The organism is Virgibacillus alimentarius (assembly GCF_017874635.1).
Taxonomy (GTDB): Bacteria; Bacillota; Bacilli; order Bacillales; family Amphibacillaceae; genus Virgibacillus_B; species Virgibacillus_B alimentarius.
On record NZ_JAGIKX010000006.1, the window covers coordinates 57672 to 104370 of the forward strand.

Consider the following 46699-nt stretch of genomic DNA (forward strand, 5'->3'; position numbering starts at 1 on the left):
GCCATCTGCTACTGGGTCAGAAAAGGGAACACCGAGTTCAACAGCTGCAGCTCCTGATTCTTGAAGAAAATTTAGCCGTTCTTCTAAATTATTTAAACCTCCGTCTCCAGCCATGATATAGGGTACAAATATTTTTTCTCCCGCTTTACGTTTGTCTGCTAACGCTTTGTCTAACATTTGTTTACTCATTTATTTCCCCTCCAATGCATCTTTAACTTGTTCGACATCTTTATCGCCACGACCAGATAAACAGATCACGATAGACTGATTGTCATCCATTTGTTTTGCTAGTTTCATTGCATAGGCTACAGCATGTGCGCTTTCCAAAGCTGGAATGATCCCCTCCACATGGGATAAATATTGGAAGGCTTCAAGTGCTTCCTCATCCGTAATAGAATCATAGGTAACACGTTTCATCTCGTGTAAATGGCTGTGTTCAGGACCAACACCAGGGTAGTCAAGACCGGCTGAAATGGAATATGCTTCTTGAATTTGTCCATGGTCATTCTGTAATAAATAGGTCATAGTGCCGTGTAAGACTCCCACAGACCCATCCGTTAACGTTGCTGCATGTTTTGCTGACTCGATTCCGTTGCCTCCAGCTTCAACTCCGTAAAGTTTGACATTCTCATCTTGGATAAACGGGTAAAACATCCCCAAGGCGTTACTGCCACCTCCTACACAAGCAACAACCGCATCTGGCAGGGAACCTGTTTTTTCTTTATGCTGTTGTTTTGTTTCTTCGCCGATAACTGATTGGAAATCGCGAACAATTTTCGGAAATGGGTGAGGTCCGACAACTGATCCCAGTATATAATGGGTGTCAGAAACATGACTAACCCAATAACGTAATGCTTCGTTAACAGCATCCTTTAGTGTCCCGCTTCCTTGTGATACACTTTCAACTTTTGCTCCTAGAAGTTCCATGCGAAATACGTTTAACTTTTGTCTGCGCATATCTTCTTCTCCCATAAATACAATGCATTCAAGACCAAGAAGAGCACATACTGTTGCAGTAGCTACACCATGTTGACCTGCACCTGTTTCAGCAACAACTTTTTTCTTTCCCATTCTTTTTGCTAACAAGGACTGACCGATTGTATTATTAATTTTGTGGGCTCCCGTATGGTTCAGGTCTTCTCGTTTTAAATAAATTTTTGGGCCATCTAACTTTTTAGATAAATTTTCTGCGTAATATAGTGGTGTTTCACGTCCTATATAATCTTTCAGATAATAATTTAGTTCTTCTATAAAAGCTCGATCTTGCATCGCGTCTTCGTATGCCTTATCGAGTTCAAGCAATGCAGGCATTAATAGCTCGGGAACAAATCTACCTCCGTAATTTCCGTATTTTCCTTCCTTGTCTGGCATTGTATATGTCAACATTCTAATCATCCTTTCTTTTAGCTTTTGTAATGAATTGCTCCATTTTCTCTAAGTCTTTTTCGCCATTTGTTTCAACGCCGCTTGAGACGTCTACTCCAGCAGCATTTGTTATCGCTATCGCTTCTTGTACATTTTCTTTGGAAAGTCCTCCGGCTATCATCACTTTATCTGGTTGTATTTTTGTTTCTTTTACTAAATTCCAGTTAAATGTCACTCCGTTTCCACCGCGATATGCACTAGCAGGGCTATCTAATAGATAGTAATCACAGGGGTAAGATGGAATGAATCCAGTTTCCTCCTTTTGTATTGAAAAAGCTTTAATCACTGGATAGGGAAGCCGTGCAGCCAGTTCAGCAGGCTCATCTCCATGGAGCTGAATGACATCTAAGTCAACTTTTCCAGCAATTTTTAAAATGTTTTCCCTTGTTTCATTCACAAACACGCCTACTTTTTTCACCTTGGGCGGAAGGGTAGCTGCAATTCGAGCGGCATTCTCTGGACTAATCTTCCGTTTGCTTGCCGCGAATACAAATCCAATAAAATCTGCACCAGATTTACATGCATGACGCGCAGCTTCCTCTGTTGTTATACCGCATATTTTAACGAGCATTGTTCACATTTCCTTCTTTTACTTGAATTTGTAAATCGGAAAACGTTTTTGATAAATTTTCGGATCGCATCAATGTTTCGCCGACAAGAATACCGTTTGCGCCATGTTCGGCAACTTCGTAAACGTCCTCTTTTGTTGCAATTCCACTTTCACTAATAAGAATGGTTTTTGGGTTTTCCACCATCGAAGTGAGCTTTTTTGTTACTGTTAGATCAACAGTAAACGTTTTTAAATCTCGATTATTAATACCAATAATCGGTGCTCCAAGATGAATTGCGCGCTCCATTTCATGCTCATTGTGTACTTCACAAAGCACCTCCAGATCTAATTCTGCAGCATAGTTATAGAGGGACTTTAATGAAGATTCCGACAATGCTGCTACGATAAGCAGAATAATCGATGCTCCAGCTGCTTTTGCTTGATCAATCTGCACTTTATCAATTATAAAATCCTTGCATAATAGGGGAAGGCTGACTGCCTCGCGTACAGCTCGTAAATCATCCATAGAACCATTGAAAAATGTTTTATCTGTTAAGATAGAAATCGCACCAGCTCCGGAGGACTCATATTTTCGAGCCTGAATAACAGGATCCACCTTCGAATTAATCGCACCTTTGGAAGGGGATGCACGCTTGATTTCGGCAATGATATTCATCTGCAGATTACGAGCAAATGTTTCTGAAATTTTTGCTATGTCTTTGTTGAAATTTATTTTATCAAATGTTTGCTTTCTCAGTAATTCTACTTCCTTTTCTTTTTGCCTTAAAATGTTATCTAAAATAGTCATATTCCATCACCCCACTAGGATTTTTTTGCTATAGTCCGCTAATCGATGTAGTTTTTCAAGCGCTGCACCACTTGCGATGCTTTCTCTAGCCATGTCAATCCCACTTTTCATCGTTTGAGCGATGCCATTTGCATATAACCCAAGGCCAGCATTTAAAAGAACTGTATCATAATAGGGACCAGGTTTTCCGTTTAAAACACGCAACAATATGTCAGCATTTTCTTCGGCATTGCCACCCCTTATTTTTTCGTTAGGGTAGACTGGCAAATCGAGTTCTGACGGATGGATGGTAAAATTCGTGACTTTTCCTTCGTTTAGTAAGGAAAGATGGTTTTCACCAGCTAGAGAGGCTTCATCCATATATCCAGCTCCATTAATTGCAATTGCTCTTCGTCGTCCTAATCGATGCATGGTTTCAGCGATCATAGGAAGCATATCCCGTCGATAAACCCCAACAAATTGTGTATCCAATGTGACCGGATTCGTAAGGGGACCAATAAGATTAAAAACGGTTGGAATCCGTAGGTCTTGTCGCACTTTCATAAAACGTTTCATCCCTTGATGAATATTTGGGGCATACAAGAAGGCGATGTTATTTTCGTGTAAAATTTCTTCCATTTGTTCTTTTTGAAACGTTAATGAAATGCCTAAATGTTCTAGTACATCCGCACTTCCAGTCTTGCTGGAAATACTGCGATTTCCGTGTTTGGCAACTGTTACTCCTGCACCAGCAATAACAAAGGCAGCAGTTGTACTAATATTAAAACTATAGGAACCATCTCCTCCTGTTCCACAATTATCCATCACATTTGTTAATCGATTTGACTTTTGACTTGATTCGGAACGGATGATCTCAGCTAATCCAGCGATTTCCTCTGGCGTTTCTCCTTTTGCCCGTAAAGCAATTAGAAATGCTGCTAATTCGCTATCAGATATCTGTTCATTAAAACAGCTTTTTGCTGCCTCTTTCATTTCTTCTATACGAAGGTTTTCTTGATTGATCACTTTTTCCAAAAATTTCCTCATCCTAATACTCCTTTCCTATTTAGCTTAGATATAGTGACTTGCTTCAATTAATGATCTGGATTTATGCAATGTTTCTTGATATTCCGCTTCCGGTTTAGAGTCGGCCACAATTCCTGCGCCAACTTGAAGGTATGCATTTTTTTCTTTTATAATGAGTGATCGTATCGTTAGCGTCATATTTAAATCGTAATTAAAGCCAATATATCCAATTCCTCCTCCATAGACACCACGTTTTTTATCTTCTAATCCGTTAATGATCTGCATCGCCTTGAGTTTTGGTGCACCAGATACTGTTCCAGCTGGTAAGCAAGCAATAAGCGCATCAATACTTGTTAGATTATGCTTTAAGACGCCGCGAACTTCAGAGACCATGTGCATAACGTGTTGATATTTTTCAATAGCCGTGTAGGTGGGAGTGGAAATAGTGCTTTTTTCACAAATGCGGCTAAGATCATATTTGCTTAGGTCGACAAGCATATCATGCTCCGATCTTTCTTTTTTATCTGAGAGAAGATCTTTTGTGTTTGCTTCATCTTCAAGTGTTGTTTTCCCGCGGGGACGTGTTCCCGCTATTGGATTCGTGATAATTGTTGAACCGCTCGTTTGAACCAAACTTTCCGGAGATGCACCTAAAACGATATAATCATGAAAATCAATATAGAACATGTATGGTGATGGATTAGCTCTTCTAAGCTTGCGGTAAAACGTAAATGGATCTCCGTTTGTTTTTGCTTTCATTCGCTGTGATAGAACAACTTGTAATACTTCATTGTCTTGAATATATTTTTTTGCTTTTTTAACATTATCGATAAATCGTTGTTTTTCCATCTCAGGTTCAAATACCATATTTTCTTCCTTGGTTATGCTTTCGTCTTGTATGGCAGTTAATGCCTTTTTCATCTTGTTTATCCTCTGATCTAAAATGTTTTCATCTTGCCGTTCAAGATTCATTGCAATCAGATAAACAGACTCGTTTCTATGGTCAAAGACAATGATGTCTTTATAAAACATTAAATGAACATCAGGCATATTCAGATCGTCAGGGAGCTCGCATCCCAAATTTTCATAGGAACGGATCGCATCGTAACCAACAAATCCAATTCCGCCGCCGATGAAAGGAAAGGGGAGCTCGATATCCATTTTTGGAAAATAAGTTTGTAAGGCAGACAAAGCCGGCTTTTTTTCAATATTTACTGTTCCACGTATATTATTTAGGATCGTACTTTCTCCTTTTGTACCGATTATTTCCTGATAAGGATTAGCTCCCATAAATGAATACTTTCCTTTTTGATCATGAGACATGGAGCTTTCTAATAAAAATTTTTTCCGCCCTTCCAAATTGCTGAAGATCGCAATTGGTGTTAATGTATCAGCATTTTGTTTTACAACTTTATAGGGAAGAGCAGTTTGTGTATTAACTTTCATCGTTTTAGCCTCCTCATCAATAAATAAAAAAATCCTCTATAAACACATTTGATCTGTGTTTATAGAGGACGATAGTGTGACCGCGGTGCCACCTCTTTTGAAAAAAACAATTTTCATCTTATTCAGGTACGGATTCATTAAAATCGTATACCCTATCCTTGTAACGGTGGAATTCCGTGTTTCCCTAGTCTTACTTCAGGAAACCTCTCGTAAGTCCATTCAACATCATCCACGTACCAGGTTTCCAGCAGCCCCGGCTCTCTGTGACGTTTCAAATATGCCTACTTCTCTTACTCCTTGATTTAAATATTCAGTTTTATGAAAACTACGTATGATCTTAGATTATGTTTAAAACTTTATTTTAAAAAAAAAAAAAACCTCTATCCGGAAAAAGGACGAGGATCTCGTGGTACCACCTTTATTAGCTAAAATAGCTCACTCTGGTAATATGAAAATCACATTTCATATTATCTCGTATAACGATGAGACATTTCGCCAAAGCCTACTTCATCTTCTGGTTCGGTTTGGAAGCTCTAAAGTCCATTCATCTATAATGTCACACTGGTTTGCACCTGCCACCAGTTCTCTGAATGTGTTTATAGATTACTACTCTTCGTCTTCGCTTGTCGATTTAATTATTGAAACTAATGATAAGGCAACTTTGAGTAAAAGTCAACAGTTTTAAAAATATTTTTAGAAGTATCCTTTTATTCTTAATATTACTAAAGTGTGTTGTGTTTAGAGTGATGCTGAAAACAAAAAAACACTAAAGTCGGGGAGGACATTCAGTGTTTTTTAGTTATCCTTTATACGTTTCAAATTTTTCCACTACTGGTATTCTTTCTTTTTTGGCTGGTTGCGTATCAAAATATCCAAGGTGTAAGAAACCGACTATTTTTTCGTTGGCACTAACATCTAAGATTTCTTTTGTTTTCGGTTCATAGATATGTGGATTTGTTCTCCATACGACACCAAGCTGTTTTTCCCATGCCAAAAGCCAGAAGTTTTGGATCATGCTTGCAGTAGCACCAAAATTCTCATCCCATTGTTTTTGGTTATCTGGTTCTTCCATAATTACAACAAGATAGGCACTCGGTTCATTTAGAAATGCCTCACGATTTTCTTGTCTTTCTTCTGGGTATGTAGACGCCACCCTTTTAGCAAAGTCAGCTTTTTGATCTTCTCCGATAAAAATAAAGCGCCATGGTTGTCTCATGCCATGTGTAGGTGCCCATATGGCATCTTCCAACAGTTCTAGAACTGCTTCTTCTGTTACTTTCTTATCATTATAACCCTTTTTAACAGAGCGACGTTCACGAATGATTTTCGCCAATTCTGTCTGGTTTTTTGTTTGGTCCATTCAAAAATCGTCTCCTTTATTTAAATGATAATTATTATCATTTAAATTGTATACGATCGAGCACATAAAAGCAATAAAGCGACAATTTTCTAAAAAACTTGTCATAAGAAATAAGTCACGTAATAATAGAAAATAGTATGAAGATAATTAGGATGGGATTAAAAGACCTGCGGTAGTATGTCAAGTGAAAATTAAATAGTTTTTTAGTTATCAAGGTACAATTTGCTTAAAAAAGGCAACACTAACCAACTCCAGTAAATATATGTAAAACACTAGAAATTATTCATAGGATTAGAAGCTAATTATGCTTCATGTATTGACGCTCCTTTGGGCCGTGTAAATTAGTTCTTTGATTTGTTTCTCAAATGTGCGAATTATGCCCCAAATGATCCTAAGACCATTTTCTAGGAATATCCCAGAGCGTCCAAGAGATTGATATGTGACTTAGGTGATTAATGTTTTTATGAAGGCATGCACAAACTGAGTTACCTTGAACGAAAGGCGACGACTCCAGTGGGAATAGCATGAGTCTTGAGACCCCACAGCGCACGATTTTTGTGAGCGAGGAGGGCTCAAGCCAGTCCGCCTGTAGTGAAAGGTAACGGAGTTATAACAGCTTGTATCATTCATAAATGAATCAGATCAAATAGGCAGAAAACAATGCCTAAATATACTATACGAGGAGAGGAGGAATATGCTTGAAGGATTTTTTACATAAAAAGGGAGTCTCTTTATCGCTAAGAGAATACTTTATTACTGCCCTGAGTTATATGGCACTTGGTTTGTTTTCCTCTTTAATCATTGGGTTAATTATTAAAACAGCCGGTGAACAATTAGAAAGATCATTCCTTATCGATATGGGAAGCTTTGCAATGGAAACGAAGATTATGGGAGGTGCGATAGGTGTAGCCATTGCTTATGGTTTAAAGGCTCCGCCGCTTGTATTATTGTCTACTTTATATGCTGGTGCATTTGGTGCAGAATTAGGCGGACCTGCAGGAAGCTATGTGACGACTTTACTTGCTTGTGAGATTGGTAAAATCGTCTATAAAACGACCCGAATTGATATTTTAATCACCCCATTTGTAACTATTTTGGTAGGCTATTTAACAGGAACATTTATAGGACCACCGATTAATACATTTATGGTTTGGTTCGGAGAGATCATTAATTGGTCAACCATGCAACAGCCATTTATTATGGGAATACTGGTTGCTGTACTAATGGGATGGGGATTAACGGCCCCAATTTCCAGCTTGGCTATTGCAATTATGCTATCTTTAGATGGGCTTGCTGCTGGGGCTGCTACTGTTGGTTGTGCAGCACAAATGGTTGGATTTGCGGTGATTAGTTACCGTGACAATGGAATAGGTGGATTTTTGGCTCAAGGAATTGGGACATCCATGCTACAAGTTGCCAATATTTTAAAAAAACCCATTATTATTCTGCCTCCAACTATTGCTGGAGCTATTTTGGCGCCTTTTTCCACCGTATGGCTCGGGCTGGAAAACAATGCCTTAGGCGCAGGAATGGGAACAAGCGGATTTGTTGGGCAAATTATGACCTTTGAATCGATGGGTTTTTCGATGAATGTATTATGGAGTATGATCATTTTACACATGATTGCTCCAGCGTTCATTAGCTGGATTATTGCATTTGGATTCAGAAAAAAAGGATGGATTAAGCCAGGAGATATGAAGATAGAGTATGAATAATCATTTGTCTAAAGCCTTTCTTCCTTGTAAAATAATGCTAATAATAGGAATGTGGGGGGCTCATATTGGATAAATTCATGGAACGAGCAGTACAATTAGCTTTTGATAATGTGCAGGATGGTGGACAACCCTTTGGAGCAGTTCTGATGAAAGACAATGAAATTTTCACTGAGGGAGTAAATGAACTGCATAAAACACATGATGTAAGTGGGCATGCGGAATTGCTAGCTATTCGTCGTGCGCAAAGAAAACTTAAGACCGATGATTTATCTGCATATACGATGTATGCTAGTGGAGAGCCCTGTCCCATGTGTCTGACTGCAATGTATTTTGCGGGGATTGAAATAGTATACTATTGTGCTTCGATCGAACAGGCAGCACAATCGGGATTAGGCAAATCGGCAATGATTTATAAAGAGTTGCAGCGAGAAAGACTTGAGCGTTCTATTAAAATGGAACATATGCCTTTAAAAGATGGACAAGAAGACCCGATGAAACTGTGGAGGAAGTAAAAGAAAGGCTGTCTCATAGCAAGCGAACAGAGACAGCCTCTTATTTGTGTTATTTTTGAGGTTGAGATAATGAAAATTGCTACATTCCTTTAAAAAATAAAAAGCCATCATTTTGTTAAAAAGTCCATGGGAAATGTGGAAAACATCACAACGTGAATAAGACAAAATCATGTATGGTCATAGGGACACGGGTGAAATTAATTTGGAGGTTAACAAAATGTCATTTTACGATTATCTTGTCTTTATTCATGTTTTTTCAGCTATTATAGGAGTAGGTCCGGGGTTTGTTATGACTTATATTGTTACAAAAGCATCTAACATGACAGAATTGAAACATGCTTATAGACTTAGAAAACGTATACATGTATTCATTATGATAGGAGGAGCACTCTTATTAATTACAGGAATATGGATGGGGTTGATGAATACCTATTTATTTCACCAGGGCTGGTATATTATTAGTTTCATTCTTTTTATGATTGTACTTGGCTTCGGACCTGCGTTGCTAGCCCCAAGGTTAAAACCGATAAAAGAGATTCTAAAAAGATACCGGGGTGAAGAAATACCTGAAAAATATTATCATTTGTCAAAACAATTATTTTTGTATGAACGCATTACAAATTTAATATTAATTGTGATCATCGCATTAATGATATTAAAACCATTTTAATTAAATTTTATTGCCGAAAAAGACAATCGCTTGTTGCAAAAGAAAATAGATCATGCTATATTTTTAAACAATATATTTTTAGTTAATGGGGTAGAATTCCCTCACTATCGAGGATTTGTTTCAACAAATGAAGGTAAGTGAAAGGAGTGCTTAAAGATGAAAAATGTAACATTGGAGCAAATTTTTTTGCATCCCATTACACAGAAGTATTTAAAGCGTTCCGGAGTTGCCCATGCAATAGCCGTGGCAGAAAACGCCTTTATGTTTGCGAAAAAGTACCGTATTAATCCAGACCATGCGGCAAAGGCAGGATTGCTTCATGATGTTGGTCACTTTACATGGTATCGAAATGGTGAGTGGGATTATGATTTGTATAAAGAAAATGATATTCATGCGATTAAAGGAGCTAGCCGTGCGCACAAATTGTTGATTCGAATAGGTGAAGACCGGCATGCGGCTAAAGAAATCGCGGTTGCAATTCTATTGCATACGGACTCCTACTTGCCAGCCGGGGAGTTAAAATTAACGCCATTGCAGCAGGTCGTCACATTAGCAGATGAAGCGGATGAAGAGGATGGAGGAAGTCATCATTACAGGAAAATTGACAGTGATCAGGCATTAGAATGTATTCGTGCACTAGATAAATGTATTGCAGAAGAAAAGAATTTATCTCAAAAAATTGTGTGAGAATCACTTCTCACGCAATACATAACACGGCTCCTGTTTTTACATAGATAGAAAAAAAGTAGAAGATAGTACATCCCCTACTTAAACGAATGAAAATGATTATAGATTACTAGTTTGTGATTTTTTCTATATATTCTTCTAATGTTAACTCATTAATCATGATTTCTTTGGCTGCTTTTTTGCCGACATAACGTATATGCCATGGTTCGTATTGGTAGTTTGTAATATCTTCTTTTCCTTTCGGATAACGGATAATATATCCATAATCTGCTGCGTGCTGTTGAAGCCATTTACCTTCCTCTGTCTCCCCAAATTCTATGATTAATTGATTTTCAATACTTGGTGTTGTTACATCCATTGTTAAACCAGTCTGATGTTCACTTTCACCAGCTCTTGCACTAAAATTGTTTGCAGCTTCTTTACCATGTTCTTGTGAATTAGATGCAAAAATAGCTTCCTGTCTTTCAAACGATCTATACCCTGATTGCGCAACTAAATCCAGCCCTGCTTCCTCACTAGCCTCAAACATTTCTTCTAAAGCCTTTGCAGCAACTTTCCTCATTTGTTTTTTTGGCAAATCTTCCGTAAAAGGGAAAGGAATATCTGGTACAACGAGATCCACCGGTGTGTAGTCTGCAGGCAATGCACTTTGTTTATTTACAACGGATAAAATTTCATATGGGTTTGCTACCGTTTTATCCTTTGCACCGCTGTCCTTTTCAGGCTGTTTAAGTCCTGATCCTGGATTTATTTCTTGCTTATCTTTAACAGCTTTATTAATGGCTTCTTTTGTATCCATATCATATATACCGGTTATATCGAGATCATCCAGCTGTAGTTGGATATCCGTAATTGCCCAAGTGGTTTCTGCATCAAATTTTCCATTTGCTTCAATTGGATAGTTGATTTCTTTCAAAGCCGCTTGGAGATGTTGAACAGATTTATCTTGATCTCCCTTTTGCAGCGTTTTATCAGGTAGATCTTGCTTTTCGTTTTTGTTTAATTCCTCCGCAGTTGTACGAGAGTCTGTATGATTCTCTTCGTCCGTACTATTGGCTGGGCTACTGCATGCAGTGATAAATAAAAGCGATGCAGCAAGGATAAACATCTTCAAACTTTTCGTAGACATTGTTTCTCGCTCTCCGATCAAAATTCATGTAGAATGATAGTTTCTTTTTCATTTCATAGGTTATATTTTCTCATTAGTTGCTGCAAGAATCAATTATTGTTAATACTCTTTTTTAGCAAATAATTGACAAATCTCTATAATAACGTTTGTTGCTTTTTCCATATTATCAACGGAAATATACTCAAACTTTCCGTGAAAGTTTTCTCCTCCTGTAAAGATGTTAGGTGTTGGAAGTCCCATATAAGAAAGCTGTGAACCATCTGTACCTCCGCGAATTGGTTGTACAATGGGACGGATGTCCAAATTTGTCATCGCTCGATGGGCAATATTAACAATTTCTTTAACAGGTTCAATTTTTTCACGCATATTATAATACTGATCGACCATTTCTAAGTGGACGCATGTTTCATTATATTTCTCTTTAATGTCATTCACAAAGTTTTCCACCAACTGTTTTCTTTTGGCAAATTTTTCTTTATCAAAGTCACGTATAATATAAATTACTTCCGCCTTTTCAACATCACCGTTTACGGCCATTAAATGAAAGAATCCCTCATAGGATGAAGTATGTTCAGGTGTCTCCAGCTCCGGGAATTTGCTGATAAATTCAGCAGCTATTTTCCCTGCATTAATCATTTTATCTTTTGCTGTACCAGGATGAACACTGTTTCCTTTAAAGGTTACACGAGCAGCTGCAGCATTAAAACTTTCATACTGTAATTCGCCAAGTGGTCCACCGTCAACGGTATACGCGTATGAAGCATTGAAACGGCTTACATCAAATTTATGCGGACCCCGGCCAATTTCTTCATCCGGAGTAAAGGCGATGCGAATCGGTCCATGTTTAATTTCTGGATGATTAATCAAATAGGCCATCGCGGTCATAATTTCAGTAATCCCAGCTTTGTTATCCGCTCCAAGTAAAGTTGTCCCATCGGTTGTAATCAATGTGTGCCCTTTGTATGTAGGTAATTCAGGAAAATCAGCTGCTGATAAAACAACATCCAATTCTTTATTTAGTACAATGTCATTCCCATCAAAACTTTCTATTACCTGTGGTTTTACATCTTTACCTGTGAAATCGGTTGCGGTATCCAGGTGTGCTAAAAAGCCAATTGTTGGTACGTTTTTATCTGTATTTGAAGGAAGTGTAGCCATCACGTATCCATAATCATCCATGGACACATCCCGCATACCAATTTCCTTCAGTTCGGCTATCAGCACTTTGGCCAGTTCCAATTGTCCTGGTGTAGAAGGTGTATTATCATTATCATCATTGGATTGTGTATCGATTTTCGCATATGTAACAAAACGGTCGATAAGTTCTTTTTTCATGATAACAACTCCCATTATAATTTATCTCTATCGTATCATATCGAGTTGTTTTTCTATATAGAATGTTCTTTAAGATGTATGATGGAAGAAGAAAATAACATTGAAATAAAATGGAGGGATTTCATGTCTTCTATTATAACGGTTGATCGTTTGAAGCGACGATTACAAAATGATCAAAACAATACGATGATTATTGATGCCCGTTTTCAATTAAATGATCCAGATGCAGGGAGAAAGGCTTATTTGGATGGGCATATTCCAGGTGCAGTTTATTTGGATCTAGATAAGGATTTATCAGGAAGAATTGCGAAACATGGAGGGAGTCACCCCTTACCAGATATAGATACCTTTGTTGCAAAAATAGGTCATATTGGAATTGACAATGACACTACCGTAGTTGTTTATGATCAGCACAATGATATGTTCGCTGCAAGATGCTGGTGGCTGCTCCATTATATTGGACATGAAAAAGTATATGTGCTTGAAGGCGGTTATAACGAGTGGATAGCAAATGGCAATGAAGTGACAACTGATCTCCCTAAACTTACGGCGAAAGAATTTAAACCAGCGTTGCGTACGGATGAAGTAGTTGATATACAAGACGTAAAGGAAAAAAAGGAGGAAACAGTTCTCATTGATTCCAGGGCTAAAGATAGATACTTAGGTCAACAAGAAACAAGGTATAAGCGGGCAGGCCATATTCCGGGCGCAAAAAACTATTTTTGGAAAGATGTTTTAACAAATCACGGAAAATGGAAAAATAAGGATGAATTAGATCGTCATTTTGAGCAATTAGATAAGGACAATGAAGTTATTGTGTCATGTGGGTCTGGGGTATCTGCATGTCCAAACATCATGGCTTTAAAAATAGCTGGTTTCCAGAATGTTAAATTATATCCTGGTAGCTTTAGTGATTGGATCTCCTATGATGAAAATAAAATAGAAACAAAGGAAGAGTAGACGATGCGAAACAAGCGTTGTGCGTGGGTAACAGAAGACCCACTTTATATCAAATACCATGATGTTGAATGGGGTATTCCAACTCATGATGATCAAAAGCTTTTTGAAATGATCACACTTGAGGGTGCGCAAGCTGGATTAAGCTGGATAACAATTTTAAAGCGTAGGGAAAATTACCGGACTGCTTTTGATAATTTTGATCCAAAGACTATAAGTATGTATAGCGAGGAAAAAATACAAGACTTACTGCGGGACGAAGGGATTATCCGCAACAAACGCAAGGTTCGTTCTGTTATTACGAATGCGCAAGCTTTTTTACGCATTCAAGAAGAGTTTGGCAGCTTTGATCATTATATTTGGCGGTTTGTCGGCGGGGAGCCCATTTTAAATAACTGGGAAACCCATGATGAAGTGCCTGCTTTGACAAAAGAATCAGAGCAAATGAGCAAAGATCTAAAAAAGCGGGGCTTTAAATTTGTAGGACCAACGATCTGTTATGCGTTTATGCAAGCAACAGGGATGGTCAATGATCATACAAAAGATTGTTTTTTATATCATAAAAAGAAAAGTAATCCATAGTAAAAGAATAGAAGAAGAGAGGTTGTTTCATTTTAAATGGCTCAACCTCCCTTCTTATAAGAACACCTCACTATATCTTGCTTTTATACGGGGATGTCACTGGATTCATAATCAATTTCAAATCCCATGTCTTTAAGCATTTGATGGTCTCTCGTACCTTCTTGACCGGCAGTTGTTAAATAGTCTCCAACAAATATGGAGTTAGCTGCATATAAACTTAAAGGCTGCAGTGTTCTGAGATTAACTTCCCGGCCACCAGATACTCTGATTTCTTTCGTAGGATTCATAAAACGGAATAATGCAAGTACTTTTAAACAATACATAGGGTTAAGTTCATTTGTCCCTTCTAGCATTGTTCCGTCAATAGCATGCAGGAAATTAACTGGGATAGAATCGGCATCTAAATCTTTTAGAGCTAACGCCATATGTACGACATCAAGTTTGGACTCTTTCATACCGACGATAACGCCTGAACAAGGAGAGATCCCCGCTTCTTTTGCCTTATTGACTGTAGCAACACGATCTTGATACGTGTGGCTTGTTGTAATGTTGGCATGATGGTTTTTAGAGGTATTAAGATTATGATTGTACCGATCCACTCCCGCTTCTTTTAATTGAAGTGCTTGTCCAGGTTTTAGTATTCCAAGGCATGCACATATTTTCATGTTATACTGTTGTTTTATTTCCTTAACTGCGGAAATTACCGTGTTTAGCTCGCGATCTGTCGGCCCTCTCCCACTAGCAACAATACAGTAGGTGCCTGAGTTAAGTTTGTGCGCATTTTCTGCTCCTTTAACAATAGAATCCTTATCCATCATTCGGTATTTTTCAATTGGAGCCGATGAATCTCTTGATTGTGCACAGTAACCGCAGTTTTCCGAACAAGCGCCTGACTTTGTATTAATAATCATGTTTAGTTTTACTTTGTTTCCAAAGTGGTGATATCTAACTTTGTAAGCACCATTTAAAAGTTGAAGAATTTCTTCGTTTGGACAATCGAGTATTTCTAAAGCTTCTTCCTCCGAGATCTCAAAACCATCAATAACACTTGTTGCTAACAAATCCCACTTAGACATTATTTTCCACTCCTTTATTATTAAGCAGTATGTCTTTGATTTTTGATTTTACTGCTAATCAATGTAATTTTTTCAAGTCTGTAAGCTAATGAACCCGCAAAAATAGCAAGAAGAATATCTTTTGGCAGCGGTACAATCATCCACAACCATGCCAGTTTATAGGTGAAACCTTCCGGAGCCTCGAACCAAAATAAATAAGCTGCGTACATCCAGTTGGTTCCAAAGATATAGTTGATGGCAGTACCTGTTAGTGCAGCAATAATATACATCGGCAAGGTTCGCTTCTTTTCTGCTATTTTCCCTGCAACATAAGCAATGAGGATAAATGATATAATAAAACCGAATGTAGGGGAGAGAATCATAGCAATTCCGCCTTTAAATTGTGCAAAAATAGGCGCCCCAGCTAAACCAAGCACCATATAAATAAACATGGAAAAGGCTCCTAGCCTGCTTCCCAGAACGATTCCCGCTAATACTGCAAAGAACGTCTGCAATGTGATAGGAACACCCCCAACTACCAGAAATGGTGCAATGGATGTAATATTGGATCCTACTGCTGTTAAAGCAACAAATAAGCTGCCGAGTGTGATGTTCAGAGGTGTCCATTTTGATTTTTTCATTCTAGTTTAACCCCCTTTATCGTTAACCTTAATTTCATATGGTTAACATAAATATAGATTAACATATAATATTCTTAAAATCACACGTATTTGCAAATTTTTTAAAATAATTTTGATTTTATAAATGTAAAGATTTTCCTACTAGCGCTCTCATATGGTAAACTTAGCCGCAGCTAACGAAAAGAAAGGAAGCGATGCAATGCTATACATCACTTTAAACAATGCTTTAAAAATGCCTCAACTTGGTTTTGGAGTTTGGCAAGTACCAGAAGAAAAGGTAGCGGTAGTGGTTAAAAAGGCATTAAATGTCGGTTATCGATCAATTGATACGGCAAAGGTTTATGAAAATGAAAGGGGAGTTGGAGAGGCAATAGCTGATAGCCGTATTCCGCGAGAAGAATTATTCATTACTACGAAAGTTTGGAATAGTGATCATGGGTATGAAAATACATTAAAAGCATTTGATTCCAGTTTAGAAAAGTTAGGTCTTGATTATATTGACCTATATCTGATTCATTGGCCAACACCCAAGTATGATGATTATATTGATACTTATAAAGCATTAGAAAAGTTATATAATGACGGCTGTGTAAAAGCAATCGGTCTTTGCAATTTTACAGTTGAACAATTGCAGCGGATCTTAAATGAATGTGACGTAAAGCCAGTTTTAAACCAAGTAGAATGTCATCCCTATCTACAGCAAACTGAACTGAAAGAATTTTGTTTGAAGCATGACATATATGTGGAGGCCTGGAGTCCTCTGCATCAAGGAGGGAAAGCATTAAATGACCCACTAATACAGGAAATAGCAAAAAAGCATGGAAAGACGACAGCACAAGTAATTATCCGCTGGCATCTCCAATCAGGTGTAATAGTCATTCCAAAATCAGTTACCCCAGCGCGCATAGAAGAAAATTTTAACGTTTTTGATTTTGAATTGACTGAAGGAGATATGGGCAAAATAGAAGATCTTAATCGTAATGAGCGTAAAGGCCCTGACCCAAATGAAATGAATATACGATAATAAAAGGCGTGGAGAAATCCATGTCTTTTTTAGCTCATTTTTTACGTCCAAACTTTATTTGCAAACGATGAACTAGGTATTTGAATGATAAAGAGATGAATAAGCTAATTGTAACCCATCATAAGAAGGGAGGCATATTTATGAGACGACATCGTCATCCTTGGTGTCGGTGTCATAGACCAAAGAGTCCGATTGTTTATCCTGTAAAAGAAAATGTTGTCCTTCATTGTACAGAAGAAACTGTACAACATGTGCATCCTTCACACACAACAATTAAACATCATCATGTTGTAAAAAATGAACATGTATACCCTCATACGACATCAGTTGAAAATTCCACCGAGTCCGTTGATATAAACAAAGGAAATACTTTTTCTCCTCAATCTAGAAATGATGTGGCAGGTGCTATGTATCCAGGTATGAAAAAAGATTGATATAAGCACAATAATTGGTGGTGCTAATATTTTAAGAGCTGGTTAATCATCTCTTAAGTAATATGCTTTGTCCATTACAACGAAGCAAATTATTGGTATGATGTCTGTAGGATTTATAATAGATTAAAAAAGGATGTGTTGATATGGAGGAAGGGATTAATAGGCGTAAGACGGAACATATACGATTATGCCTTGATGATAATGTTGAGGGTGTAAATAAAACAACTGGACTAGAAGGAATTTCTTTTATACATAATGCGCTCCCAGAGATTAACTTTTCTGATATCAAATTAGATACTGAATTTTTATCCAAAAATCTGCGAGCTCCGTTTTTAGTTAGCTCCATGACTGGCGGTTCTGAGCTAGCGGCAAAGATAAATCAAAATTTAGCTCTGGCCGCTGAGGCGAAGGGATGGGCAATTGCACTAGGCTCTACAAGAGCGTTACTGGAAAGTGATGCACATCAGGAATCATTTTTAATCCGTAAACAAGCACCTTCCGTACCATTAATTGCTAACATTGGTGCGGTTCAATTTAATTATGGGTATGGAGCAGAACATTGCCAGCGGATTGTTGATTTAACAGGAGCTGATTCCATTGTCTTGCATTTGAACAGTTTGCAAGAGGTAGTACAAGATGGCGGGGATTTAAACTTTAAAGATCTTTTGCCAAAAATAGAAAAGGTATGTAAGGAATTGAGTGTACCAGTGGGAGTGAAAGAAGTAGGTTTTGGGATTGACGGTACAGTTGCTCGTCAATTATATGATGCGGGAATCAGTTATATCGATGTGGCGGGTGCAGGTGGTACCTCATGGAGTCAAGTGGAAAAGCTCAGGTCCCAAGACGAACTTAAAAAAGGAGCGGCTGAAGCATTTAATAGCTGGGGCATTCCAACCAAGGATTGTATCGTATCTGTTAAAAGCAAGCTTGAGAATACGCCAGTAATTGCAAGTGGAGGGATGAAAACGGGACTAGATGCTGCAAAGGCAATAACCCTTGGGGCTGATATCACCGGATTCGCTCGTCAGTTATTGCAGGCTGCAACTGAATCGGAAGAGGAAGTTATGAGAACAATGGATCAAATTGAATTAGAATTGAAAATGACCATGTTTGGTATTGGAGCCCAAACAATAAAGGAATTAAAAGATACAAAACGAGTCAGCATTATGGGTACCTCATTATTAGAATAGGAATGCTAAAGTTTGCTTTAGCAATGGTTAAAAAATGTTATGAAAAGCAATATTTCGTTTTGAACACGTCCGATTATTTTTCTTTAACCTCCATATACTACTTTAGAATGGAGGTTTTAAATAAGATATGGATAAAAATATGCATGAAAGCAGGGATAGCAGATTTATCCCTATGACGTCGATAACAAGTCGAATGAAAGAAGAAGCAGCAAATGATGTATCTTACTATACAGATCAAATTGTAAACATCTCCTTTATTGGTCACCCAAAGGACGGGAAGTGGGCTTTAGTTGACGCGGGTTTACCCCAATCAGCTGAAGAAATTTACGCAGTAGTAGCTGAACGTTTTGGGGAGGAGAGTAAACCAACAGCAATTTTATTAACGCACGGTCACTTTGATCATGTCGGTGGGTTGGTTGATTTGGTTAAAGAGTGGGATGTGCCTGTCTATGCACATGAATTAGAGTTGCCTTATTTAACTGGAGAAAAAGGCTATCCTGAACCGGATCCAACGGTTGAAGGCGGAATGCTGGCTAAAGTTTCCCCTATGTACCCTAATGAACCGATTAATTTGGGGCAAGCTGTAAAAGCTTTGCCATCAGACCAGAGTGTCCCCGGGTTACCTGATTGGAAATGGGTTCACACTCCTGGACACTCTCCTGGCCATGTCTCCTTTTTTAGAGAAAAAGATGCTATGTTGTTATCTGGAGATGCCTTTATTACTGTTAAACAGGATTCATTTTACAATGTACTAATGCAAACCCCTGAAGTAAACGGACCTCCAAGATATTTAACAACTGATTGGGACGCGGCATGGGAATCAGTAAAAAAATTAGCTGATCTCAATCCGAATACAGTAGTTCCTGGACACGGTGTCATGATGGAGGGAGAAGAACTTAAACAAGGTCTAGTGACGCTCGTAAAAGATTTTAATCATCTCGCCATCCCAGATTATGGGCATTATGTCGATCGCCGAAGTCACTAAAAATATGACTTATGAATTATATTGCTGCACCTCGTTTCTTAAGCACAAAATTATCTATAGCTGGATTGGCTATGCTAAAATACTTACAGAAATGAGGTGTAACAAAATGAAAGTAGATATTTGGTCCGATTTTGTCTGTCCATTTTGCTATATAGGAAAGCGCCGGTTTGAAAAGGCATTAAAAACTTTTAATAAAGATGATCATATAACGATTAAATATAAAAGTTATCAGTTGGACCCATGTGCAAAAAAGAACCCAGAAAAAAGTATCCATGAATTATTAGCAAGTAAATATGGAATGGGTGTAGAAAAAGCAAAAGCTACTAACGCTGATATTGGAAAGCAAGCAGCTGAAGAAGGTTTAAAGTACCATTTTGACACGATGATACATACAAATACATTTGATGCTCATCGCGTTGCTAAATATGCTGAGGCAAATGAAAAAGGTAAGGAAATGACAGAGCGATTATTGAAAGCTTACTTTACCGATACCAGACATATCGCTGATCACGCAACATTAGTTGAACTAGCAGAAGAGGTAGGTTTAAATTCGAAAGAAGTAGCAGCGTTACTCGGTGAAAATGACTTTGCATCACTTGTACGTGCCGAAGAAAGACAAGCAAGGGAAATTGGCGTCAAAGGAGTTCCTTTTTTCGTATTTAATGATAAGTATGCTGTATCTGGTGCGCAACCGACAGAGGTTTTCTTAGACGTGCTTGAAAAGGTATGGATTGATGAAAACAAAAAACCGTTCCTTCATGATCTTAACCCCAAAGATTTAGAAACATCATATTGTACAGGTGAAGGCTGTAAAGTGGAGGAAAATAAATGAACATACGAAAGGTCTTCTTGAATAACTACTCAGAAGGCTTTTTTCATTTGGTCCAAAAATACTATTATTCTAATGATCTATTAAAAAACCGTATGTATTTTATTGAATCTCATTTTTTAATGTGCTATACTCAAATTAAATCTAATTGATAATGAATATCATTATTAATTATAATCATTCAAACATAATAATTATTATTAATTCATTGAGAAGGACATTTTTATGAAAATACGTTACTTAGTTATTGCATTACTAGTTTTATCTTTTACATCTACATTTATAGGTGTGTCTGAAGTATCACCACTTGATATTTTTCACTTAACAGACGATCAGGCGGAAGTGTTGCTTGTTAGCAGATTGCCAAGGCTTTTTAGTATTTTAATTGCTGGCATGAGCATGAGTATTTGCGGGCTGATTATGCAACAACTAAGTAAAAATAAATTCGTTTCTCCAACGACTTCGGGAACGCTGGATTCGGCCCGACTTGGGGTACTTGTTTCTCTAATGATTTTTACTACCGCAAGCCCAATACAAAAAATGTTAGTATCTTTTGCATTTGCGCTTCTTGGTACGCTTGTTTTTATGAAAATTCTAGAAAAGATCAAGTTTAAAGATGCGATATTTATTCCTTTAGTTGGTTTAATGTTTGGGAATATTATAAACTCAATTTCAACATTTTTCGCTTATAAAAATGATTTAATTCAAAATATGACATCATGGATGCAAGGTGACTTTTCTATGATTATGAGCGGAAATTATGAGTTAATGTTTATCAGTATACCTATTCTAATGATCGCCTATTTTTATGCGAATAAATTTACCATTGCAGGTATGGGGGAGGATTTCTCTAGAAATTTAGGTTTAAATTATAGGCAAGTCGTAAACATTGGACTAATTATTGTGGCTCTGGTTACAGCATCTGTTGTTTTGTCGGTGGGAATGATACCGTTTTTAGGATTAATCATCCCAAATATAGTGACAATCTATCAAGGAGACCATTTGAAAAAAAGTTTATTACATACAGCATTGCTAGGGGCTGTCTTTGTTCTAACATGCGATATCATTGGCAGGATTATCATTTACCCGTATGAGATTCCAATCAGTCTGACAGTTGGGGTTATCGGTAGTGGGATATTCATCTATCTGTTAGTAAGGAGACGGAAATATGGGTTATAAAAAGAAGACGATCATCCTGGCAATAATTGCATCAATCTTAGCACTCTTATATGTTTTTTATGATTTAAGTGGAAATATCGGCTATATCTTACCAAGAAGAATTATTAAAGTTGTAGCAATTATCATAACAGGTGGAGCCATCGCATTTTCAACAACTATTTTTATGACGATTACAAATAATCGTATATTGACTCCGAGTGTTATGGGGCTTGATTCATTATACTTACTTATTCAAACATTTATTATCTTTGTTTTCGGGTCAAAATCGCTTGTAATGATGAATAGTAATATTAATTATCTTGTATCTGTAGGGATTATGGCTTTATTTTCACTCATTCTGTTCCGAATTTTATTCAGGGGAGAAAAAAATAATATCTATTTTCTCTTACTAATTGGAATGATCTTAGGGACATTTTTCAGCAGTCTCACTTCCTTTATGCAAGTACTTATTGACCCAAACGAGTTTATGGTTGCGCAAGATCGCATGTTTGCGAGTATTAATAACGTGAATACAGACCTTGTTTATTTATCGATCGCTCTCATGCTGCTTGTTACTTTGTATTATGCACGTTTTAACAAGTACCTTGATGTTTTAGCGCTCGGAAAAGATGATGCTATTAATTTGGGCGTCCCATATGACTATGTTGTTAAACGATTGCTGATCATTGTAGCTATTCTTATTTCAATCGCTACAGCACTAATTGGCCCGATTACGTTTCTCGGTCTTTTAGTTGTTAACGTTGCTTATGAATTCCTGAAAACATTTCGTCATTTTTACCTTATTATTGGATCTATATTAATAAGTATTATTGCTTTGTTAGGTGGGCAATTTATCGTTGAGAAAGTCTTCGTATTTCAAACAACGATTAGTGTCATTATTAACTTTATTGGTGGCGTCTACTTTATATATCTTTTGTTAAAGGAGAATAAATCATGGTAGATATTAAAAGTGTATTTAAAAAATATAATAAAAAGAATGTAGTAGAGGATGTTTCTGTAAAAATAGAAAAAGGAACAATTACTTCTTTTATTGGTCCCAATGGAGCTGGGAAGAGTACATTAATCTCAATGATCAGTCGTCTTATTGCGAAAGATGATGGCGAAATTACGATTGATGGCAAGGATATTACGAAAGCGAAAGGCAAAGATCTGGCAAAGAAAATATCTATTTTGAAGCAGTCCAATTCCATTAATTTAAAATTAACGATTCGTGAGCTCGTTTCATTTGGGCGTTTCCCATATTCTCAAGGAAAATTGAAAAAGGAAGACTGGGAAAAAGTAGATCAAGCGATTGATTATATGGAACTTCGCGATATGCAAGATAAATACTTAGATGAACTCAGTGGTGGTCAGCGTCAGCGCGCACATATTGCAATGGTTATCGCACAAGATACAGAATATATAATGTTGGATGAGCCGCTTAATAACTTGGATATGCGCCATTCTGTACAAATCATGAAAACTCTTCGCCGTCTGGTTGATGAGTTAGGAAAAACAATTGTTATTGTGATTCATGATATTAACTTTGCATCTTGCTATTCCGATCAAATTGTGGCATTGAAAGATGGGAAAATTGTAAAGCAAGGGCCAACATGCGATGTTATCGATGAATGTGTATTAAAAGATATTTATGAAATGGATATCAATATTAAAAACATCGATGACCAACGTATTTGTGTTTATTTCTAACACTAGTAAAATTACATGACTGGATAGGAATGAAGGTTTGTTGTCACTATCAAATAAAAAAAGTTCCCTTATAAAGGAATTAGAGTTTAGCAGTAATTCCAGTATAAAGAAACTCATAAACACACAATATTAATATAACTTATTTTTAATAAATGGTAAATGATTTTGCCTAAAAGGAGTGATGTATTAATAGAATAGATTTTAAAATAAGAACAAGGTAACCATTTGATATTTTTCAAATTTTAAATAGAGGGCAATAGAACTGTAAATTCGGGACATGTAAAACTAGTGTTTATAAATATAAAATTTAATATAAAAGGAGTTAACACGATGAAGAAATTCACATTATTATTAGCTTTGAGTGCTATCATGATACTTATTTCTGCTTGCGGAGCTTCAGGGGAAAAGAATGAAGATAAAGGTAAAGATGACTCCGATAAAGAAACTATTACTGTCAAACATGAACTTGGTGAAACGGAAGTACCAAAAAATCCGGAAAATGTAGTAGTCTTTGATTTTGGTACGTTAGATACATTGGATCAACTTGGTATTGATGTAACAGGAGTTCCACAAGCGACGATTCCAACATACTTAGAAAAATATGGAAGTGAAGATTATGAAAATGTTGGGAGCTTGAAGGAACCGGACTTTGAAAAAATTGCTGAGGTTGACCCAGGGCTAATTATCATTTCCGGAAGACAATCAGATTTATATGATCAATTAAAAGACATTGCACCAACCATTTATCTTGGGGTAGATACTACACGATATATGGACTCATTTAAGGAAAATTTAGCAACAATAGGAGAAATTTTTAATAAAGAAGAAGAGGTTGAGAAGGAATTAGCAGCTATTGAGGATTCGATCGCCGATTTGAAACAAAAGGCTGAATCAAGTGATCAAAAGGCACTTATTATTTTAGCGAATGATGATAAAATTAGCGCATACGGGCCAAACTCCAGATTTGGACTTATTCATGATGTATTCGGTGTTCCAGCTGTAGATGAAAATATTGAAGCTTCTACACATGGTATGAATGTTTCATTTGAGTATGTAACAGAGCAAGATCCTGATTTACTATATGTAATAGACCGAGGAGCTGTTATTGGAGGCGAATCTTCAGCTAAGCAGGTTGTTGAAAATGAGTTGATGAAAAAAACAAAGGTATATAAAAATGATAATATTGTTTATTTAGATCCGAACTACTGGTATCTATCTGGTGGTGGACTTGAGTCCGTGTCAGAAATGATTAAAGAAGTGGATGAAGGTTTAAAATAACTAATGAACGATGAAGGGCAATCCGTATAATGACGGATTGCCCTTTTATGATAAGACTGTGGCAAAAGTAAGGAACATTTAGAGCTATTTGTTATTCAAATGTTAAGTATCGCAGAAAATGCGGTCAGAATAGGCTTTAGGCTATTTTAGCTCTTTTTAGTTATTTGCTATTGCTATAGGAAATGTGTTTGAATTAAGAGGACAAAGTTAAGAAATGAGGGTAAATGGATATGAAAAAAATAATGATGTTAGCTTTAGCACTCAGTATTGCAGTCATTTTAGCTGCATGTGGTGATGATAAAGAAGACGATAAAACAAAAGATGAGAAAACTGCTGGACAAGCACCGATGCAAGAACTGGATATAAGTGACGAGGAAAAGGTGAAGGATGACAAAGTTGTCCTTCATATAAATGGTGAAAAAGTTAAAGGTGATCAATATAATGCAATTTATCCGCAAATCAAAATGCAAGCGACTGGAATGGGCCAAAAGAAAGTGGATAAAAAAGAATTAAAAAAACAAACATTAGAGGCACTGGTAGGCCAAGAATTGCTTAAACAGGAAGTGGATAACAAGGGAATAGAAGTACCTAAAAAGGAAGTCGATAAACAGATTGAAGAATTAAAGTCACAAGATGAGGAACAGTATAAAGCCTTTTTAAAACAATTTCACTTAGATGAAGAGACATTGAAGGATCAATTGGCTTTTGAACTACAATTAAATGAATATGCAGAAAAAGAGTTTAAGGATATTGAACCAACTGACGAAGAAATAAAAGACCAATATAAACAGTTCAAAGCACAGGGACAAGGCGAAGACGTACCAAAATTTGAAGAAGTAAAAGATCAACTAAAAGCACAAATTACCCAAGAGAATAAGGGGAAGGCAATTCAAAAGAAAACAGAAGAATTAAAAGAGAAAGCAGATATTAAAGAGAAAATATAAAGCGGAAAGGCAACCCCTTGATTGCAAAAAAGTTCTCTTGAAGGATGTAAATAAGAAAAGACATTGACCACGTAAGATTTAGCATTTTAATCAGGATAAAAAATAGCAGGGTATATGGAAGTGACCCCAAAAGTTAGATTTCACTCTAACTTTTGGGATACAGTACAAATCCCCTGCTATTTTTTTATGATTTCAAAGGTATGAGCAGCCAAATCCAGTTGGACCACAAGAAAATAGTTTTTTATTCCACTATCGTAGTCCATCCATAAAACAACTGTGCAGACTTGGGATCTAAAATAGAAGCGCTTCTCTTTAATCACCCTTCATCTAGAATAAAAGCTAATTTTGTGAAAAGTAATTTCATTTCTTCATCGGTACCAATTGTAATCCGTAAATAATTAGCGATCGGATCTTTGTCAAAATGACGGACCACAACACCTTCTTGTTTAAGCCTTTCGTATAAATCTTTTGCCTGATGATCATTATGACGGACAAAAAGAAAATTCGCCTGAGAGGGAATGACGTGAAAATGATAATCTTTTAATTCCTTTGCAACCCATTCTCTTGTTTGAATAATTCGCTCGGTTGTTTGTTTGAAATAAGTGTGATCCAGCATTGCAGCTTCTGCACCTACGATTGCTAATCGGTCAATCGGATAGGAGTTAAAAGAGTCTTTTATTCGGGTTAGTGCTTGAATCAATGCTGCATTACCTAGTGCAAAGCCAACCCGCAGTCCAGCCAGAGAGCGAGACTTTGACAGCGTTTGAACAACAAGTAAATTATCGTATGAATTGATCAGGGAAATAGCAGAACCAGAAGCAAAATCAATATATGCTTCGTCAACAACAACGACACATCCAGGGTTATTTTGCACAATTTCCTCAACAGCTCTAATGGACAAATAAACACCAGTTGGAGCATTTGGGTTCGGGAATATCACTCCACCTTCTGATTGGAAAAATTCCTCTTTAGGTAAAGTGAAATCACTATTTAATGGGATTTTTTCAAACGGTATATTAAATAATTTAGAGTAAACAGGATAAAAGCTATATGTGATCTCTGGAAAGAGAATCTTTTTCCCTGGCTCAAAAAATGCCATAAAGGAAAAGGCTAATACTTCATCAGATCCATTTCCCACAAATATATTTTCCTTCTTTACGTCATGTTGCGCCGCAATTGCTTGGCGTAAATGATCAACAGATGGTGATGGATATAATTGTAATTTATGCTCCATTTCTTTTTGAATTGATTTTAGAACATCGGGAGAAGGTGGATAAGGATTTTCATTCGTATTTAATTTTATTATATTTTCCTCATTTAGTTGTTCCCCCGGTATATATGGTTCTGTTCGCTTAACCATGGAACTCCAAAATTTACTCATTTCTATTCCCTTCTTTTTGGATATGCCTTTTATTGAGCTCATCTTTAATGTCCTGGATGGTTACGCCTGAGAGTTCCATCAAAACTAAAGTGTGATAGGTGAGGTCAGAAATTTCCCATGTTACTTCTTGTTTATCTTGATTTTTAGCCCCGATGATTACTTCACTTGACTCTTCGCCAATTTTCTTAAGTATTTTATCAAGCCCTTCCTTGAAAAGATAAGTTGTATAGGAACCGTCTATTGGGTTTTGGCGGCGTTTTTTAATATTTGATACTAACTGGTGAATAACTTCTCTATTTTGAGTCTCCTCTTGATATAGGTTTTGGTGAAAACAGGAGGATTCACCGGTATGACAAGCAGGTCCTAAAGGTTCCACTTGAATTAATAAAGCATCCTGGTCACAGTCATAAGAAATATCTTTTAGCTTTTGTTTATTTCCTGAGGTTGCTCCTTTATTCCAAAGCTCCTGTCTAGAGCGACTAAAAAACCAGGTTTCTTTTGTTTCCACTGTTTTATCCAGAGCTTCATTATTCATATAGGCAAGCATGAGCACTTTTCCAGTTGTGTTATCTTGAACAATTGCCGGAATCAGTCCATTTTCATTAAAAGTTAAATTTGGAAGGTCTACCTTCATCATGTATTCCTCCTCAAGGGAATGTTTTGGTTTATTAAGTAATCTTTTAAATCTGATATTTTTATTTCACCATAATGGAAGACCGAGGCAGCAAGTGCTGCATCTGCTTTTCCTTTTTGGAGGATTGTTGTAAAGTGGATTTCTTCGCCCGCACCACCACTTGCTACGACAGGAATGTTCACTGTCTCAACAATTTTTTGTGTTAATGCGAGATTATAACCTCTTTTTTCTCCATCTCCATCAATCGAATTTACTACAATTTCGCCGGCACCCAATTTTTCACCTGTCATAGCCCATTCAACTGCGTCTATTTTTGTATCTTTTTTACCGCCATTGCTGAACACGTTCCATGTTTCCGCTCCAACTTGTTTAGCATCCATCGCAAAAACAATTTTGGATGTTCCAAATCGTTTTGAAGCTTCCTCAATGATGGAGGGGTTAGTAATAGCAGCGCTATTAATAGACACTTTATCTGCTCCAGCCTGGAGTACAAGCTGAATGTCTTTCAGGGTACGAATACCGCCGCCGACAGTAAAAGGGATGGATGTTACTGCAGCTATTTTTTCAACTAGGTCAATAAAAATGTTTCTATTTTCCGTTGATGCAGTAATATCATAAAAGACGAGTTCATCGGCACCTTCTTCGTTATATTTTTGCGCTAATGCAATTGGGTCTGCAACATCTTGAATATTTTGGAATTTTTTTCCTTTTACTACTCTGCCTTTATCAACATCTAAGCAAGGGATAATTCGCTTCTTCATGCGTTTTCACCCACTAATGACTCAAAAGAGAGTCTGCCATCATATAGTGCTTTTCCTATAATCGCTCCATATAGTTTTGAAGCTTGAAGTTTTTCAACGTCCTGTTTGCTTGAGACCCCACCAGAAGCAATGACATTAATGGATGTGGCTTCATTAATCGTTTGTAATTCTTTGAAATTAGGGCCCTTTAACATGCCATCTTTTAGAATATCAGTGTATACAATTGTTTTTACTCCAATTTGTCTTAATTTCTTTATTAAATCCAATGCTTTAACGGTACTTGTATCCGTCCATCCATCTGTTGCAACATAACCATTTCTTGCATCAACAGAGACAGCAATTGTTTCACCAAAACGGGTTACGGCTTGTTTTAAAAAGTTCAGATCATTAATAGCTGCAGTTCCAATAATAACCCGGTTGACCCCCGCATCTATATAATCTTCAATATTGTTCATTGTGCGAATACCACCTCCAACTTGGATGGGAATGGAGGCTTGCTGTGCGATTAATTTTATAACGGGTCTATTGATTGAGTTCCCCGTTCTAGCCCCATCCAAATCAACGATATGCAAAGCCTTGGCACCTTTATTAATCCATCTTTTAGCAATTTCGGTCGGGGAATCACTATAAATTTTTTCTCTATTATAATCACCTTGAACAAGGCGGACACATTTCCCATTTCTTATATCAATTGCAGGTAAAAGAATCATCATTTTAACTCCTTCGCATGTAGTAGTTGTTTTACAATGTTCCCTTGGTTGACGGAACTCCTTGAATACGTAAATTTTTTTGAGTTGCTTCATCTAAAGCACGGCCAAATCCCTTGAAAATCGATTCGATGATGTGGTGTGTGTTTTTTCCATATGCTAGATTTATGTGAAGCGTGATTTGTGCGTGATTTACAAAACCATGAAAAAATTCCTCTACCAGTTCCGTATCAAAATCACCAACTTTATCTTTTAGGCCGTCAACATGATAGACAAGATGTGATCTTCCGCTTATATCAATCGAAATAGTAGATAGTGCTTCATCCATAGGTGACGTCACAGTGGCATAACGGTTAATCCCTGCTTTATTACCTATGCATTTTTTAAAAGCTTGACCAAAGACAATTCCTATATCTTCGACAGTATGATGCTGATCGACATCCAGGTCGCCTGAGCATTGTAGTGTCATGTCAAATAGACCGTGTTTTGACATTAAAACTAACATATGATCAAAGAAGCCAACCTCTGTTTGAATGTCTGTTTTACCGGTACCGTCAATGGCAAAATTTAAATGAATGGATGTTTCCGCTGTCTTCCTGTTTAATTCAAATTGGCGCATTTTCATCATCCTTTCTAATACGTATAGCATTGGCATGCGCTGATAGTCCTTCTGTATTTGCTAAAGTTATAATTTGATTGGAAGCTGCTTGTAATGCATCTTTTGAATAATGAATGATACTTGACTTTTTCATAAAATCATAAACGCCTAATGGAGAGGAAAATGCGGCTGTTCCACTTGTTGGCAACGTATGGTTTGGTCCAGCGAAATAATCTCCCAAAGGTTCAGGGGAATAGTTTCCCAGAAAAATAGCACCTGCGTTTCGAATATAGGAGATATTCTCAGTAGGATTTTTTATCATTAGCTGTAAATGTTCTGGAGCAATCTCATTAACTAATTCAAATGCCTCATGTAACGTATCGGCAATAATAATACGTCCATTTTGTTTAAGTGATGTCTGGATAATGGTCTGTCGTTCTAAATGCTCAGCCTGTTTTCTTATCTCACGTTGTATGGCTTTAGCCATTTGTTGATGTGTTGTGATACATATAGAAGTAGCTCGCTCATCATGTTCGGCTTGGGACAGAAGGTCAGCAGCTACATAGTCTGCCTTAGCTGTTTCATCTGCAACAACGCAAATTTCACTTGGACCAGCTATCATATCAATCGCTACATCACCATAAACCCACTTTTTTGCACTTGCAACATAGGCGTTTCCCGGACCAACAATTTTATCAACTTTTTCGATTGATTCTGTTCCGTATGCGAGCGCTGCTATAGCTTGAGCTCCTCCAACTTTAAAAATGCGGTCTGCGCCGGCAATTCGACTAGCTGCAAGAACATGCGGGTTGACTTTACCATCAGGCTGAGGAGGAGTGACAATGTTAATAGATTCAACTCCAGCTATTTTTGCAGGGATAACATTCATTAAAACAGTAGATGGATAAGCGGCTTTACCACCTGGGATGTATACACCTACTTTTTCGATTGCGGTGACCTTTTGGCCGAGAAGAATACCATCTTCTTTATTCATAAACCAAGATTGTTCCTTTTGAACTTCGTGAAATTGTGTAATGTTTTCTTTTGCTCGCTGAATGGCAGTTAGAAATAAAGAATCGACAAGTTTTTCAGCTTCATCAATTTCTTCTTTAGAGACAAGGAAATGATCCAGATTTACACAATCAAATTTTGCCGAGTAAGCAGTTAAAGCAGCATCTCCGTTTTTATTAACGTCAGCTATAATTTCTAACACTGCTTGATCTATCTTTGTATCATTTTGAATGGAAGCGACACGCAGTATTTCATTTTTGTATTGTTTGGCTGTTACGATTTGCATTTATGATCACTCCAAAACAGATTCTAATTTTTTAATGATTTGTTGGATTTCTTTTGTTTTTGTAGCAAAGCTAGCCTTGTTTACAATTAGTCTAGTACTGATTGGTTCCATGTCCTCAATTATAGTTAGTCCGTTCTCATTTATGGTATTTCCAGTTTCCACAATATCGACGATAACATCAGCCATCCCAATAAGAGGGGCTAATTCAACAGAACCGTTTAGTTTAATGGTGTCAACGGTTATTCCTTTTTGTTCGAAGTAGTGCTCTGCAACATTTGGGTACTTGGATGCAACCGTTAAAACAGTTGTATGATCAATTTTTTGATCGGGTAAGCCTGCTACTGCAAATTTACATTTACCTAGCTTTAAATCAAGCAATTCATAAAGATCAACCTGCGCTTCCATTATGTTATCCTTACCAGCTATACCGATATCAGCTGCTCCTTTGTCGACATAAGTAGGAACATCGACCGCTTTGACGAATATTAGTTTGATTTGTTTTTTTGTATCGTAGAAAACCAATTTTCTGCTTTTTTCATGAAAATCAGCGAAATGAAATCCTGCTCTTTTTAATATAGCTATTGCACCCTTAGCAGTACGGCCTTTTGCTAATGCTAACGTGATACATTCCACTTTATATTCTCTCCTTTACTTCCTGGAGTATTTGGTTTAATTTCTCTATATCGGTAAATGACCAGGATTTATTTTGCTGATATAATGTACTGTTATTTCTTGTAAGATAAAGTGTACATTGTGCACTTTCATGCTTATTTGCTTCTGGGATTGGGAAAGTTAGAACACGGTAATTTTGTTCACGTAATTCATTCGCTATTGTCAGTCCATACTCCTGCTCATCCGTTTCATAATAAATGTCGACATCAATTGGCGGCTGATAGGATTTAGTATGATTTTTTGTACTGTCTAGTAAGGCTTCAATATCACAAGCGAATCCGATTGCCGGGATGGAAGCATTAAATTGAGTCGCCAGTTTGTCATATCTGCCTCCCATTAAAATTGGTTTACCTACATTTTCGGTAAAACCTTGAAAGATAATATCCGAATAATAATCCATGTGATTGATCAGTCCTAAGTCGATGACAATATGCTGCTTGCACCCATACGCTTGAATCACTGTACAAACTTCTTCAAGATTTTGCAGCTTATTTACCATACTATCGTTATACGCAATTTCCTTCGCGCGTTTGATGACATCATCAGCCTCTCCGTATAGCAGAGGAATATTTTCAATAGCATAACGAAGTTTCGGATCAATAGACAGGTCGGCTAAAAAAAGCTTAATACCATTAGTATTTTTCGCTTGAATTAATTGTTTAAATTGTTTCAGATCTTGATCAGACAAGGCTAATTCTGAAATTAGTTCCTTTGTGAATCCTGCATGGCCAATCTCTAAAGTAAAGTTCGTTAAATGCAAATCTTTCAGAAGGTGTACAGCAAGGGAAAGTACTTCCGCATCAGCCTCAGGGCTATTGTTTCCAAAGTACTCTATCCCTGCCTGTGTTCGTTCCTTATTGTTTGACTCATCTGGCGTTTGTCTAAAAACATCTGTAACGTAGAAATATCGTATTTCTTTTGATAAATGTTTATATTTCGATGCTATTTGTTGTGTAATTGGGATAGTCACGTCAGGTCGCATAACTAGTACTTTGCCGGAATTATCAATAACTTTAATCATTTCGTCTAGCTTGATCGTTCCATTTACAGTAGTATATAAATCATACGGTTCAAAAGTAGGCGTTTGAATTTGCTTATACCCATAAGTAGTAAAGCGACTTCTCAGCAAGGTGATTAGCCGTTCACGTATTTGATAAAAGGCAATGTCCGTATCATTTGTTTTGTCAAAAATATAGGTTTGCATAAAATACTCCCTTCCAAGAACTTTATCGCTTTATCACTTTATCTAATTAAAGTTATATAGTATTCTAGTATGTAGATTTTTAAATGTCAATACTAAAGGAGGAATTTTCTAAATGTTTGATTACCATCTTCATAGTGATTTTTCAGCTGACTGTAAAACGCCCATGGAAGAAACGGTTCAGCGAGCGATTGAACTAGGCTTGAGTGAAATTTGTTTTACGGAGCACATTGACTATGAGTACCCTGACCCGACAATAGATTTTGATCTTGATTTACCTGCGTACGATAAAAAAATACAGGAGCTTAGACAATTGTATGAAAATAGAATAAGTATTAAGAAGGGGGTAGAGCTAGGTCTGCAGCCACATCAAATTCAAGACTATACGAATTTGATGGAACGGGAGCGATTTGATTTTGTTATTTGCTCGATGCATACTGCTGATAAAAAGGATCTGCATTCAGGAAGTTTCTTTGCAGATAAAACAATCGATGAAGCTTATACACAGTATTATGAAGAACTGCTCTATTGTGTGACCCATTTTAAACATTTCAATATTATGGGACATATTGACTTAGTAAAAAGATATACGGAGAAAGCTGATCATGATTTTCATGATGCTATCAGTGAAATTTTTAAAGTAATTATTCCAAGTGGCAAAGGAATCGAATTGAATACATCTGGTGTCCGTTATGGCTTACATAGTGGTATGCCAAGTCCCGATATTTTGAAACTATATCAAGATTGTGGAGGAGAAATCATTACGTTAGGTTCTGATTCACATGTAGCTTCTACGGTGGCATATCAATTTAAGGAGTCAATTGAACTATTAAAATCATTAGGATTTAAATATATAGCAACATTTGATAATCAAGAACCAATATTCCATTCTTTAAATAGTCTATAATGAACACGAAAGAAGCTGGAACATAACTAGCCAAAATATCTTAAAAAAGGTTCCAACCATCAAAAATTGATGGTTGGAACCTTTTGAGTTTGAGTTATTTTCATCATCATGGTTGGATTTGTGTTCATGGCGGTATACTTTCTTAAGCTTCCTGCCATGAACGCAAATCCTAATTCATTTTCTACCTTTTTCTTTACCTCACACTGAAAAACGTATGAAACACAAATTAGCCTTCATAAATCCAAAGACTGGCGGCTCCACATCTATTTTACGTTTTCCGTAGATCTCCCCAGTTTTCTCTTCTGAAAGCTTCTGTCTTATATATTGATTTTTGATAATAAATCCTTCAATAAATAAGACATTTACAGGGTTAAAATGCTATAATTAAATAGTCAATAGGAATTGCTTAGCGAAAGCTTCTTTGACTGAATAACATAAGTGGGGTAACCGTTTTGAAAAGGAAACATATTATTAGTGTTGCGTCTTTTTTTATTTTTTTAATCGGTCTAATCGTTGTTATATATATACCTAAATCGGCTAGTTCCGATCATTTGATTCAACCGACTATTTTTTTACATGGTTATAAAGGAACAGAAAATTCGTTTGGGCATATGCTACAACGATTCGAAAAAAATTACAAATGGGGAAATAAAGCATTGATATACCGCGTTTCACCTCAAGGGAAAATCCATGCTTATGACCTTAATAAGAGCCAGAGGGAGCCAGTATTTATACAGGTGATTTTCGAAAATAATCGGGCTGGCCTTGAAACGAATACAAGATGGCTAGCGAATGTATTAGAGCATATGAAAGGAATTTATCATATAAATTCAATCAACTTAGTTGGGCACTCCATGGGCGGCATTGTCTCGCTTAAATATATACAAGAATATCAAGATTCAAGCGTATATCCTACAGTGGGGAAACTAATTACATTAGGAAGTCCATTCGACGGCATCTATAATGAAAATTATTTTCAAATTAATCATGATGAAGCGGCAACTGACTTAAAGCCTAATTCAACTGCTCTTAAACAGCTGCGGAAGAAGCAAGGGAATTTTCCTCGGAATATTTCTGTACTAAGTATCAGCAGTACGGGAGATATGGTGGCCACGCCAGAAAGCGTGTCCTCGATACAGGATATTATACCGGCAGACCAATTGGAGGAAATTTTGATTGAAAGAGAAGGTTTAGGTCATAGCGCATTACATGAGGATGGAGAAGTCGATCAATATATTCATTCTTTTCTATGGAAAAATAATATGGAATAACTTACAATGTAACAAGGAAAAAAAGAGGTGCGTCAGGTCACTTTTTTGAACATCCTTTTAGAATAGAAAATATTAAAGGGAATGATTTAAGTGGTAAATGATCATCATACGTATGAAAAACTAATAGAAATTACTTCGAAGCAAAATGTGATGGTTAATGAACCTTTGAAAAATCATACGTACACACATTTAGGCGGGAAGGCCGATTTTTTTGTGACACCAGAGACATATGTACAGGTGCAGCAAATTGTAAAACTTGCAAATAGAATGAATATCGCATTCACCTTATTGGGAAATGGGTCCAATTTAATTGTGAAAGACGGTGGAATCCGGGGCATTATCATGAACTTAAAAAAATTAAATACGATTAAAGCGGATGACACAGTAATGATTGCTCAAAGTGGCGCTCGTATCATTGACGCTTCAAGAGAAGCACTAGCCAAAAAATTAACTGGGCTAGAGTTTGCTTGTGGAATTCCAGGTTCTGTTGGTGGTGCTTTATATATGAATGCTGGGGCGTATGGCGGAGAAATAAAGGATGTATTAACAAGTACGGTTGTTGTTGATAGGAATGGTGATCTCCTTACGTTATCTGCCAATGAATTGGATTTAAAATACCGCTCAAGTAATATTCCAGACAATGGGTACATCGTGCTTGAAGCAACGTTTTCATTAAAAGATGGAAATTACGATGAAATAAAAGCGGTTATGGATGATCTCACATTTAAACGGGAATCAAAACAGCCACTTGAGTATCCATCTTGTGGGAGTGTGTTTAAGCGTCCTCCTGGATATTTTGCAGGGAAATTAATTCAAGATAGTAATTTACAAGGAAAACAAATTGGCGGAGCGCAGGTATCAACAAAACATGCTGGTTTCATCGTCAATAAAGATGATGCATCCGCAGAAGAATATATCGGTTTAATTCATTTTGTACAAAAAACTGTAAAGGAAAAATTTGATGTTCAGTTAGAACGGGAAGTGAGAATTATTGGTGATGATCCGGAAAAATAAAGGAAATGAAAGCATTGCGGGGCAAAGAAAGCAAGAGTATTCGCAGTGCTTTTTTAGCTGATGAATCTCGAACTTTTGGATTTTCCTCAAGTTACATGGAATACATATGATTTAAAATCGAATGTACAAATAAAACGGATAAGTATAAGGGATGAGTGGATTTTCATGGAATTAAAAAGGTTTGGGGACTTTATTATGTCCCCAAACCTTTTTAGGCTCTAAATCTTTTTAAAAAGCTTTGAAGGCGTTCGTTTTCTGAATGCTCTAATACCTCGCTAGGGTTGCCTTGTTCAGCAATGACCCCGCCATCTAGGAAAACCACACGGTCGGCAATTTCTAGAGCGAATTCCATTTCATGCGTAACTAGTATCATAGCCATTTCACCTTCATGTGCAATATCTCGAATCACTTCAAGTACTTCCCCGACAAGCTCTGGATCCAATGCTGATGTCACTTCATCAAATAACATTACTTTGGGGCGCATTACGAGGGCTCGTGCCATTGCAACCCGTTGTTTTTGTCCACCGGAGAGCTGGCTTGGGTAAGCTTCTAACTTATCACCTAATCCAACTTTTTCAAGCATTTCAATTGAACGTTGTTTCGCTGATGCTTTGTTTTCCTTTTGTACATGTATCGGAGCGGTCATACAGTTTTCTAAAATAGTCATATGAGGAAAAAGATTAAAATGTTGAAATACCATTCCAATATCACCGCGAACTTCCCGTAAATGCCTCTCATTTGCGGGGATAAGCTTTCCATTCTTTTCTACATGCCATAAATAGTTACCATCGACAATAATATGGCCTGAAGTTGGCCGCTCTAGTGTCATTAACATACGAATAATGGTGGTTTTTCCCGACCCACTTGGACCAATGAGGGCAACTTTCTCCGCAGGTTTAATTTCTAAGTCTATCCCTTTTAAAACTTCGACCTCTCCAAATGATTTATGCACGTTTTTATAAGTTACGATCGGTTCCGCTTCTTCAAATGAGTTATGTGCATCTTTATGTGTTTTTGTTGATTCTATCATTACATCACTGCTCCTTCCCTACTATGCGTTGTTTTAATAGCTTCTTTTTTATCGAATCGCCGGTTCATTTTTTTCTCCAGTTTATTAATAAGGATAGCTGAAGGATAGCTTAAAATTAGGAATAAAATTGCTACAATCGTTAATGGTTCCAAATAGTTCCATGACTTTGCACCATAATCCTGTGCCAATTGCATGATACCTATTACCCCAATTGTCGAAGCTAGTGGAACCTCCTTAAATAAGATAATTAAGTAATTTCCAATCATTGGGATCGTCGGTGGTATTGCTTGTGGCAAAATGACTTTTGTCCATTTTTGGCGAGTAGAAAAGTTGAGAGCAGTTGAAGCTTCCCATTGCCCTTTTTCTACACCCTCAATACCAGAACGATATACTTCCCCAATATAGGTACTAAAATGAATGCCTAGACCTAAGGTTGCGCTTGTGAAAGGATCAAGTGTCATTCCAATATGTGGTACCATCGGATAAGCATAGTAGATAAAAAATAGTTGAACGAGCGGTGGGGTGGATCGAATAAATTCCATTATCCATGTAAAAATCCAGGCAATTGGTTTTATGGGAATGCGTTGCGTAAAGGTCCAAAAAAAGCCAAATATTAAAGCAAATAGAAAAGAGGCAATTGTTAAACCAAGTGTAATTCCTATACCTGATATTACAATTGGAAAAGCATCAAGAAATACGTCCCACTTCATTAACTAGCCACCCCTTTCTTTGAAGCATTTTCCATTTTCCGTGTAAACCAAATTAATGGAAGAGCAAGAATAAAATAGAATATGAGTACCGCTATATAAGCAGTCGGTGCTAAAGATAGGTGATTATCTCTAAAATTATCACCGTAATACAAGACATCCGTTAATCCAATTAATGAAACAAGGGAAGTTGCCTTTAGCATTTGAATCAGATAGTTTCCGAATTCAGGAAGCATCATCCGTACTGCTTGAGGCAAAATAACAAGGCGCATTCGCTGAAATCGCGACATGTTTAGCGCGGTTGCTGCCTCTGTTTGTCCTTTTGCAACAGATAATATGGACCCACGGACTATTTCAGACATATATGCACCGTAGTTTAACCCGATTGCTAAAGCTCCCGCCCAAAAATCGTTTCCTAAATGAATATCAAATAATATTGGTAAAGCATAATATAACCAAAACAATTGGACAATAAGAGATGTCCCTCTGAAAAATTCTACATAAATTCCAGTAAATCCACGTATAATTGCATTATTTGAAAGCCGGCATAGACCAGCTACAAAGGCCATCAGAAAACCGAAGAATGCAGAGGCAATCAGGATAGTTACTGTTATATTTACCCCTCTCATTAGTTCCTGAAAGATCTCACCTATCGCACTAATTATAATCACTCCTTCTATCGTCATGATTCATTAACAAATTATTGTAGGTTTTTAGAAAGAAAAAAGATCCGACTCCCCTAGGTGAGGGAGTTGGACCCTATGGAGTCATTTCATCTAATATAAACTAAATTAGTGAATAATATTTATTCTTCTCCATTACAAACCATTTCAGCTGTAACACCATCTTCGACAGAGTTAGCCTCTGCACTAAATCCATTATCTTCTAAAATTTGTGCAATTGTACCGTCTTCTTTCAATTCTGCGAGTTTTTCATTAAAAGCTTCCAGAAGCTCTTCGTTTTCTGGGTGAAATGCTACTGCACCATAACTAGGTACACCTTCAATATCTGGTTGCTCAAAATCTTCTACGAACTCTAATTTATCATTATTAGCAGATTCTAAAGCCATTTTGATTGTCATTTCTGTACCGGTTGTTGCATCTGCACGCCCAGATTCAACTGCTGAAAAAGTTGCAGGGATGTCAGGAGCGCTTTGGATTTGACTTTCATCCACACCTTCCGATTTTAGAAAATCATTCTCTGTTGCTCCTGACATGACTGATACAGTTACATCAGGGTCATTTGCGATATCTTCATAGCTATGCAAATCTTTTGGATTTCCTTTTTGAACAATTAAACCCTCACCATATTTCATATCAGGTTCTGCAAAGGCAGCGCTTTCACAACGCTCTGGTGTAATCGCCATACCAGATGTGATTGCATCGAATTTCTTTGCTTGTAATCCTGGTACAAGCTGATCATAATCTGCAAGGTGTCCTTCTACTTCGTCAATACCGAGCTCAGCAAATACAGCCTTGGCAGTCTCTACCGACGCTCCAGTTAATTCCCCGTCTTCGTTTTCATAACCGTATGGTTTTTCATTGGCGAAACCAACTTTAATTTTTCCCTTTTCTTGTAGTTCTTCTAAGGTGTTACCACCCCCGTCTCCGCTAGCATCGTCTGAACCACATGCGGTGAAAAGGATAAGAGATAAACCTAGTACTAAAAAAAATAATAATTTCTTCATCTCGAATAAACCCCCTTTAAATTGTGTAATACCAAGTAAAAAGTAAAAATAAAAAATTGTCTCTAGCTCCCAGCATAAAACATATTGTCTTCATTATTTTATCTATGTTTCTAGGGATTAGAATATTATGCTAGAGAGAATTTTTTTACATTTATTATACAATGGTATAGTTATTTAGTTTTAGATTCAAACCTCATATTATTAGATAATTCGAAAAAAACAAGCATATCACTATATATATAGATATAAGCTAGGTTATCCTAAGATATACTCGGTTATAGTTTGTTTCTCTTATACTTTTGCTTATCTTTAAAGACAGTTTTTAAGAAATGATGAAAGCGCAGGATTAAATATAGACAAAAGTTTGGGAGTCAAAGTACGATAGTGATAATAAATCTTAATTCATGGAGAGGATTTTTATGCATATTGTTGTAATTGGGGCGGGAGCCTTAGGCGCCTATTTTGGCGGAAGATTTGAAGAAGCAGGGGCGAAGGTCACATTTTTAGTTCGAAAAAAAAGGGCCGAGCAAATTCAGAATCATGGACTTGACATTAAAAGTACAAAAGGAGATTATGCGATCAAAAACCCAAAAATTGTTACAAACGCATCTGAAATTGATGCTGCAGATCTTGTATTCTTAAGTGTTAAAGGGTACCACCTCAAAGGGGCAATGGATGATGTAAAACAATTAGTGGAAAAGGGAGCTAATGTATTACCTGTTCTAAATGGGATAGAGCATGTTAGTGTGCTTCAAGAACAGCTTGGCAGAGACGCTGTTCTAGGCGGGCTTTGCTTTATTATTGCAACACTAAATAATAAAGGGCATGTAGAACATTCCAGCGCGTTTCATAATCTGGTTTTTGGTCCACTTGAGCCAGCTCAAACAACGATTTGTAATCAGCTAGAAGAACTTAGTAAACAAGCAAATATCAAAATGATTCATAGTAAAGCAATTTCACTTGAATTATGGAAGAAATATATGTATATAACTGCTTTTTCTGGTATAACGACAGCAACTAATTTACCAATTGGCCCCATTTGTGACTATAAAGAAACATTCTATGTTGCTGAAATGATCTTGCAAGAGATGAAACGGCTAGCTAACAAATATGAGGTGGAATTAACTGATGTAGATGTAGAAAAAGCAAAAAAGAATTTCATGAACCTAAATCGTGATGCAACATCCTCCATGCATCAAGACCGCAGAAAGAATTTAACGCTAGAAGTAGATCATCTACATGGTGGAGCACTTCGTTTAGCCAAAGCAAAAGGATTGGAACTGCCATTTACAGAGGCTGTGTATGGATTAATAAAACCTTTTGAAAACGCATAAGGAGAGAGAATAATGTATAAAATTCGAGAAGCCAAACTAGAAGATTTTAGTGAAATTGCACGCATTCATGATAACCCGGTGAATGATCATCTATCTAACAGGCAGGTAAATCTTGATAAAGCGCTATTTGTGCAAATAATCGAGGACGAAATAGGAAAGATTTATCTTGTTGAGAAGTCAGGAAGTGTAGTTGGCTTTGTTTTATTTTATATCAATCTATCGAAAAGAACGCTATATATTGATCGTTTTTCTATTTGTAAAGATTATCAGAAAAAAGGAATTGACGAGCATTTATATCAAAAAGTAAAACAATTTGCTGATCGGAATAAATTAGAGAAAATGGAAACACAAATTACTACTGCAAATCCTATTGTATTAACTTTTTTCGATGAAAAAGGGTGGAAAAAGATAGAACCATTTAGATACAATAAAAACTTGTAATGCACTACACGAATTGTTATTTTAATAGAGGGTATTATTTAAAATAAGGAGCAAATAAAATGGATGTTGTGACAGTAAATATTGTTGTAGCAATAATAATAACATTAATCGTTTTAGTTTTATCTCTCGTGACAATTTCAAAGGGGTATGGTTATAAACATACAGTGGATCCAAAACCTGATGAAGAAAATAACCACCAAGAACGAAAGGAATATACAGACAGATAAAGGTGAAAAAGTTTTGTAATTAATGACCACCGGACAGGTCGTCGTATATCTATTATTTTATTGATTCAGTAAGATACTGGTTCTATGTGTATATTCTAGAATGCTGCAAAATGGCCGCAAATAACTAGAAAATAGATGGTTAAAAAACCACACTTTTTGTGCGGTTTTTTAATTTTAAACATTTATTTTACTTTAGCGGCCGCTTTCCCTTTTTTAATTCCTCAATACTTAATCCAAAAGACATTTGTAAATGAGGAAAATCTTTGAAATTCGGCCAATCTCCACCCCATTCAAAGCCCAGTTCTTTTGCAATGTCAGCTACTTCTAACCAATCGGACTTTCCATTATTATTTCCATCATAGGAAGTATCCCAGATCACATCACCTTGACTATTTTCGATGGCAAAGTCAATAGCCAACCCATAATTATGATAGGATTCACCTGCCTGAGCGTACGTTATAATATTCCCCTCAGACGACCTTCCTTGTGCATATAATTCTTCTTGCTTCTCCATCGTCCGTACTGTTTCAGTAATCACTACATGAATATTTTGCTTAGTTGCTTTATCAAGTAATTCCTCCATTTTTTCAGAGACAATAGGATGAAGCTGTTCGTACGAGTCATCATCCTTGTTTTCTATGTATTCGTATCTATTCTGATTCATTTGATGATAAATAGTGAAAACCATCATTACAAATAAAACAACTATCACCCACGCTACAAAGTCTTTCTTCAGATGTTTCATTAATTAAGTAATCCTCATTTCTATTTGCACTATATTCTTATCTTACACAAATTCATAAAAAATAAAAAAAAGTAAAGCCTAACAACGATAAGTTATTTTGGAGCTAAAGGAAGGATTTAAATGCCATTATCGATACTAAAAGAGCCAGAATTTCTTGGCATTGTAATTGGGTTGCTGTTTGGAATAATTGCTAAAATTATGTTGCTTCGTACAGATTATCGCCAATATCCGACATATCCGCATGGAAAAGTTATTCATATGTCATTAGGCGTCATTGCAGCAGGATTAGGAGCTTTAGTTGTTCCGGCTCTTTTAAGTAAAGAATATACAGCTGTTACTTTTTTGACACTTGCTGCACAACAGTTCAGAGATGTCCGGAGAATGGAAAGGGAGACTTTAACGGAAATAGATGATTTAGAACTTGTTCCCCGTGGTAATGCCTATATTGAAGGGATAGCAATGGTTTTTGAAGGAAGAAACTATTTAGTTATTTTTAGTGCACTTATCGCATCCCTGTTTACAGTTTTATTCGTATGGTATTGGGGTGTAGTTGCCGGTATTTTATCATTACTTGTAGCTAAAATGTTTCAAAAGGGAAAAAGTATCGAACATATTGCAGATGTTCATATTGCAGATGTGAAAATTGAAGATCCGGATTTATTTGTAGAATCCATTTACATCATGAACGTTGGTTTAAGAGAGGATATTGAGATTATTAAAGAAAATGGAGTTGGTCTGGTACTTACTCCTAAAAATGATAATTCCAAAGTTACGCTCTCGGGACTTGGACAGCGTCAGGCTTTATTGCATAATTTGTCCACATTATTAGGTGTCTATCGTGATTCAGGTGAACCTACACTGATACCTATGGCGAAACTTGACTTAGAAAGCGGGAAATTAGCAATTTTCATTTTACCACGTGAAAAGGATCCCCAAAAAATTCTTAGAGCTGTTAAAGGGGCCCCTATTGTGGAGAATTCAGTTCGTATGCCCACAGAAGCATATAAAGGAGGTAAGGCATAATGGCAGAAATCGTTGCTGTTGTTACATTGAATCCTGATCAAATTTCCGGTGGTGTTCCAATTTTTGTTGCAGAGAATAAAGAGGAAAGAGAGAAGGTTGCCTTTTCTTTAGAAAAAATTATGGATGCTTCTGCACATGATTTAGTAAATGGATCTATTATATTGGTTGATCATAAAGCTAAAACAAAATAATAGGGAGAAAACAAATATCTTTTAAAGCATCTCTGTTGTAAAATAGAGATGCTTTTCTAGATTAAATTTTTACATATACCAGAGGGAGAGGAGGAGAAGTTATTGAATGTTTTGCTATGGATTCTGATTGTAGCTCTGTTTATATTGAGTTTCATTGGTGTGATTTATCCTATTATTCCATCAGTATTGTTGCTCTGGGGAGGATTTTTACTTTATCATTTCTTTCTATCCGGATCCGGAGACGATTTAACAATGATGTTCTGGATTGGAATGCTAATTCTTACTTTATTAATAATTATTTCTGATATAATAGCAAATAGTTATTTCGTGAAAAGATTTGGAGGAAGCAAATGGGGCGAACGTGGTGCAGCGATTGCTGTAATCGTAGGTTCATTCATAATACCGCCGTTTGGTATTTTGATTATCCCTTTTATTGTAGTTTTTATTATTGAAATGCTACAAAGAAGAACCCCCTTACAAGCGTTACGTGCGTCGATTGGTTCTTTAATTGGCTTTTTAGGAGGGGCTATTTCTAAAGTAGTCATTCAGGCAACCATGATCATATGGTTTTTAATTACTATCATATTTTAATTGGGAAAGGAATGATACATATGAATATGAATTATCCTTCACGTGTCATAACAATTGCGGGATCAGCTGCTGGGGGAAGTGCAGGAATTCAAGCAGATTTGAAAACATTTCAGGAACTGGATGTTTATGGAATGAGCGTTGTAACGGCAATTGTTGCAAGACATCCGCAAACCGATAAAAATGTGCATCCAATGACAATCGAAGCAATTGAAGCGCAATTTGCAACAGCTATGAAGCAAGTGGGCACAGATGCTCTAAAAACAGGAATGCTTTTCTCAAAAGAGGTTATTGAAAAAACTGCCGAATTGATCGATCAAAGTTCAATCGAAAATATTGTTGTTGATCCAGTTATGGTTGGAAAGTTAGATTCAAAGCTTTTAAAAGATGATGCAATTGAGGCATTAAAAGAAAAGCTATTGCCACAAGCGACTTTAATTACACCAAACATGCCGGAAGCATCCTTCTTATTAGATGGAAGAAGCTTAAATAAGGTGGAAGATTTAAAGCGGGCTGCAAAGGATCTTCATCAATTAGGCCCAAATTATGTACTGGTCAAAGGCGGAAGATTAGAAGGACCAGCAGTTGATGTCTTATTTGATGGTAAAAAGTTGACCGTACTAGAAGCACCTCGAATTGATACAGTAAACACAAGCGGTGCAGGTTGTTCCTATTCAGCAGCTATTACCGCCTACCTAGCAAAAGGAAAATCTATTGTGGAAGCTGTTAAACAAGCTAAAGGTTTTGTCACTACAGGAATTGAATATGGATTTTCATATACGGAAATGGTTGGACCGACTTATCATGCAGCAATGCGTAAGTACGGACAAGCGCATGAAATTAAAGAAAGTCAATACACGCTTTAATTTGAAGGGGAGGTTGTCTAAAAAGACAGTTAACATTCAGCCACTTTACTTCTTTCATTACTCCAACTTGACTTTAGGTTTTTATATCTATATATTAGGAAATGTATAAATGAAACGTTGATAAGGACTAGTATAGTTTGTTTTCTTTTCAGAGAGGAAATGGTTGCTGCAAATTTCTAAAGAAAACGATTAGAACCTACCTTAAAGTTCGCCATCAGAAAAGCTAAGCAGGCTAGAAGGTGTGCGCGGTCACCTGACCGTTATTAAACAAAGTGTACAGTGGCATGATTTACTGTAAACAAGGGTGGTACCACCAGACCTCGGTCCCTTTTTGGATGGAGGATTTTTTGTATGTCTAAATGAAAAAGTAATCAAAATAACGTTATAAAGCAGGTGTGTAGATTGAGTAAAAAGAAACAATTTGTTGAAAAAGTAACGCCAATGGAAGAAAACTTTGCACAGTGGTACACAGATGTTGTAAAGCAAGCAGGATTAGTTGATTATGGACAAGTGCGGGGAACGATGATTATTAAGCCATATGGTTATGCTATCTGGGAAAACATCCGCGATGAGCTAGATAGGAAATTTAAAGAAACTGGGCATTCCAATGTTGCCTTTCCATTATTTATACCAGAAAGCCTCCTGCAAAAAGAAAAGGATCATGTAGAAGGTTTTGCACCGGAAGTTGCCTGGGTAACACATGGCGGGGATGAAGAATTAGCAGAGCGCATTGCAGTGCGTCCAACTTCAGAAGTGCTGTTTTGTGAATACTACTCTAAAAACATCCATTCCTATCGAGATTTGCCAATGCTGTATAACCAATGGGCGAATGTAGTGCGCTGGGAAAAAACGACACGCCCATTCTTGCGTTCATCCGAATTTCACTGGCAAGAAGGACATACTGCACATGCTACGGCCGAGGATGCTTCGGAGGAAACAGAAAGAATGTTAGGTATTTATGCTGATTTGACAGAGAAGTATTTGGCAATCCCGGTTATTCGTGGACGTAAAACGGAAAAAGAGAAATTTGCAGGAGCTAAATATACATTAACAATTGAAAGTTTAATGCATGATGGGAGAGCATTGCAATCTGCAACATCACATCATTTTGGCCCGGAATTTGCAAAAGCATTTGATATTACGTATTTAGATGAAAATGGTGATACTCAATTTGTCCATCAAACATCATGGGGTCTTTCAACACGTATTATGGGCGCATTGATTATGGTTCATGGAGATAATAGGGGATTGGTTGTGCCACCACGCATTGCTCCAACTCAAGCTATAATCCTGCCAATAGCGCAACATAAAGAAGGTGTTTTAGATAAAGCGTATGACCTTCGTGATCAACTCAAAGACATTGTTCGTATCGATATCGATGCAAGTGATAAAACACCTGGGTGGAAGTTTAATGAGTCCGAAATGAAAGGGATCCCAGTACGGATTGAAATGGGACCAAGAGATATTGAAAAAGATCAAGTTGTGCTTGTACGACGCGATACCGGTGAAAAAGAATTTGTTCCACTTAATGAGTTAAAGGAACGTTTGCCGAATGTATTAGAGGAAGTTCAGCAAAATTTGTATAATAAAGCATTAGCTCATCGAGACAGTAAAACAAGTACTGCAACAACAATGGAGGAATTTAATCAAACGCTTGATGAAAATCCCGGTTTCATTAAAGCAATGTGGTGTGGCGATGTAGCTTGTGAGGAAAAAATTAAAGAGGAAACCCAGGCAACATCCCGCTGTATCCCATTTGAACAGGAAAAAGTTGCTGACACATGTGTTTGCTGTGGAAAAGAAGCAAAAGAAATGATCTACTGGGCGAGAGCTTATTAAGAGAAAAAACGAGTGCCATTGGCACTCGTTTTTTCGGAGCCGGAGAAAATCAACCGGAGCCGGAGAAAATCAACCGGAGCCGGAGAAAATCAACCGGAGCCGGAGAAAATCAACCGGAGCCGGAGAAAATCAACCGGAGCCGGAGAAAA

At 36.9% G+C, this 46699-nt stretch carries 51 protein-coding genes, 1 pseudogene and 3 other annotated features (1 of these 55 running past the window's edge); of the genes and pseudogenes, 27 read left to right on the forward strand and 25 right to left on the reverse strand.

The features are described 5' to 3' along the window. From trpA to J2Z81_RS05815, 7 genes are all read right to left on the reverse strand, one after another. Positions 1–189, reverse strand: partial view of a tryptophan synthase subunit alpha gene (gene trpA, locus J2Z81_RS05785; protein ID WP_226370903.1) — the 5' end (the start) only. It extends 609 nt beyond the left edge of the window; 189 of the gene's 798 nt are visible here — the first part of the coding sequence; its start codon is at positions 187–189; its stop codon lies off the left edge, out of view. After that, positions 190–1383 carry a tryptophan synthase subunit beta gene (gene trpB, locus J2Z81_RS05790; protein WP_226370915.1) on the reverse strand — a complete coding sequence of 398 codons (1194 nt, stop codon included), beginning with the start codon at positions 1381–1383 and terminating at the stop codon, positions 190–192. It lies immediately after the preceding gene. A 4-nt stretch (positions 1384–1387) separates the two neighbouring features. Next, a complete protein-coding gene (locus J2Z81_RS05795) occupies positions 1388–1996 on the reverse strand; it encodes a phosphoribosylanthranilate isomerase (protein ID WP_029269123.1) in 609 nt (202 codons plus the stop codon). Next, positions 1986–2783, reverse strand: coding sequence for an indole-3-glycerol phosphate synthase TrpC (gene trpC, locus J2Z81_RS05800; RefSeq protein WP_029269125.1), 798 nt, complete (start codon positions 2781–2783; stop codon positions 1986–1988). Before trpC ends, J2Z81_RS05795 begins: the two co-directional genes overlap by 11 nt. Positions 2784–2789: 6 nt before the next feature. Then, the gene (gene trpD / locus J2Z81_RS05805) at positions 2790–3809 is read right to left on the reverse strand and encodes an anthranilate phosphoribosyltransferase (RefSeq protein ID WP_029269127.1); all 1020 of its coding nucleotides are present in this window, start codon (positions 3807–3809) and stop codon (positions 2790–2792) included. A gap of 24 nt (positions 3810–3833) precedes the next feature. Continuing rightward, positions 3834–5234, reverse strand: a complete 1401-nt coding sequence (trpE, locus tag J2Z81_RS05810) for an anthranilate synthase component I (protein ID WP_029269129.1) — start codon at positions 5232–5234, stop codon at positions 3834–3836. A 61-nt stretch (positions 5235–5295) separates the two neighbouring features. After that, positions 5296–5541, reverse strand: a binding site (T-box leader). 81 nt (positions 5542–5622) lie between these two features. Next, positions 5623–5863, reverse strand: a binding site (T-box leader). Between the two features lie 170 nt (positions 5864–6033). Continuing rightward, on the reverse strand, positions 6034–6594 hold the full coding sequence (locus J2Z81_RS05815; RefSeq protein ID WP_029269131.1) for a nitroreductase family protein: 561 nt from the start codon (positions 6592–6594) through the stop codon (positions 6034–6036). A gap of 698 nt (positions 6595–7292) precedes the next feature. Between J2Z81_RS05815 and J2Z81_RS05820 the strand changes: the two genes are divergently transcribed. From J2Z81_RS05820 to J2Z81_RS05835, 4 genes are all read left to right on the forward strand, one after another. Further along, positions 7293–8309 (forward strand): PTS transporter subunit IIC, encoded by a 1017-nt coding sequence (locus J2Z81_RS05820; RefSeq protein WP_226370904.1) that lies wholly within the window; start codon positions 7293–7295, stop codon positions 8307–8309. A gap of 65 nt (positions 8310–8374) precedes the next feature. Further along, positions 8375–8821, forward strand: a complete 447-nt coding sequence (locus J2Z81_RS05825; protein WP_226370905.1) for a nucleoside deaminase — start codon at positions 8375–8377, stop codon at positions 8819–8821. A 217-nt stretch (positions 8822–9038) separates the two neighbouring features. Next, positions 9039–9491 (forward strand): DUF2269 family protein, encoded by a 453-nt coding sequence (locus J2Z81_RS05830; RefSeq protein ID WP_029267418.1) that lies wholly within the window; start codon positions 9039–9041, stop codon positions 9489–9491. 156 nt (positions 9492–9647) lie between these two features. Then, entirely contained in the window at positions 9648–10178 is a 531-nt protein-coding gene (locus tag J2Z81_RS05835; protein WP_029267416.1) for an HD domain-containing protein, read from the forward strand. 109 nt (positions 10179–10287) lie between these two features. Here the strand turns inward: J2Z81_RS05835 and J2Z81_RS05840 are convergent, their stop codons facing one another. Together J2Z81_RS05840 and pepT are read right to left on the reverse strand one after the other, a co-directional pair. Beyond that, positions 10288–11307 (reverse strand): M15 family metallopeptidase, encoded by a 1020-nt coding sequence (locus tag J2Z81_RS05840; protein WP_029267414.1) that lies wholly within the window; start codon positions 11305–11307, stop codon positions 10288–10290. Positions 11308–11406: 99 nt separating this feature from the next. Next, positions 11407–12642 (reverse strand): peptidase T, encoded by a 1236-nt coding sequence (gene pepT, locus J2Z81_RS05845; protein ID WP_029267412.1) that lies wholly within the window; start codon positions 12640–12642, stop codon positions 11407–11409. A gap of 123 nt (positions 12643–12765) precedes the next feature. Here pepT and J2Z81_RS05850 point away from each other — a divergent pair, with 123 nt between their 5' ends. Both J2Z81_RS05850 and J2Z81_RS05855 read left to right on the forward strand, forming a co-directional pair. Further along, entirely contained in the window at positions 12766–13602 is an 837-nt protein-coding gene (locus tag J2Z81_RS05850; protein ID WP_029267410.1) for a sulfurtransferase, read from the forward strand. A gap of 3 nt (positions 13603–13605) precedes the next feature. Next, the gene (locus J2Z81_RS05855; protein WP_029267408.1) at positions 13606–14181 is read left to right on the forward strand and encodes a DNA-3-methyladenine glycosylase I; all 576 of its coding nucleotides are present in this window, start codon (positions 13606–13608) and stop codon (positions 14179–14181) included. Between the two features lie 83 nt (positions 14182–14264). Here J2Z81_RS05855 and bioB read toward each other — a convergent pair whose 3' ends face one another. After that, on the reverse strand, positions 14265–15257 hold the full coding sequence (gene bioB, locus J2Z81_RS05860) for a biotin synthase BioB (protein ID WP_029267406.1): 993 nt from the start codon (positions 15255–15257) through the stop codon (positions 14265–14267). A 20-nt stretch (positions 15258–15277) separates the two neighbouring features. After that, positions 15278–15877, reverse strand: coding sequence for a biotin transporter BioY (locus tag J2Z81_RS05865; protein WP_029267404.1), 600 nt, complete (start codon positions 15875–15877; stop codon positions 15278–15280). A gap of 199 nt (positions 15878–16076) precedes the next feature. Between J2Z81_RS05865 and J2Z81_RS05870 the strand changes: the two genes are divergently transcribed. From J2Z81_RS05870 to J2Z81_RS05915, 10 genes are all read left to right on the forward strand, one after another. Next, complete coding sequence (locus J2Z81_RS05870; protein ID WP_029267402.1) at positions 16077–16901, forward strand: aldo/keto reductase; 825 nt, start codon at positions 16077–16079, stop codon at positions 16899–16901. 140 nt (positions 16902–17041) lie between these two features. Then, entirely contained in the window at positions 17042–17335 is a 294-nt protein-coding gene (locus J2Z81_RS05875) for a CotD family spore coat protein (protein WP_226370906.1), read from the forward strand. A 143-nt stretch (positions 17336–17478) separates the two neighbouring features. Next, positions 17479–18525 (forward strand): type 2 isopentenyl-diphosphate Delta-isomerase, encoded by a 1047-nt coding sequence (gene fni / locus J2Z81_RS05880; RefSeq protein ID WP_226370907.1) that lies wholly within the window; start codon positions 17479–17481, stop codon positions 18523–18525. A gap of 127 nt (positions 18526–18652) precedes the next feature. Next, positions 18653–19510: an MBL fold metallo-hydrolase gene (locus J2Z81_RS05885; protein WP_029267395.1), complete on the forward strand. Its 858-nt coding sequence runs from the start codon at positions 18653–18655 to the stop codon at positions 19508–19510. A gap of 106 nt (positions 19511–19616) precedes the next feature. Next, complete coding sequence (locus J2Z81_RS05890) at positions 19617–20342, forward strand: DsbA family oxidoreductase (RefSeq protein WP_029267394.1); 726 nt, start codon at positions 19617–19619, stop codon at positions 20340–20342. Positions 20343–20564: 222 nt separating this feature from the next. Then, positions 20565–21518 (forward strand): ABC transporter permease, encoded by a 954-nt coding sequence (locus tag J2Z81_RS05895; RefSeq protein ID WP_029267392.1) that lies wholly within the window; start codon positions 20565–20567, stop codon positions 21516–21518. Further along, entirely contained in the window at positions 21508–22458 is a 951-nt protein-coding gene (locus J2Z81_RS05900; protein WP_029267390.1) for an iron chelate uptake ABC transporter family permease subunit, read from the forward strand. Before J2Z81_RS05895 ends, J2Z81_RS05900 begins: the two co-directional genes overlap by 11 nt. Continuing rightward, the gene (locus J2Z81_RS05905; RefSeq protein ID WP_029267388.1) at positions 22452–23207 is read left to right on the forward strand and encodes an iron ABC transporter ATP-binding protein; all 756 of its coding nucleotides are present in this window, start codon (positions 22452–22454) and stop codon (positions 23205–23207) included. Before J2Z81_RS05900 ends, J2Z81_RS05905 begins: the two co-directional genes overlap by 7 nt. A 330-nt stretch (positions 23208–23537) precedes the next feature. After that, complete coding sequence (locus J2Z81_RS05910) at positions 23538–24485, forward strand: siderophore ABC transporter substrate-binding protein (RefSeq protein WP_226370908.1); 948 nt, start codon at positions 23538–23540, stop codon at positions 24483–24485. Between the two features lie 230 nt (positions 24486–24715). Next, complete coding sequence (locus J2Z81_RS05915) at positions 24716–25429, forward strand: SurA N-terminal domain-containing protein (RefSeq protein ID WP_029269645.1); 714 nt, start codon at positions 24716–24718, stop codon at positions 25427–25429. A 316-nt stretch (positions 25430–25745) separates the two neighbouring features. On the opposite strand, the gene hisC is transcribed toward J2Z81_RS05915, so the two are convergent. From hisC to hisZ, 8 genes are read right to left on the reverse strand one after another with little or no spacing between them, the layout of a single operon-like run. After that, entirely contained in the window at positions 25746–26810 is a 1065-nt protein-coding gene (gene hisC, locus J2Z81_RS05920; RefSeq protein WP_029269643.1) for a histidinol-phosphate transaminase, read from the reverse strand. Further along, entirely contained in the window at positions 26803–27444 is a 642-nt protein-coding gene (gene hisIE / locus J2Z81_RS05925) for a bifunctional phosphoribosyl-AMP cyclohydrolase/phosphoribosyl-ATP diphosphatase HisIE (protein WP_390337468.1), read from the reverse strand. The genes hisC and hisIE overlap by 8 nt, the downstream gene beginning before the upstream one ends. Beyond that, positions 27444–28205, reverse strand: coding sequence for an imidazole glycerol phosphate synthase subunit HisF (gene hisF / locus J2Z81_RS05930; protein ID WP_226370909.1), 762 nt, complete (start codon positions 28203–28205; stop codon positions 27444–27446). Before hisF ends, hisIE begins: the two co-directional genes overlap by 1 nt. Continuing rightward, the gene (hisA, locus tag J2Z81_RS05935) at positions 28202–28915 is read right to left on the reverse strand and encodes a 1-(5-phosphoribosyl)-5-[(5-phosphoribosylamino)methylideneamino]imidazole-4-carboxamide isomerase (RefSeq protein WP_029269637.1); all 714 of its coding nucleotides are present in this window, start codon (positions 28913–28915) and stop codon (positions 28202–28204) included. Before hisA ends, hisF begins: the two co-directional genes overlap by 4 nt. A 31-nt stretch (positions 28916–28946) precedes the next feature. Then, a complete protein-coding gene (hisB, locus tag J2Z81_RS05940) occupies positions 28947–29531 on the reverse strand; it encodes an imidazoleglycerol-phosphate dehydratase HisB (protein ID WP_029269635.1) in 585 nt (194 codons plus the stop codon). Beyond that, positions 29518–30807, reverse strand: coding sequence for a histidinol dehydrogenase (gene hisD, locus J2Z81_RS05945; RefSeq protein WP_226370910.1), 1290 nt, complete (start codon positions 30805–30807; stop codon positions 29518–29520). Before hisD ends, hisB begins: the two co-directional genes overlap by 14 nt. 6 nt (positions 30808–30813) lie before the next feature. Further along, complete coding sequence (gene hisG, locus J2Z81_RS05950; protein WP_029269631.1) at positions 30814–31440, reverse strand: ATP phosphoribosyltransferase; 627 nt, start codon at positions 31438–31440, stop codon at positions 30814–30816. Position 31441: 1 nt separating this feature from the next. Further along, positions 31442–32683: an ATP phosphoribosyltransferase regulatory subunit gene (gene hisZ, locus J2Z81_RS05955; RefSeq protein WP_029269630.1), complete on the reverse strand. Its 1242-nt coding sequence runs from the start codon at positions 32681–32683 to the stop codon at positions 31442–31444. A 112-nt stretch (positions 32684–32795) separates the two neighbouring features. On the opposite strand from hisZ, the gene J2Z81_RS05960 reads away from it, so the two are divergent. Then, positions 32796–33587 (forward strand): histidinol-phosphatase HisJ family protein, encoded by a 792-nt coding sequence (locus J2Z81_RS05960; protein ID WP_029269629.1) that lies wholly within the window; start codon positions 32796–32798, stop codon positions 33585–33587. Positions 33588–33646: 59 nt separating this feature from the next. On the opposite strand, the pseudogene J2Z81_RS05965 reads toward J2Z81_RS05960, so the two are convergent. Further along, positions 33647–33920: pseudogene (locus J2Z81_RS05965) on the reverse strand (hypothetical protein); the annotation flags it as partial. 119 nt (positions 33921–34039) lie between these two features. Between J2Z81_RS05965 and J2Z81_RS05970 the strand changes: the two are divergent. Continuing rightward, on the forward strand, positions 34040–34858 hold the full coding sequence (locus J2Z81_RS05970; RefSeq protein ID WP_029269627.1) for an alpha/beta hydrolase: 819 nt from the start codon (positions 34040–34042) through the stop codon (positions 34856–34858). Between the two features lie 90 nt (positions 34859–34948). After that, positions 34949–35872: a UDP-N-acetylmuramate dehydrogenase gene (gene murB / locus J2Z81_RS05975; protein WP_226370911.1), complete on the forward strand. Its 924-nt coding sequence runs from the start codon at positions 34949–34951 to the stop codon at positions 35870–35872. Between the two features lie 211 nt (positions 35873–36083). On the opposite strand, the gene ehuA is transcribed toward murB, so the two are convergent. The 4 genes from ehuA to ehuB all read right to left on the reverse strand — a co-directional run bounded on the left by ehuA (position 36084) and on the right by ehuB (position 39296). Beyond that, on the reverse strand, positions 36084–36902 hold the full coding sequence (gene ehuA / locus J2Z81_RS05980; RefSeq protein WP_226981255.1) for an ectoine/hydroxyectoine ABC transporter ATP-binding protein EhuA: 819 nt from the start codon (positions 36900–36902) through the stop codon (positions 36084–36086). Beyond that, positions 36902–37612: an ectoine/hydroxyectoine ABC transporter permease subunit EhuD gene (gene ehuD, locus J2Z81_RS05985; RefSeq protein WP_029269624.1), complete on the reverse strand. Its 711-nt coding sequence runs from the start codon at positions 37610–37612 to the stop codon at positions 36902–36904. Before ehuD ends, ehuA begins: the two co-directional genes overlap by 1 nt. Beyond that, positions 37612–38238, reverse strand: a complete 627-nt coding sequence (locus tag J2Z81_RS05990) for an amino acid ABC transporter permease (protein ID WP_029269622.1) — start codon at positions 38236–38238, stop codon at positions 37612–37614. Before J2Z81_RS05990 ends, ehuD begins: the two co-directional genes overlap by 1 nt. Positions 38239–38414: 176 nt before the next feature. Further along, entirely contained in the window at positions 38415–39296 is an 882-nt protein-coding gene (gene ehuB / locus J2Z81_RS05995) for an ectoine/hydroxyectoine ABC transporter substrate-binding protein EhuB (protein ID WP_029269620.1), read from the reverse strand. A gap of 419 nt (positions 39297–39715) precedes the next feature. Between ehuB and J2Z81_RS06000 the strand changes: the two genes are divergently transcribed. From J2Z81_RS06000 to ytzI, 3 genes are read left to right on the forward strand one after another with little or no spacing between them, the layout of a single operon-like run. After that, the gene (locus J2Z81_RS06000) at positions 39716–40630 is read left to right on the forward strand and encodes a ketopantoate reductase family protein (RefSeq protein ID WP_226370912.1); all 915 of its coding nucleotides are present in this window, start codon (positions 39716–39718) and stop codon (positions 40628–40630) included. Positions 40631–40642: 12 nt separating this feature from the next. Further along, positions 40643–41071 (forward strand): GNAT family N-acetyltransferase, encoded by a 429-nt coding sequence (locus J2Z81_RS06005; protein ID WP_226370913.1) that lies wholly within the window; start codon positions 40643–40645, stop codon positions 41069–41071. Positions 41072–41130: 59 nt separating this feature from the next. Further along, positions 41131–41298: a YtzI protein gene (ytzI, locus tag J2Z81_RS06010; protein WP_084179239.1), complete on the forward strand. Its 168-nt coding sequence runs from the start codon at positions 41131–41133 to the stop codon at positions 41296–41298. A 187-nt stretch (positions 41299–41485) separates the two neighbouring features. Here the strand turns inward: ytzI and J2Z81_RS06015 are convergent, their stop codons facing one another. Then, complete coding sequence (locus J2Z81_RS06015; RefSeq protein WP_226370914.1) at positions 41486–42043, reverse strand: M15 family metallopeptidase; 558 nt, start codon at positions 42041–42043, stop codon at positions 41486–41488. 120 nt (positions 42044–42163) lie between these two features. Between J2Z81_RS06015 and J2Z81_RS06020 the strand changes: the two genes are divergently transcribed. The 5 genes from J2Z81_RS06020 (at position 42164) to proS (ending at position 46550) form a co-directional block, all read left to right on the forward strand. Then, complete coding sequence (locus J2Z81_RS06020; RefSeq protein WP_029269612.1) at positions 42164–43066, forward strand: YIEGIA family protein; 903 nt, start codon at positions 42164–42166, stop codon at positions 43064–43066. Further along, positions 43066–43257 carry a capping complex subunit for YIEGIA gene (locus J2Z81_RS06025; RefSeq protein WP_029269610.1) on the forward strand — a complete coding sequence of 64 codons (192 nt, stop codon included), beginning with the start codon at positions 43066–43068 and terminating at the stop codon, positions 43255–43257. The genes J2Z81_RS06020 and J2Z81_RS06025 overlap by 1 nt, the downstream gene beginning before the upstream one ends. A gap of 102 nt (positions 43258–43359) precedes the next feature. After that, on the forward strand, positions 43360–43848 hold the full coding sequence (locus J2Z81_RS06030; RefSeq protein ID WP_029269608.1) for a DUF456 domain-containing protein: 489 nt from the start codon (positions 43360–43362) through the stop codon (positions 43846–43848). 26 nt (positions 43849–43874) lie between these two features. Continuing rightward, positions 43875–44711, forward strand: a complete 837-nt coding sequence (gene thiD, locus J2Z81_RS06035; RefSeq protein ID WP_029269606.1) for a bifunctional hydroxymethylpyrimidine kinase/phosphomethylpyrimidine kinase — start codon at positions 43875–43877, stop codon at positions 44709–44711. Between the two features lie 108 nt (positions 44712–44819). Beyond that, positions 44820–45043: a binding site (T-box leader), on the forward strand. 109 nt (positions 45044–45152) lie between these two features. Beyond that, complete coding sequence (proS, locus tag J2Z81_RS06040) at positions 45153–46550, forward strand: proline--tRNA ligase (RefSeq protein WP_390337480.1); 1398 nt, start codon at positions 45153–45155, stop codon at positions 46548–46550. Positions 46551–46699 lie beyond the last annotated feature (149 nt).

Coding starts and splice junctions, on each gene's coding strand:
- J2Z81_RS05795 (WP_029269123.1), bottom strand. CDS start 1,996: ATGCTCGTTAAAATATGCGGTATAACAACAGAGGAAGCTGCGCGTCAT.
- trpC (WP_029269125.1), bottom strand. CDS start 2,783: ATGACTATTTTAGATAACATTTTAAGGCAAAAAGAAAAGGAAGTAGAA.
- trpD (WP_029269127.1), bottom strand. CDS start 3,809: ATGAGGAAATTTTTGGAAAAAGTGATCAATCAAGAAAACCTTCGTATA.
- trpE (WP_029269129.1), bottom strand. CDS start 5,234: ATGAAAGTTAATACACAAACTGCTCTTCCCTATAAAGTTGTAAAACAA.
- J2Z81_RS05815 (WP_029269131.1), bottom strand. CDS start 6,594: ATGGACCAAACAAAAAACCAGACAGAATTGGCGAAAATCATTCGTGAA.
- J2Z81_RS05830 (WP_029267418.1), top strand. CDS start 9,039: ATGTCATTTTACGATTATCTTGTCTTTATTCATGTTTTTTCAGCTATT.
- J2Z81_RS05835 (WP_029267416.1), top strand. CDS start 9,648: ATGAAAAATGTAACATTGGAGCAAATTTTTTTGCATCCCATTACACAG.
- J2Z81_RS05840 (WP_029267414.1), bottom strand. CDS start 11,307: ATGTCTACGAAAAGTTTGAAGATGTTTATCCTTGCTGCATCGCTTTTA.
- pepT (WP_029267412.1), bottom strand. CDS start 12,642: ATGAAAAAAGAACTTATCGACCGTTTTGTTACATATGCGAAAATCGAT.
- J2Z81_RS05850 (WP_029267410.1), top strand. CDS start 12,766: ATGTCTTCTATTATAACGGTTGATCGTTTGAAGCGACGATTACAAAAT.
- J2Z81_RS05855 (WP_029267408.1), top strand. CDS start 13,606: ATGCGAAACAAGCGTTGTGCGTGGGTAACAGAAGACCCACTTTATATC.
- bioB (WP_029267406.1), bottom strand. CDS start 15,257: ATGTCTAAGTGGGATTTGTTAGCAACAAGTGTTATTGATGGTTTTGAG.
- J2Z81_RS05865 (WP_029267404.1), bottom strand. CDS start 15,877: ATGAAAAAATCAAAATGGACACCTCTGAACATCACACTCGGCAGCTTA.
- J2Z81_RS05870 (WP_029267402.1), top strand. CDS start 16,077: ATGCTATACATCACTTTAAACAATGCTTTAAAAATGCCTCAACTTGGT.
- J2Z81_RS05875 (WP_226370906.1), top strand. CDS start 17,042: ATGAGACGACATCGTCATCCTTGGTGTCGGTGTCATAGACCAAAGAGT.
- fni (WP_226370907.1), top strand. CDS start 17,479: ATGGAGGAAGGGATTAATAGGCGTAAGACGGAACATATACGATTATGC.
- J2Z81_RS05885 (WP_029267395.1), top strand. CDS start 18,653: ATGGATAAAAATATGCATGAAAGCAGGGATAGCAGATTTATCCCTATG.
- J2Z81_RS05890 (WP_029267394.1), top strand. CDS start 19,617: ATGAAAGTAGATATTTGGTCCGATTTTGTCTGTCCATTTTGCTATATA.
- J2Z81_RS05895 (WP_029267392.1), top strand. CDS start 20,565: ATGAAAATACGTTACTTAGTTATTGCATTACTAGTTTTATCTTTTACA.
- J2Z81_RS05900 (WP_029267390.1), top strand. CDS start 21,508: ATGGGTTATAAAAAGAAGACGATCATCCTGGCAATAATTGCATCAATC.
- J2Z81_RS05905 (WP_029267388.1), top strand. CDS start 22,452: ATGGTAGATATTAAAAGTGTATTTAAAAAATATAATAAAAAGAATGTA.
- J2Z81_RS05910 (WP_226370908.1), top strand. CDS start 23,538: ATGAAGAAATTCACATTATTATTAGCTTTGAGTGCTATCATGATACTT.
- J2Z81_RS05915 (WP_029269645.1), top strand. CDS start 24,716: ATGAAAAAAATAATGATGTTAGCTTTAGCACTCAGTATTGCAGTCATT.
- hisC (WP_029269643.1), bottom strand. CDS start 26,810: ATGAGTAAATTTTGGAGTTCCATGGTTAAGCGAACAGAACCATATATA.
- hisIE (WP_390337468.1), bottom strand. CDS start 27,444: ATGAAGGTAGACCTTCCAAATTTAACTTTTAATGAAAATGGACTGATT.
- hisF (WP_226370909.1), bottom strand. CDS start 28,205: ATGAAGAAGCGAATTATCCCTTGCTTAGATGTTGATAAAGGCAGAGTA.
- hisA (WP_029269637.1), bottom strand. CDS start 28,915: ATGATTCTTTTACCTGCAATTGATATAAGAAATGGGAAATGTGTCCGC.
- hisB (WP_029269635.1), bottom strand. CDS start 29,531: ATGCGCCAATTTGAATTAAACAGGAAGACAGCGGAAACATCCATTCAT.
- hisD (WP_226370910.1), bottom strand. CDS start 30,807: ATGCAAATCGTAACAGCCAAACAATACAAAAATGAAATACTGCGTGTC.
- hisZ (WP_029269630.1), bottom strand. CDS start 32,683: ATGCAAACCTATATTTTTGACAAAACAAATGATACGGACATTGCCTTT.
- J2Z81_RS05960 (WP_029269629.1), top strand. CDS start 32,796: ATGTTTGATTACCATCTTCATAGTGATTTTTCAGCTGACTGTAAAACG.
- ehuA (WP_226981255.1), bottom strand. CDS start 36,902: ATGATAGAATCAACAAAAACACATAAAGATGCACATAACTCATTTGAA.
- ehuD (WP_029269624.1), bottom strand. CDS start 37,612: ATGAAGTGGGACGTATTTCTTGATGCTTTTCCAATTGTAATATCAGGT.
- J2Z81_RS05990 (WP_029269622.1), bottom strand. CDS start 38,238: ATGAGAGGGGTAAATATAACAGTAACTATCCTGATTGCCTCTGCATTC.
- ehuB (WP_029269620.1), bottom strand. CDS start 39,296: ATGAAGAAATTATTATTTTTTTTAGTACTAGGTTTATCTCTTATCCTT.
- J2Z81_RS06000 (WP_226370912.1), top strand. CDS start 39,716: ATGCATATTGTTGTAATTGGGGCGGGAGCCTTAGGCGCCTATTTTGGC.
- J2Z81_RS06005 (WP_226370913.1), top strand. CDS start 40,643: ATGTATAAAATTCGAGAAGCCAAACTAGAAGATTTTAGTGAAATTGCA.
- ytzI (WP_084179239.1), top strand. CDS start 41,131: ATGGATGTTGTGACAGTAAATATTGTTGTAGCAATAATAATAACATTA.
- J2Z81_RS06015 (WP_226370914.1), bottom strand. CDS start 42,043: ATGAAACATCTGAAGAAAGACTTTGTAGCGTGGGTGATAGTTGTTTTA.
- J2Z81_RS06020 (WP_029269612.1), top strand. CDS start 42,164: ATGCCATTATCGATACTAAAAGAGCCAGAATTTCTTGGCATTGTAATT.
- J2Z81_RS06025 (WP_029269610.1), top strand. CDS start 43,066: ATGGCAGAAATCGTTGCTGTTGTTACATTGAATCCTGATCAAATTTCC.
- thiD (WP_029269606.1), top strand. CDS start 43,875: ATGAATTATCCTTCACGTGTCATAACAATTGCGGGATCAGCTGCTGGG.
- proS (WP_390337480.1), top strand. CDS start 45,153: ATGGAAGAAAACTTTGCACAGTGGTACACAGATGTTGTAAAGCAAGCA.